54 protein-coding genes (2 of these 54 only partly in view) are annotated in these 55,157 nt (G+C 68.7%); 31 read left to right on the top strand and 23 right to left on the bottom strand.

Annotated features, from left to right (window positions below):
• On the top strand, nucleotides 1-294 hold the 3' portion of the coding sequence (locus ACLM5J_RS07400) for a hypothetical protein (protein WP_413655509.1). The gene continues 183 nt to the left of window position 1, outside the view; only the last 294 of its 477 coding nucleotides appear in the window; its start codon lies off the left edge, out of view; it ends in the stop codon at nucleotides 292-294.
• Between the two features lie 21 nt (nucleotides 295-315).
• On the opposite strand, the gene ACLM5J_RS07395 is transcribed toward ACLM5J_RS07400, so the two are convergent.
• A complete protein-coding gene (locus tag ACLM5J_RS07395) occupies nucleotides 316-1,830 on the bottom strand; it encodes an aldehyde dehydrogenase family protein (protein WP_413655508.1) in 1,515 nt (504 codons plus the stop codon).
• Nucleotides 1,831-1,916: 86 nt separating this feature from the next.
• Nucleotides 1,917-3,389 carry a long-chain-fatty-acid--CoA ligase gene (locus ACLM5J_RS07390; protein WP_413655507.1) on the bottom strand — a complete coding sequence of 491 codons (1,473 nt, stop codon included), beginning with the start codon at nucleotides 3,387-3,389 and terminating at the stop codon, nucleotides 1,917-1,919.
• A 213-nt stretch (nucleotides 3,390-3,602) separates the two neighbouring features.
• On the opposite strand from ACLM5J_RS07390, the gene ACLM5J_RS07385 reads away from it, so the two are divergent.
• The 7 genes from ACLM5J_RS07385 (at nucleotide 3,603) to ACLM5J_RS07355 (ending at nucleotide 12,549) form a co-directional block, all read left to right on the top strand.
• Nucleotides 3,603-5,612 (top strand): fatty acid desaturase, encoded by a 2,010-nt coding sequence (locus ACLM5J_RS07385; RefSeq protein WP_413655506.1) that lies wholly within the window; start codon nucleotides 3,603-3,605, stop codon nucleotides 5,610-5,612.
• 19 nt (nucleotides 5,613-5,631) lie between these two features.
• A complete protein-coding gene (locus ACLM5J_RS07380; protein WP_413655504.1) occupies nucleotides 5,632-7,377 on the top strand; it encodes an FAD-dependent oxidoreductase in 1,746 nt (581 codons plus the stop codon).
• Nucleotides 7,378-7,528: 151 nt separating this feature from the next.
• On the top strand, nucleotides 7,529-8,956 hold the full coding sequence (locus ACLM5J_RS07375) for a fatty acid desaturase (protein ID WP_413655503.1): 1,428 nt from the start codon (nucleotides 7,529-7,531) through the stop codon (nucleotides 8,954-8,956).
• Between the two features lie 7 nt (nucleotides 8,957-8,963).
• A complete protein-coding gene (locus tag ACLM5J_RS07370) occupies nucleotides 8,964-10,199 on the top strand; it encodes a PucR family transcriptional regulator (RefSeq protein WP_413655502.1) in 1,236 nt (411 codons plus the stop codon).
• A gap of 22 nt (nucleotides 10,200-10,221) precedes the next feature.
• Complete coding sequence (locus ACLM5J_RS07365; protein WP_413655501.1) at nucleotides 10,222-11,418, top strand: acyl-CoA dehydrogenase family protein; 1,197 nt, start codon at nucleotides 10,222-10,224, stop codon at nucleotides 11,416-11,418.
• A 19-nt stretch (nucleotides 11,419-11,437) separates the two neighbouring features.
• On the top strand, nucleotides 11,438-12,010 hold the full coding sequence (locus ACLM5J_RS07360; protein ID WP_413655499.1) for an NUDIX hydrolase: 573 nt from the start codon (nucleotides 11,438-11,440) through the stop codon (nucleotides 12,008-12,010).
• A gap of 23 nt (nucleotides 12,011-12,033) precedes the next feature.
• Nucleotides 12,034-12,549, top strand: a complete 516-nt coding sequence (locus ACLM5J_RS07355) for a GtrA family protein (RefSeq protein WP_413655497.1) — start codon at nucleotides 12,034-12,036, stop codon at nucleotides 12,547-12,549.
• 13 nt (nucleotides 12,550-12,562) lie between these two features.
• Here the strand turns inward: ACLM5J_RS07355 and ACLM5J_RS07350 are convergent, their stop codons facing one another.
• From ACLM5J_RS07350 to ACLM5J_RS07340, 3 genes are read right to left on the bottom strand one after another with little or no spacing between them, the layout of a single operon-like run.
• A complete protein-coding gene (locus ACLM5J_RS07350) occupies nucleotides 12,563-13,495 on the bottom strand; it encodes an alpha/beta hydrolase (RefSeq protein WP_413655496.1) in 933 nt (310 codons plus the stop codon).
• Nucleotides 13,492-14,103 carry a TetR/AcrR family transcriptional regulator gene (locus tag ACLM5J_RS07345; protein WP_413655495.1) on the bottom strand — a complete coding sequence of 204 codons (612 nt, stop codon included), beginning with the start codon at nucleotides 14,101-14,103 and terminating at the stop codon, nucleotides 13,492-13,494. Before ACLM5J_RS07345 ends, ACLM5J_RS07350 begins: the two co-directional genes overlap by 4 nt.
• Nucleotides 14,100-15,431 (bottom strand): flavin-containing monooxygenase, encoded by a 1,332-nt coding sequence (locus tag ACLM5J_RS07340; RefSeq protein ID WP_413655494.1) that lies wholly within the window; start codon nucleotides 15,429-15,431, stop codon nucleotides 14,100-14,102. The genes ACLM5J_RS07345 and ACLM5J_RS07340 overlap by 4 nt, the downstream gene beginning before the upstream one ends.
• A 108-nt stretch (nucleotides 15,432-15,539) precedes the next feature.
• On the opposite strand from ACLM5J_RS07340, the gene ACLM5J_RS07335 reads away from it, so the two are divergent.
• Together ACLM5J_RS07335 and ACLM5J_RS07330 are read left to right on the top strand one after the other, a co-directional pair.
• Nucleotides 15,540-16,319, top strand: coding sequence for an SDR family NAD(P)-dependent oxidoreductase (locus ACLM5J_RS07335; RefSeq protein ID WP_413655493.1), 780 nt, complete (start codon nucleotides 15,540-15,542; stop codon nucleotides 16,317-16,319).
• Nucleotides 16,316-17,149, top strand: a complete 834-nt coding sequence (locus ACLM5J_RS07330) for an SDR family NAD(P)-dependent oxidoreductase (RefSeq protein ID WP_413655492.1) — start codon at nucleotides 16,316-16,318, stop codon at nucleotides 17,147-17,149. The genes ACLM5J_RS07335 and ACLM5J_RS07330 overlap by 4 nt, the downstream gene beginning before the upstream one ends.
• A gap of 66 nt (nucleotides 17,150-17,215) precedes the next feature.
• Here ACLM5J_RS07330 and ACLM5J_RS07325 read toward each other — a convergent pair whose 3' ends face one another.
• The 3 genes from ACLM5J_RS07325 to ACLM5J_RS07315 are packed head-to-tail and all read right to left on the bottom strand — an operon-like array spanning nucleotide 17,216 to nucleotide 20,847.
• Nucleotides 17,216-17,818, bottom strand: coding sequence for a Maf family protein (locus ACLM5J_RS07325; protein WP_413655491.1), 603 nt, complete (start codon nucleotides 17,816-17,818; stop codon nucleotides 17,216-17,218).
• Nucleotides 17,819-17,823: 5 nt separating this feature from the next.
• Nucleotides 17,824-19,506, bottom strand: coding sequence for a DUF885 domain-containing protein (locus ACLM5J_RS07320; RefSeq protein WP_413655490.1), 1,683 nt, complete (start codon nucleotides 19,504-19,506; stop codon nucleotides 17,824-17,826).
• A gap of 48 nt (nucleotides 19,507-19,554) precedes the next feature.
• A complete protein-coding gene (locus ACLM5J_RS07315) occupies nucleotides 19,555-20,847 on the bottom strand; it encodes a choice-of-anchor P family protein (RefSeq protein WP_413655489.1) in 1,293 nt (430 codons plus the stop codon).
• Between the two features lie 99 nt (nucleotides 20,848-20,946).
• On the opposite strand from ACLM5J_RS07315, the gene ACLM5J_RS07310 reads away from it, so the two are divergent.
• Nucleotides 20,947-21,438, top strand: a complete 492-nt coding sequence (locus ACLM5J_RS07310) for a DUF1877 family protein (protein WP_413655488.1) — start codon at nucleotides 20,947-20,949, stop codon at nucleotides 21,436-21,438.
• A gap of 3 nt (nucleotides 21,439-21,441) precedes the next feature.
• Here the strand turns inward: ACLM5J_RS07310 and ACLM5J_RS07305 are convergent, their stop codons facing one another.
• Entirely contained in the window at nucleotides 21,442-22,833 is a 1,392-nt protein-coding gene (locus tag ACLM5J_RS07305; RefSeq protein WP_413655487.1) for a DUF222 domain-containing protein, read from the bottom strand.
• A gap of 123 nt (nucleotides 22,834-22,956) precedes the next feature.
• Entirely contained in the window at nucleotides 22,957-23,301 is a 345-nt protein-coding gene (locus ACLM5J_RS07300; protein ID WP_413655486.1) for an ArsR/SmtB family transcription factor, read from the bottom strand.
• A 91-nt stretch (nucleotides 23,302-23,392) separates the two neighbouring features.
• Here ACLM5J_RS07300 and arsM point away from each other — a divergent pair, with 91 nt between their 5' ends.
• From arsM to ACLM5J_RS07285, 3 genes are read left to right on the top strand one after another with little or no spacing between them, the layout of a single operon-like run.
• On the top strand, nucleotides 23,393-24,190 hold the full coding sequence (gene arsM / locus ACLM5J_RS07295; protein WP_413655485.1) for an arsenite methyltransferase: 798 nt from the start codon (nucleotides 23,393-23,395) through the stop codon (nucleotides 24,188-24,190).
• On the top strand, nucleotides 24,187-25,290 hold the full coding sequence (gene arsB / locus ACLM5J_RS07290) for an ACR3 family arsenite efflux transporter (protein ID WP_413655484.1): 1,104 nt from the start codon (nucleotides 24,187-24,189) through the stop codon (nucleotides 25,288-25,290). Before arsM ends, arsB begins: the two co-directional genes overlap by 4 nt.
• Nucleotides 25,274-25,741, top strand: coding sequence for a low molecular weight phosphatase family protein (locus ACLM5J_RS07285; protein WP_413655483.1), 468 nt, complete (start codon nucleotides 25,274-25,276; stop codon nucleotides 25,739-25,741). Before arsB ends, ACLM5J_RS07285 begins: the two co-directional genes overlap by 17 nt.
• Here ACLM5J_RS07285 and ACLM5J_RS07280 read toward each other — a convergent pair.
• The 5 genes from ACLM5J_RS07280 to ACLM5J_RS07260 form a co-directional block, all read right to left on the bottom strand.
• A complete protein-coding gene (locus ACLM5J_RS07280; protein ID WP_413655482.1) occupies nucleotides 25,738-26,757 on the bottom strand; it encodes a P1 family peptidase in 1,020 nt (339 codons plus the stop codon). The genes ACLM5J_RS07285 and ACLM5J_RS07280 overlap by 4 nt on opposite strands.
• Nucleotides 26,758-26,961: 204 nt before the next feature.
• Nucleotides 26,962-27,240, bottom strand: a complete 279-nt coding sequence (locus ACLM5J_RS07275; protein WP_413655481.1) for a hypothetical protein — start codon at nucleotides 27,238-27,240, stop codon at nucleotides 26,962-26,964.
• An 18-nt stretch (nucleotides 27,241-27,258) separates the two neighbouring features.
• Complete coding sequence (locus ACLM5J_RS07270; protein ID WP_413655480.1) at nucleotides 27,259-27,684, bottom strand: type IV toxin-antitoxin system AbiEi family antitoxin domain-containing protein; 426 nt, start codon at nucleotides 27,682-27,684, stop codon at nucleotides 27,259-27,261.
• Between the two features lie 124 nt (nucleotides 27,685-27,808).
• Nucleotides 27,809-28,054: an acyl-CoA carboxylase subunit epsilon gene (locus tag ACLM5J_RS07265; RefSeq protein ID WP_413655478.1), complete on the bottom strand. Its 246-nt coding sequence runs from the start codon at nucleotides 28,052-28,054 to the stop codon at nucleotides 27,809-27,811.
• Complete coding sequence (locus tag ACLM5J_RS07260) at nucleotides 28,054-29,670, bottom strand: acyl-CoA carboxylase subunit beta (RefSeq protein WP_413655477.1); 1,617 nt, start codon at nucleotides 29,668-29,670, stop codon at nucleotides 28,054-28,056. The genes ACLM5J_RS07265 and ACLM5J_RS07260 overlap by 1 nt, the downstream gene beginning before the upstream one ends.
• Before the next feature lie 41 nt (nucleotides 29,671-29,711).
• Between ACLM5J_RS07260 and ACLM5J_RS07255 the strand changes: the two genes are divergently transcribed.
• The 5 genes from ACLM5J_RS07255 to purE are packed head-to-tail and all read left to right on the top strand — an operon-like array spanning nucleotide 29,712 to nucleotide 33,729.
• Entirely contained in the window at nucleotides 29,712-30,491 is a 780-nt protein-coding gene (locus ACLM5J_RS07255) for a biotin--[acetyl-CoA-carboxylase] ligase (protein ID WP_413655476.1), read from the top strand.
• A 12-nt stretch (nucleotides 30,492-30,503) separates the two neighbouring features.
• Nucleotides 30,504-31,028 carry a PH domain-containing protein gene (locus ACLM5J_RS07250; RefSeq protein ID WP_413655475.1) on the top strand — a complete coding sequence of 175 codons (525 nt, stop codon included), beginning with the start codon at nucleotides 30,504-30,506 and terminating at the stop codon, nucleotides 31,026-31,028.
• A complete protein-coding gene (locus ACLM5J_RS07245; RefSeq protein WP_413655473.1) occupies nucleotides 31,018-32,028 on the top strand; it encodes an adenylate/guanylate cyclase domain-containing protein in 1,011 nt (336 codons plus the stop codon). The genes ACLM5J_RS07250 and ACLM5J_RS07245 overlap by 11 nt, the downstream gene beginning before the upstream one ends.
• A 17-nt stretch (nucleotides 32,029-32,045) precedes the next feature.
• Nucleotides 32,046-33,206: a 5-(carboxyamino)imidazole ribonucleotide synthase gene (locus ACLM5J_RS07240; protein ID WP_413655472.1), complete on the top strand. Its 1,161-nt coding sequence runs from the start codon at nucleotides 32,046-32,048 to the stop codon at nucleotides 33,204-33,206.
• Between the two features lie 4 nt (nucleotides 33,207-33,210).
• Nucleotides 33,211-33,729 (top strand): 5-(carboxyamino)imidazole ribonucleotide mutase, encoded by a 519-nt coding sequence (gene purE / locus ACLM5J_RS07235; protein ID WP_413655471.1) that lies wholly within the window; start codon nucleotides 33,211-33,213, stop codon nucleotides 33,727-33,729.
• A 21-nt stretch (nucleotides 33,730-33,750) separates the two neighbouring features.
• Here purE and ACLM5J_RS07230 read toward each other — a convergent pair whose 3' ends face one another.
• Genes ACLM5J_RS07230 through ACLM5J_RS07215 form a run of 4 tightly spaced genes read right to left on the bottom strand, consistent with a single transcriptional unit; the run spans nucleotide 33,751 to nucleotide 37,051 of the window.
• Entirely contained in the window at nucleotides 33,751-34,248 is a 498-nt protein-coding gene (locus tag ACLM5J_RS07230) for a nuclear transport factor 2 family protein (protein WP_413655470.1), read from the bottom strand.
• A 17-nt stretch (nucleotides 34,249-34,265) separates the two neighbouring features.
• Complete coding sequence (locus ACLM5J_RS07225) at nucleotides 34,266-35,384, bottom strand: LCP family protein (RefSeq protein ID WP_413655468.1); 1,119 nt, start codon at nucleotides 35,382-35,384, stop codon at nucleotides 34,266-34,268.
• Complete coding sequence (locus ACLM5J_RS07220) at nucleotides 35,381-35,806, bottom strand: CoA-binding protein (protein ID WP_413655467.1); 426 nt, start codon at nucleotides 35,804-35,806, stop codon at nucleotides 35,381-35,383. Before ACLM5J_RS07220 ends, ACLM5J_RS07225 begins: the two co-directional genes overlap by 4 nt.
• A gap of 24 nt (nucleotides 35,807-35,830) precedes the next feature.
• Nucleotides 35,831-37,051 carry an LCP family protein gene (locus tag ACLM5J_RS07215; RefSeq protein ID WP_413655465.1) on the bottom strand — a complete coding sequence of 407 codons (1,221 nt, stop codon included), beginning with the start codon at nucleotides 37,049-37,051 and terminating at the stop codon, nucleotides 35,831-35,833.
• A 235-nt stretch (nucleotides 37,052-37,286) separates the two neighbouring features.
• Between ACLM5J_RS07215 and ACLM5J_RS07210 the strand changes: the two genes are divergently transcribed.
• The 9 genes from ACLM5J_RS07210 to ACLM5J_RS07170 all read left to right on the top strand — a co-directional run bounded on the left by ACLM5J_RS07210 (nucleotide 37,287) and on the right by ACLM5J_RS07170 (nucleotide 49,209).
• Entirely contained in the window at nucleotides 37,287-37,523 is a 237-nt protein-coding gene (locus ACLM5J_RS07210; protein ID WP_413655464.1) for a hypothetical protein, read from the top strand.
• Between the two features lie 119 nt (nucleotides 37,524-37,642).
• On the top strand, nucleotides 37,643-39,115 hold the full coding sequence (locus ACLM5J_RS07205; RefSeq protein WP_413655463.1) for an LCP family protein: 1,473 nt from the start codon (nucleotides 37,643-37,645) through the stop codon (nucleotides 39,113-39,115).
• Nucleotides 39,116-39,160: 45 nt separating this feature from the next.
• On the top strand, nucleotides 39,161-40,099 hold the full coding sequence (locus tag ACLM5J_RS07200; protein WP_413655462.1) for a glycosyltransferase family 2 protein: 939 nt from the start codon (nucleotides 39,161-39,163) through the stop codon (nucleotides 40,097-40,099).
• Complete coding sequence (locus ACLM5J_RS07195; protein ID WP_413655460.1) at nucleotides 40,096-41,046, top strand: glycosyltransferase family 2 protein; 951 nt, start codon at nucleotides 40,096-40,098, stop codon at nucleotides 41,044-41,046. Before ACLM5J_RS07200 ends, ACLM5J_RS07195 begins: the two co-directional genes overlap by 4 nt.
• A gap of 36 nt (nucleotides 41,047-41,082) precedes the next feature.
• Nucleotides 41,083-42,264 carry a UDP-galactopyranose mutase gene (gene glf, locus ACLM5J_RS07190; protein WP_413655458.1) on the top strand — a complete coding sequence of 394 codons (1,182 nt, stop codon included), beginning with the start codon at nucleotides 41,083-41,085 and terminating at the stop codon, nucleotides 42,262-42,264.
• Nucleotides 42,264-44,252: a glycosyltransferase gene (locus ACLM5J_RS07185; RefSeq protein WP_413655457.1), complete on the top strand. Its 1,989-nt coding sequence runs from the start codon at nucleotides 42,264-42,266 to the stop codon at nucleotides 44,250-44,252. Before glf ends, ACLM5J_RS07185 begins: the two co-directional genes overlap by 1 nt.
• The gene (locus ACLM5J_RS07180) at nucleotides 44,245-45,129 is read left to right on the top strand and encodes an ABC transporter permease (protein WP_413655456.1); all 885 of its coding nucleotides are present in this window, start codon (nucleotides 44,245-44,247) and stop codon (nucleotides 45,127-45,129) included. The genes ACLM5J_RS07185 and ACLM5J_RS07180 overlap by 8 nt, the downstream gene beginning before the upstream one ends.
• On the top strand, nucleotides 45,126-45,923 hold the full coding sequence (locus ACLM5J_RS07175) for an ABC transporter ATP-binding protein (protein WP_413655454.1): 798 nt from the start codon (nucleotides 45,126-45,128) through the stop codon (nucleotides 45,921-45,923). The genes ACLM5J_RS07180 and ACLM5J_RS07175 overlap by 4 nt, the downstream gene beginning before the upstream one ends.
• Before the next feature lie 274 nt (nucleotides 45,924-46,197).
• Complete coding sequence (locus ACLM5J_RS07170; protein ID WP_413655452.1) at nucleotides 46,198-49,209, top strand: FG-GAP-like repeat-containing protein; 3,012 nt, start codon at nucleotides 46,198-46,200, stop codon at nucleotides 49,207-49,209.
• On the opposite strand, the gene ACLM5J_RS07165 is transcribed toward ACLM5J_RS07170, so the two are convergent.
• Nucleotides 49,210-49,920 (bottom strand): TIGR03089 family protein, encoded by a 711-nt coding sequence (locus tag ACLM5J_RS07165; RefSeq protein WP_413655451.1) that lies wholly within the window; start codon nucleotides 49,918-49,920, stop codon nucleotides 49,210-49,212. It lies immediately after the preceding gene.
• Between the two features lie 53 nt (nucleotides 49,921-49,973).
• Between ACLM5J_RS07165 and ACLM5J_RS07160 the strand changes: the two genes are divergently transcribed.
• Nucleotides 49,974-51,047 carry a nucleotidyltransferase family protein gene (locus ACLM5J_RS07160; RefSeq protein WP_413655449.1) on the top strand — a complete coding sequence of 358 codons (1,074 nt, stop codon included), beginning with the start codon at nucleotides 49,974-49,976 and terminating at the stop codon, nucleotides 51,045-51,047.
• 79 nt (nucleotides 51,048-51,126) lie between these two features.
• Here the strand turns inward: ACLM5J_RS07160 and ACLM5J_RS07155 are convergent, their stop codons facing one another.
• Genes ACLM5J_RS07155 through cofD form a run of 3 tightly spaced genes read right to left on the bottom strand, consistent with a single transcriptional unit; the run spans nucleotide 51,127 to nucleotide 53,921 of the window.
• Entirely contained in the window at nucleotides 51,127-51,909 is a 783-nt protein-coding gene (locus ACLM5J_RS07155) for a DUF3105 domain-containing protein (protein WP_413655448.1), read from the bottom strand.
• Between the two features lie 45 nt (nucleotides 51,910-51,954).
• Complete coding sequence (locus ACLM5J_RS07150) at nucleotides 51,955-52,914, bottom strand: coenzyme F420-0:L-glutamate ligase (protein WP_413655447.1); 960 nt, start codon at nucleotides 52,912-52,914, stop codon at nucleotides 51,955-51,957.
• Complete coding sequence (gene cofD, locus ACLM5J_RS07145; RefSeq protein WP_413655445.1) at nucleotides 52,911-53,921, bottom strand: 2-phospho-L-lactate transferase; 1,011 nt, start codon at nucleotides 53,919-53,921, stop codon at nucleotides 52,911-52,913. The genes ACLM5J_RS07150 and cofD overlap by 4 nt, the downstream gene beginning before the upstream one ends.
• A 198-nt stretch (nucleotides 53,922-54,119) precedes the next feature.
• Here cofD and ACLM5J_RS07140 point away from each other — a divergent pair, with 198 nt between their 5' ends.
• Nucleotides 54,120-54,377, top strand: coding sequence for a WhiB family transcriptional regulator (locus ACLM5J_RS07140; protein ID WP_343990550.1), 258 nt, complete (start codon nucleotides 54,120-54,122; stop codon nucleotides 54,375-54,377).
• A gap of 34 nt (nucleotides 54,378-54,411) precedes the next feature.
• On the top strand, nucleotides 54,412-55,157 hold the beginning of the coding sequence (locus ACLM5J_RS07135; protein WP_413655444.1) for a glycosyltransferase. 2,053 nt of this gene lie beyond the right edge of the window; only the first 746 of its 2,799 coding nucleotides appear in the window; the start codon lies at nucleotides 54,412-54,414; its stop codon lies off the right edge, out of view.

Genomic DNA, 55,157 nt, shown 5'->3' with positions numbered 1-55,157 from the left:
GACGATCTGGACCGCGCGGTGGAGATGACCACCGGTGGGTTCCGAAGCGAGTTCAGCGCGATGGTCGCCGACACGGTCCGGCCCCAGGCCGAGAAGCGTGGGGTCTCCACCAGCGCTGAGGTGACCGGCGCCGGGATCGTCTCGGCCAGCGCAGACACCGTGGTGGTGCTCTGCCTGATCGACCAGACCACGACCGGTCGCAGCGGCCGGCCGGCCCGGGCGATCTCCCGCGTCGAGGTGGAGCTGGTCCGCGTCGACGACACCTGGAAGATCGCCGGGCTCAAGCCGGTCTGAGTTGCGATCGCGGCCTGATGCTCAGCGCGTCAGGCCGCGGTTGAGCAGCTTCAGCAGCGCGAAGAGCTGTCCGGTCCGGCGGGCCGTGTACGGGTGCATGTGCAGGTCGTGGCGCAGGTGCAGCCGGGAGCTGAGCATCGACTGCTGACGGCAGTACTTGGTGATGCCCTCCTTGCCGTGCCGCCGCCCGATCCCGGAGCCCGGCTTGGCGCCGCCCATCGGCAGCTCCAGCGCGGTGTAGTTGACCACCGCGTCGTTGATCGTCACGGCACCGGCCTCCAGGCGTCGGCCGAGGGCCTCCCCACGAGCCACGTCGCGGGTGAAGATCGAGGCGGAGAGTCCGTAGGCCGAGTCGTTCGCGAGTCGGATCGCCTCGTCGGCGTCCGCGACCCGCATGATCGGCAGGGTCGGTCCGAAGGTCTCCTCCCGCATGATCTCCATGCTGTGGTCGACATCGACCAGAACCGTGGGCTGGAACCAGAGGCCTGCCTTCTGGTCGCCGCGCTCGCCCCCGACCAGGAGCCGGGCACCGCGGGCGACGGCGTCAGCGACGTGGCGCTCCACGACCTCGACCTGCGGGGCGAAGGTGAGCGAGCCGACGTCGACGCTGCCCGGCCCGTTCGGAACGCCCTGGCGCAGGGCCGCCACCTTGGCGCTGACCCGGGCGACGAACTCGTCGTAGATCGGGGCCTCGACGTAGCAACGCTCGACCGCGATGCAGGTCTGTCCGCAGTTGAAGGTGGCGTAGTAGGCGGCATGGTTCGCGGCCCGCTCGACGTCGGCGTCGGCGAGCACGATCATCGGGTCCTTGCCTCCGAGTTCGAGCGAGGCCGGGATCAACCGCGCGGCGGCGGCCGCGGCGACCCGGCGGCCGGTGGTGGTGGAGCCGGTGAACATCACCATGTCCACCTCGTCGACGACGGCGGCGCCGGTCGCGCCGGTTCCGGTGGCGACGGCGAAGACGCCGTCGGGCAGGCCGCATTCGGCGAGTCCTCGGGCCAGCAGTAGCGAGGTGAACGGCGTTACTTCGCTGGGCTTGAGGATCACCGCGTTGCCGGCGGCCAGCGCCGGGATGGCGTCGCCGAAGGAGTTGGTCAGCGGGTAGTTCCAGGGCCCGATCACGCCGACCACGCCGACCGGGCGGTACCGGCTGCGCAGGCGCTTGCCGCGGACCAGGAGCTGGGTGGTGCGGACCCGGGAGTCACCCAGGTAGCGGGGCGCCTGCCGGGCCCAGAAGCCGAAGGCCGCGGCGCCGTAGTTGACCTCGGCGATCAACGCATCTTCGTGGGTCTTGCCGGTCTCGGCACAGATGGTCGCGACCAGTTCGTCGGCGTGGTCCATGATCCAGCGCTGCATCTTGCGCAGGATCACTGCGCGACCGGCGAAGCCGAGCGCCTGCCAGCCGGGCTGGGCGGCACGGGCACGTTCGGCGAGGGCATGGACGGCGGCGGCGTCGAGGTCGGGGACGGTACCGACGACCTCGCCGGTGGCGGGTGCGTGGACCGTGATGGTGGCGGTTTCGGTGGTCGTGGTCATCGGCGTTCCTTTTGTAGGAATGGTCTAAAGACGGCCCTGGGCCGGCCTCCGGTGCGGGGGCAGAGGCCGGCCCAGGAGTTGCGGGGTCAGGGCAGGGTGACGGCGATCTCGCGCTTGAGGATCTTGCCGGTCGGGCCCTTGGGGAGTTCGTCGACGAGGAGCACGTGACGCGGGTACTTGTAGGCAGCAACCTGCTCCTTCACCCAACCGCGGATCTCTTCGGCGTCGGCGGTCGCGCCGGCGACGAGGCCGAGAACGGCGACCACCTCTTCGCCGAGCATCTCGTCGGGGACGCCGATCACCGCCGCCTCGCGGACGGCCGGGTGCTCGTAGAGCACCTCCTCGACCTCGCGCGGGTAGACGTTGTAGCCGCCACGGATGATCAGGTCCTTGGACCGGTCGACGATGAAGTAGTAGCCGTCCTCGTCCACCTTGGCCAGGTCGCCGGTGCTGAGCCAGCCGTCGGCGTCCAGCACCTCGGCGGTGGCGTCCGGGCGCTGCCAGTACCCCTTCATCACGTTCGGCCCGCGGACCGCGATCTCGCCGATGCCGTCCTCGGAGACGTTCAGCAGCCGCATCTCGACGTCGGCGACCGGGGTGCCGATCGAGCCGACCTTGCGCGGACGGCCGGGCTGGTTGAACGCGGAGACCGGGGAGGTCTCGCTGAGGCCGTAGCCCTCGAGGATCTCGCCTCCGAAGGCGGCCTCGAAGCCACGCATAACCTCGCCCGGCATCGCCGCGCCACCGGAGACGCAGAGCCGCAGCGTGCCGTTGGCGGGGCGCGCCGCGCTGTGCAGCATCGCGGCGAACATCGTCGGCACGCCCTCGAAGACGGTGACCTGGTCGCGGTCGAGCATCGCGATCGCGGCGTCCGGCTCGAAGCGGGGGATCAGGGTCAGACAGGCGCCCGCTGCGACCGAGGCGTTCAGGCCGCAGGTCTGGCCGAAGGAGTGGAAGAGCGGCAGCGCGCCGAGCACGACGTCGGTGGAGTCCAAGGACAACATCTCCACCACGGTGCGGGCGTTGCCGCGCAGGTTGGCGTGGCTGAGCTCGGCGCCCTTCGGGGTACCGGTGGTTCCGGAGGTGTAGAGGATGACGGCGGTGTCGTCGTCGGCGCGCTCCACCACCGCGTCGGTCGGCGTCGCACCGGCCAGTTGGGCCTCGAAGTCGCCGGGCCGGACGGTGATGCAGGTGGCCCCCGCCTCGTCGGCGCCGTGCTGGGCAGCGGCGGCGAAGTCGTGCCAGGCGACGATGATCGCCGCGCCCGAATCGCGCAGGTAGAAACTGGTCTCGCGCTCCTTGAGGAGCACGTTCATCGGCACCACCACGCCGCCGGCCCGCAGGATGCCGTAGTAGGCGATCGGGAAGTACGGCACGTTCGGCAACATCACCGCGACCCGGTCCCCGGGGCGGAGTCCGTGGGCGGTCAGCAGGCCGGCCATCCGGGCCGTAGCGGCCTCCAGCGATGCGTAGTCGAGGGCCAGAGCGTCGAGCCGGACGGCGGGACGGGTGGCGAAGCGCTCGGCGCTCTCGCTGAGGTGGTGGGCAAGGTTCGTCATTCGGGGCGACTCCTTCGGGTTGGTGCGCTCGAGTCTCGCCGTCGAACGGGGGTGATCGGCACGGCCGCAGCGGCCAACGAGGAAGTCAGGGTTTGGTCATTTCATCCAATCCAATCGGGCGGTCTGCTCCCTAGCCTGATCTGCGTCGACACCGCTGGCGGGTCGGCGAAGTAGTCGGTCGTGTACCTGCGCGGCCCCGAGTTGGAGGACGCCATGACCCGGTCGACGATTCCTGAGAGCACTGGCACCGCCGCCAGTCCGCAGCCCGTACGTGGGCTGCCGGACCCTGGCGAGAGCGTCCCGGCGCTCGCCTGGCCCACCGTGTTGCTGTGGGTGGGCACGCTGGCGCTCTTCGCCGTGGAGATGGGCGGCCTGCTGGTCTGGGACTGGTCCCGCTGGGCGACGGTGCCGATGGGCGCTGCGGTCACCTTCTTGATGTTCAGCGTGGTCCACGAGGCGACTCACCACGCGGTCAGCACCTCGACGCGCACCAACGACCTCTTCGGCTACCTCTCGGTGCCGTTCGTGGTGCCGTGGGCGACCTTCGGGTTGGTCAAATACATCCACATCGAGCACCACCGCAACACCAATGAGCCCAAGGCGATCGACCCGGACATGTGGTGCGACGAAGGGCCGGCCTGGCAGCTTCCGCTGCGCTGGGCCACCATCGATCTCTGGTACATCGTCTTCTACCTCCGCAAGCTCAGCGAGCGGCCCAAACGCGAGGTGGTGCTCACCTTCACCGTCTTCACGGTTGCGGTCAGCGCCCTTGCCGGGTTGGTGATCGGCGGGTACGGCGAGTTCGTCCTCTGGGGTGTCCTGGTGCCGCAACGGTTCGGCATCCTGATCCTCGGCTGGTGGTTCGACTACCTGCCTCACCACGGCCTGACCGTGACCCAGCGTGAGGACAAGTACCGCGCGACGCGGGTCCGGGTCGGTGGCGAGAAGGTGCTGACGCCGCTCTTCGTCTACCAGAACTACCACCTCGTCCACCACCTGCACCCGAGCGTTCCGTTCTACCGCTACGTGCGGGCCTGGCGCCGCAACGAACAGGCGTACCTCGACCGGAACGCCGCGATCTCCACCTGGTTCGGCCGCTCGCTCACCGCCAGTGAATACCGCACCTGGCGCCGGATCACCGACGAACTCGGCGACGTCGAGGGTGCCGGTGCCGCGAGTCGGCCGCGGTTCCACCCACTCCGCGTCGCGGCGATCACGCCGGTCACCGACGAGAGCGTGGCCCTCACCTTCGAGGTGCCCGAGGATCTCGCCTTCCACTACCGCTACCTGCAAGGGCAACACCTCACCCTGCGCGCCGTGATCGACGGCGTCGACGAGCGCCGCTCCTACTCGCTGGTGACGCCGGTCTCCGCGGGTGAGCTGACGGTGGCGGTGAAGCGGGTCGAGGGCGGCACCTTCTCCAACTACGTCAACGATGTGCTCGCCGTCGGCGAGATCCTGGATGTGATGACGCCGGCCGGCCAGTTCCACACCCGGCTGGATCCGGAGCAAGCCCGGCACCACGTCGGCGTCGCGGCAGGCTCGGGGATCACGCCGCTGCTCTCCACGTTGACCACCACGCTGGAGACCGAGCCGGAGAGCCGGTTCACCCTGATCTACGGCAACCGGACCCGGCTGTCGACCATGTTCGCCGCCGAGCTCGACGAGCTGCAGAACGCCTACGGGGATAGGCTCTTCGTCCACCACGTGCTCAGCCGCGAGCCGGTGGCGGCCCTCAGCGATCGGGCGGGGCGGATCGATACGGAACTGGTCCGTGAACTCGTCGGGGACCTGTCCGCCGGCGACCAGTGGTACCTCTGCGGGCCCGAGCAGATGGTGACCGACCTGCGCACCACCCTGAGCGGCGTCGTCGGCGCCAGCAGCCAGGTGCTCAGCGAGGTCTTCCACCACCAGGAGGTGGCGGGCGCAGAGGTGACCGAGCTGGTCAGCCAGGTCAGCGTCGTCCTGGACGGCGAGGAGACCCGGTTCGAGCTCAACTCCACCGGCGAGACGGTGCTCGACGCCGCGCTCCAGGCCGGTGTGGCGGCGCCGTACTCCTGCGCGGGTGGTGCCTGCGGCACCTGCCGGGCGCGGGTGCTGCTGGGCAGCGCGGTGATGGACCAGGACCACGTACTGACCGAGGAGGACCTGGAGCAGGGCTATGTGCTGACCTGCCAGGCCCACCCGACCAGTGCCGAACTTCGCGTCGACTACGACGCGTGACGCGAGACAGGTGAAGACGATGGCTGAATACGACTACGACGTCGTGGTGGTGGGTTCCGGTTTCGGCGGCTCGGTCGCCGCCCTCCGACTGGCGGAGAAGGGTTACCGGGTCGCCGTGATCGAGGCGGGCCGCCGGTTCGCCGATGACGAGTTCGCGAAGACCTCGTGGGATGTCCGGCGGTTCCTGTGGGCACCGGCGCTGGGCTGCTTCGGCATCCAGCGGATCCGGGTCCTGAAGAACGTGGTGGTGCTCGCCGGCGCCGGTGTCGGCGGCGGCTCCCTGGTCTACGCGAACACGCTCTACGAGCCGCAGACCGACGCCTTCTACCGCGACCAGCAGTGGGCGGAGATCACCGACTGGAAGAGCGAGCTCGCGCCGCACTACGACCAGGCGAAGCGGATGCTGGGGGTCAACCTCAACCCGACCACCACCGCGGCCGATGTGGTGGTCAAGCGGGTCGCCGAGCGGATGGGGGTCGGCGACACCTTCCACACCACCCCGGTCGGCGTCTTCTTCGGCCGTGACGGCGCCAAGGAGCCGGGGGTCGAGGTCCCGGACCCGTTCTTCGGCGGGGTCGGCCCGGCCCGCACCGGCTGCATCGAGTGCGGCGAGTGCATGACCGGTTGTCGGCACAACGCCAAGAACACCTTGGTGAAGAACTACCTGCACCTGGCCGAGACGGCCGGCGTGGAGGTCCTCCCGCTGACCACCGTGCACGGGCTCAGTGAGCGCGGCACGGGTGGCTGGGAGGTCGAGGTCGGGCGGACCGGACGGCGTCGTAAGCGGCGCACGATCACCGCCGAGCAGGTGGTGCTGGCGGGCGGAACCTGGGGCACCCAGGAGCTGCTCCACCAGATGAAGGCGGCCGGGAGACTGCCTCGACTCTCGTCACGGCTGGGCTATCTGACCCGGACCAACTCCGAGTCGATCTGTACCGCGAACACCAAGCTGCGCAGGCGTTCGGAGAACGACTTCCACCACGGCGTCGCGATCACCGGCTCGATCCACCCCGACCCGAACACCCATATCGAGCCGGTCCGCTACGGCAACGGCTCGAACCTGATGGCGTTGATGACCACGGTGATGACCGACGGCGGTGGCCGTGCGCCGCGCTGGCTGAAGTGGCTGGGCCAGATCGTCCGGCACCCGGGCGACTTCCTGGCGCTCTACTTCGGGCTCAAGGACTGGTCGAACCGGTCGATCATCACCCTGGTGATGCAGACCCATGACAACTCGATCACGGTCCGCGGCAAGCGTGGACTCTTCGGACGGGTGCGGTTGACCTCCGAGCAGGGCCACGGTGAACCGAACCCGAGCTGGATCCCGAAGGCCAACGAGGCAACGCGATTGATCGCCGAGGAGATCGGTGGCGCCGCCTACGGCGGTGTCGGCGAGGTCTTCGACGTACCGATGACTGCCCACTTCCTCGGCGGCTGCCCGATCGGTGCGGACGCGGAGGCCGGCGTGATCGACGGGTACCACCGGGTCTTCGGGCATGAGGGCCTGCACGTCGTCGACGGTGCCGCGATCTCGGCGAACCTGGGCGTCAACCCGTCGTTGACGATCACCGCGCAGGCCGAGCGGGCGTTGGCGTTGTGGCCCAACAAGGGGGAGCAGGACCAGCGCCCGGCATTGGGGGAGAGGTACCTGGCGGTCCCCGTCGTCGCGCCGCGTCAGCCGGTGGTGCCGGCCGGTGCACCCGCTGCGCTGCCGCTGCTCGCGGTACCGGTGGTGCCGCCGAAGGACGTCGCCGACGCGGTGTGACGCGGTGTGGGTCGGGTGCTCCTGCGGCCTTTGTGCAGAAGTCCAAAGCGGTCGCTGAACCTTGGCCGTCGGATGGAGCGCCCGACCTCGCGTGGGTGTGACCGTAGACACCTCAAAGCGAGCACTGGGCGAGCGAGGCAGAGGAGGAACCATGAGCAGGAAGAACGGCCGCTATCGTGCGGTGGCCGCCGACGGCAGTGCGGTGGCGTGGTCCGACCCCAAGCGGTATCTGTGGGTCCTGGGTCTGGTCGTTCCGACCTTGCCCTTGGTCGGCGTTGCGGGTGAGTACTTCACCGGCGCCGGTCTCCTGCTCTGGTTGACTCCGGTGGTCTTCCTGGGTGTGATCCCGCTGCTCGACCTGGTCAGCGGCAGCGACAACAGCAACCCGCCGGACGAAGTGATCGAGATCCTGGAGAAGGACCGCTTCTACAAGGTCGTGGTCTTCGCCTACCTGCCGTTGCAGTACCTCGGTCTGGGCACCGCGATGTGGTACCTCGGCACCGGGGACCTGGCGGTCTGGGAGAAGCTCGGCCTGGCGATCTCGGTCGGCATCGTGGGCGGCGTCGCGATCAACACCGCGCACGAGTTGGGCCATAAGAAGGAGAGCCTGGAGCGTTGGGTCTCCAAGGTCGCGCTGGCGCAGACCTTCTACGGCCACTTCTACATCGAGCACAACCGTGGCCACCACGTCCGGGTGGCGACCGCCGAGGACCCGGCGTCGGCCCGGATGGGGGAGAGTCTCTACAGCTTCCTGCCGCGGACGGTCGTCGGCTCGGTGCGCAGCGCCTGGGGCCTGGAGAAGCGTCGCCTCGCCCGTCGTCGTGAGCACCCGTGGCGGATCAGCAACGACGTCCTCAACGCGTGGCTGATGTCGGTGGTCCTGTGGGGTGCGATGCTGGCGGCGTTCGGCCCCTCGATCCTGCCCTGGCTGCTGATCCAGGCCGTGATCGGCTTCACCCTGCTGGAGATCGTCAACTACATGGAGCACTACGGCATGCTGCGCCAGAAGGTCGGCGTGGGCAGCCGGGAACGTTACGAGCGGGTCCTGCCGCAGCACAGCTGGAACTCCAACAACGTGGCGACCAACGTGATGCTCTACCACCTGCAGCGGCACAGTGACCACCACGCCAACCCGACCCGGAGCTTCCAGGCGCTGCGCGACTTCCGCGACGCACCGGTGCTGCCGACCGGATATATGGGAATGATCGTGGTCGCACTGGTACCTCCGCTCTTCAAGCGGCTGATGGACCGCCGCGTTGTCGACCACTACGACGGCGACCTGCGGTTGGCGAACCTGGCTCCCCGTAGGAGCGAGAAGCTGCTGCGCCGCTTCCCGCCGCCGAGCCACGGTCTGACGCAAGGCGCGGACACCGCGGTTCAGGCTTCGGCCTTCGCAGACGAGGTGCTGGCGGCACGCTGCCCGGGTTGCGACTACACCTACGAGGTGGTCAGCGGGAACGAGGCCGAGGGCTTCCCGGCCGGGACCGCCTGGGCCGAGATCCCGGACAACTGGTGCTGCCCGGACTGCGGCGTGCGCGAGAAGGTCGACTTCATCGCTGTGACGTCGGCCGGGGTGTAGGAGAGGGATGTCCGCAGGGACCACGGCGTGGGTGGAGGAGTTCGTCCGCAACGAGATCCAGGTCGGCCCGGTGGAGGGCTGGGTCGACCGGATCGTGGCGAGCATCTCGGAGGGAGTCGAACAGATCCCGGCCGACGTGGTCCTCGCGGAAGCCGTGGTACGTGCGGCCCGCTCCCAGTGGGTCGCCTTCCTCGGCCAACTCGGCCAGCCGGAACAAGCCTTCGTGCTGGTTCCGGCGGCCGGGGAGTTCGCCGCGCTGCTCGCCCAACGTCGGCACCCGATGACGGTAGTGCTGGGCGTCTATACCCATGCCCGTCGGGAGATCTGGGCGCACCTGACCGCGATCGTCGCCGCCCTTCCGGCGGGGAGCTGCGACGAGCGGGAGGTGCTGGTCTACCTCTGGAGCCGAGCGTCGGCGTGGATCGACCACTCGATCGAGTACTCGCTGAGCATCCACCAGGCCGAGACCGCGCGGATCAGCCAGGGTGACGCCGCCCGAAGGCTGGAGGCGGTCGAGGAGATCCTGGCCGAGCGGCTCGTCGACCCACGCCAGGCGTCGGCGGCGTTGGGCGGCTATCCGCTCTCCGGGGTGCAGACCGCCTTCGTGGTGCACACCGCCGAGGACGACGCGATCGTCGGGCTCCGCGACGCGGCCTCCCACGTGGTCCGCGCGGTCGAGGGGGCTGCCGGGTTGATCGTCCAACCCGGCGGGCGTGAACTGTGGTGCTGGGTCAGCACCCGGCACGCCCCCGACCTGTCGGTGCTCCGAGCCCAGCGGCAGTGGCTGGCGCAGCGTCAGGTCACTGTCGCGGTGGGCGCTTCGGCGTCCGGGATGGCGGGTTTCGGTCAGTCGCACCGCGACGCGTTGGCGGCGCGGCGGCTGGCACACCACTCCCGTTCCGCCGAGGCACTGACGCTCTTCACCGACGTCGAGCTGCTGACCCTGGTCAACTCTGCGGAGGCGGCCGATCGGTTCGTCCGGCGAACGCTGGGCGGACTGGCCGGCCCCGGCGAGAACGAGGCACGGCTGCGGGAGACGGTGGCGGCGTTGCTGGAGTTGGGCAGTGTCGATGCGGCGGCGACCGCGCTCTGCGTGCACAAGAACACGGTCCGGTACCGGTGTGAGAAGGCCGAGGCTCTGCTCGGGCACCGGATCGCCGGTGCCGGCGTCGAGGTGGCGCTCGCCCTGCGTTGGTACGCGCGTTTCCCGGTGACTTCTCCCGAAGGGGTTATCGTTCATTAACCTTTGCGGTTAGGGTGGCCGCATGAGCTTTGAACTGTCGCGTGAGCACGAAGAGTTCCGACGTTCGGTGCGGGACTTCGCCCAGGCCGAGATCGCCCCGCACGTCGCGCAGTGGGACCGCGACCACCACTTCCCGGTCGACGTCGTGCAGAAGATGGGCGCACTCGGTCTCTTCGGGTTGACCGCCCCCGAGGAGTTCGGTGGCGCGGGCATCGCGCCCGAGGACGGCCCGTTCACCTCGCTCTGTCTCGCGATCGAGGAGCTCGGCCGGGTCGACCAGTCGATCGGGATCACCCTGGAGGCCGGGGTCGGGCTCGGTATCAACCCGATCCTCACCTTCGGCAACGACGAGCAGAAGGCGCAGTGGCTGCCCGACCTGGTCGCGGGACAGCGGCTGGCCGGCTTCGGTCTGACCGAGCCCGGTGCCGGTTCGGATGCCGGGGCGACTGCCACCAAGGCGGTTCTCGACGGAGGCGAATGGGTCGTCAACGGCGCCAAGCAGTTCATCACCAACTCCGGCTCGGCGATCACCTCGCTGGTCACCGTCACCGCGCGCACCGGCGTCCGCGAGAACGGCAAGCCGGAGATCAGCACCATCATCGTGCCCAGTGGCACGCCCGGATTCACCGCCGAGCCCGGCTACGACAAGCTCGGCTGGCACATCTCCGACACCCACCCGCTGACCTTCACCGACGCCCGGGTGTCCGAGGCGAACCTGCTCGGCGAGCGGGGCCGCGGGTACGCCCAGTTCCTGGCCACCCTGGACGACGGTCGGGTCGCGATCTCGGCGCTCGCCGTCGGTCTGCTCCAGGCGTGTGTGGAGCTCTGCACCACCTATGCCTTGGAGCGGCAGACGATGGGCGGGCCGATCGGACGCAAGCAGGGCGTCGCCTTCCAGATCGCCGACCTGGAGGTGATGCTGCATGCGTCGCGTCTACTCACCTACCGGGCGGCGGCGATGAAGGACGCGATGGCGGCCGGCGGCGGCCCGAGCGTCGCCGAGTTCAAGCAGGCGGCGTCGGTGGCGAAGCTCTACACCTCCGAGTCGGCGGTCACCGCCACCCGGATCGCCACCCAGGTCTTCGGTGGCTACGGGTTCATGGAGGAGTACCCGGTGGCCCGGTTCTACCGGGACGCCAAGATCCTGGAGATCGGGGAGGGCACCAGCGAGGTGCAGCGGATGCTGATCGCGCGGGGGCTCGGCCTGCCGGTCGAATAGTCCCTGTTGAATGGGAGCCATGGCGCACGAGGAACAGACCCGCACCTTCGAGGTTCCCGACGATCCGTCGAGCCGGCCACGTCGCCGGCGCTCGACGGTACGGGTGCTGGTCATCGACGACGCCGACCGGGTGCTGCTCTTCCGCGACAGTGACCCGGGCACCGGGGCGACCTGGTGGATCACGCCGGGCGGCGGCATCGATGCGGGGGAGAGCGATCTCGTCGCCGTCCAACGGGAGTTGGCCGAGGAGACCGGGCTCGTCGTCAATGCCGGGCAGGTGGTCGGGCCGTTGGCCGCGCGGCGGGTCTGGCACGGCTACAGCGACGTCGTGGTGGATCAGCACGACACCTTCTACGCCGTGCGCACCGCTGCCTTCGAGATCGACACCTCGGGTCATACCGAGGAGGAGAAGCTCACCCTGCAGGAGTCGCGCTGGTGGAGTCGGACCGACCTGGCCGGCGCCGCGGCCGCGGGAGAGGTGGTCTGGCCGGTCGACCTGACCGCCTTCCTGGAGCTGCTCGACACCCCCGAACAGTGGCCGCTGAGCCTGCCCGATGTCGAAGAATCCAGTGTGCCTGTGCGGAGTGCCTGAGCGGTGGCCTAGCCTTGGCCATCATGGGACCACGCAGTAAGCGCCTCCTGGATGAGGCCATGCGCTTCCTCGCCGTCGGCGGGGCGGCGACGCTGGTGGCGTTCGTGCTCTTCAACTTCATGGTGCACGGCTTCGGGCTCTTCGACGATCCGTGGATGCACGGGCACCCGACGATCGCCTACGTGCTCGCCAACACGGTCGGCATGTGGATCAGTTACCACGGCACGAAGACCTGGGCTTTCGCCCACCGTTCCTCGGCGCACCCCGACGGCGGCGTCACCATGTACGTGGTGATCAACGCGATCACGATGACCCTGCCGATCGCCTGCCTCTGGGTGAGCCGGCACGCACTGGGGCTCAACGACGCGCTCTCCGACAACATCGCCGCCAACGTGGTCGGACTGGCACTGGGCACCGGCGCCCGGTTCTACCTCTTCCGGCGGTTGGTCTTCGCGGTTCCGTCCTACCAGCACACGACGTTGGCGGGCACGGTGGCCGAGCCGCTTCCGGATCTGAGCGAGTCGGCCACCGACTCCTGAACCGTTCTTCGGCTCAGCGGGCCAGGGCGCGGCTCAGGAAGCTGGTCGCATGCTGCAACGCGGCACCGTGCCAGGGCTTCGGGGCGAAGATGTCGAAGTGGTCGCACGGATAGTGCCGGACCTGTGCCTTGGCGGCGAAGGCGGCGTTGGCTGCGGCCTGCGGAGGAGCGCTCCGGTCGAAGTCGGCGATCTGGACCAGGAGTGGTGCGGTGACCTGGCCGGCCAACTGCAACGGCTTGCGGCCGCCGAGCTCCAGGCCGACATCGGCATGCACCACGTTGCGCCAGGTGGGTCCGGCGATCGCCAGGTAGTCCTCCTCGGCACCGGGCAGGGTCAGCGCGCCGAGCTTGCCCGGGGCGGCCACCACCGGCATGGTCACCTCGCCGAGGCCGAGGCGGCCCGCGATCCGGCCCCTGACACCGCGTCCGGTGGCGCGCAGCAGTTCGGTGGGACGGTGGGTCTTGGCGGCCTGAGCGGCAGCGGCCAGGCCGTCGACCATCGGCACCACAGCGACCACCGCGGCGACGTCGTCGCGTTCGGCGGCGACCCGGATCACGTGGCCGCCGGCCAGGGAGACGCCCCAGAGTGCGACCCGGTCCGGGTCGACGCCGGGGAGCGCTCGGGCGGCGTCGATGGCGGCATGGAGGTCGGCGACCTGGTCCTCGATCCGGACCCGTTGCCGGGGGCTGCCCTCGGAGGCACCGAAGCCGCGATAGTCGAAGGCGAAGGCGTCCAGGCCGGCGTCCGCGAACCCTTCGGCGAAGGGGAGCAGGCCGGAGTCGACGGTGCCCGCCAGGCCGTGGGCGAGAACGACGACCGGGCGACCGGCCGCAGTGGTGAGGGCGTCGCTCCGCGCCGGGACGTGGGTCGCGTGGCAGGTGACGCCGCCCGAGGTGAACCGCTCGGTGATGGTGGCGGACTGCTCCTGCTGGGTGCTGGTGGTCATCGGTCTCCTCCGTAGATGCTGCGGACCCAGATCGAGGTCAGGGCGTCGATGTGGTCGGCGCGGCTGGGGCCGTGGCCCAGTGCGTAGCGTTCGATCGAATGGTCGTTGAGCTCCAGCAGCACGCTCGCCAGGGCGTCGGCGTCGGCGCCGTCAGGAGCCTTACCTGCTTGGCGTTCGCTGGTGATCATGGTGGCGATCAGCTGGGCGAAACCGGCCCGACCCTGATCCCAGTTCTCGCGCAGTGTGGCGCTGGTGGCGCGGGCCTCCAGAAGCACCCGGTAGGCGTAGGGGCGCCGATCCACCATGTCGAAGAGGTGGCTGATCACCTGGTGGATCCGCGGCTGCGGTTCGCCCCGGGCTTCGACCAACCGGTCGGTCTCGGCGGCGGCGTCGAGGTACATCTCTTCGAGCAGCGCCATCACCGCCATCGCCTTGCTCTCGAAGTAGAAGTAGAACGCGGAGCGGGTCACTCCGGCCCGGCGTGACACCTCGGCGACGTTGATCGACTCCAGCGACGGCGCCTCGCGGAGCAGGTCGTCGAGCGCCTCCAGCAGGGCGGCGCGGCGCTCGTCTCCGCGTCCCGGCGTGCGCCGGTCGATCCGACTCATGGTGCCTGCCTAGCGGCCAGGGCTCGGGCCCGGCCGCGGGGGAGCTCCTTGGTCCGGGCCTCGTGCTCGTAGATGAAGTAGTCGACCTGTTGGGTGTGCCGGGGGCGCTGCACCATGTGCGCGGTGTAGCGCTGCTCGTCGGCGGTGATGGTCTGCTCCATCTCGGCGGCGCTCGGCAGCGCGTAGTTGCCGGTCAGGTAAGCAGCCACGATCCGGGTCTGTGCCTCGACGAACGGGAAGAGCGTCGGTGTCGACTGGGCGAAGCCGACGAAGGCGAGGTCGTCCATGCCGGGCAGGAAGATCCGCTTGTAGAGGCGTAGGTGGTTCTCGGGCGCGGAGATGAAGTCGGGGTCGAAGAACGGGAAGGTGATGTTGTATCCCGTCGCGTTGATGATGATGTCGAACTCCTGCGACGTGCCGTCCTCGAAGTGGACGGTGTCGCCGTCGAGGCGGGTGATGTTGGGCTTCGCGGTGACGTCGCCGGAGCCGAGCCGGAGTGGCAGCTCGACGGACTGGGTGGGGTGGGCCTCGAAGAAGAGGTGGTTCGGGGTGGGCAGGCCGTACCGCTCGGGACGACCGGAGATCAGGGGCTGGCTGAGTTGGGCCATCTTCCGTTGCCAGGAGAGTGGCAGGTAGGGCGAGGTGGCGTAGAGCTCGTCGGCGGGGCGACCGGCCAGGTATTTGGGCACGATCCAGGCTCCGGAGCGGGTGGAGAGCACGACCTCGTTCTCCAGCGCCTTGGAGGAGAGCTCGACGGCGATGTCCGCGGCGGAGTTGCCGATCCCGACGATCAGGATCCGCTGCCCGGTGAACTCCAGTGGCGTGCGCGGGTCGATGTAGTCATGGGAGTGGATCGTGGTGCCGGTGAACTCGCCCGGGAAGTCGGGGTGGCGCGGGTCCCAGTGGTGTCCGTTGGCGACGACCAGGAAGTCGAACTCACGGCGAGTGCCGTCCTGCAGGTCGAGCAGCCAGCCGCCGTCGGGGCTCCGCTCGGCGTGGACGACGCCGTTCTCGAACTCGATGTGTGCCTTGAGGTCGAACGCGTCGGCGTACCCCTCGAGATACTCCTTGATCTGGCTGTGGTGCGGGAAGTCCGGGAAGTGCTCGGGCATCGGGTAGTCGCGGAACGAGAGCCGGTTCTTCGAGGTGTCGATGTGCAGTGAGCGGTAGGCGCTGCTGTGCCCGTTCGGGTTGCCGAAGGCCCAGTTGCCGCCGATCCGGTCGGAGGATTCGAAGACGGTGAACGGGACGGCGTAGTCGGCGAGCATCTTGGCCGTGGTCAGGCCGCTGATGCCCGCGCCGATGATCGCGGTGCGGGGGGCGCTCATAGGTCCTCCGGGCGGTGGTGTTGGTGGAATCCGAGGGGGTGACAGCGGTCACACTAGGCGCTACTTTTGACACGCGTCAATCAGAATCGACAAACGTCAGGAGTTGTTGTGACCGCTACACCCACGCCCGTCTCCGTCGTGGTGGGTGGTGCCTCGGGCATCGGCCTCGCCACCGTCCACGCGCTCGCTGCGGCGGGCCATCGGGTCGCCGTCGCCGATCTGGACCAGGACGCTGCGGCCGCTGCGCTGGCCGGCCTTGGGAGTGAGCACAGCTCGCACCGGGTCGACGTCACCGACGAGTCGGCCGTCGAGGCGCTGTTCGCCGCGGTGCAGGAGCGGCACGGCTCGGTGACCGGCGTCGTCAACTGTGCCGGAGTGAGCACCCTGGCCTCGGTCGTCGACCACGACGTCACCGAGTTCCGGCGGGTCGTCGACGTCTGTCTGACCGGTGCCTTCCTGGTGCTCAAGCATGGCGGCAGGGCGCTGGTGGACGGCGGCGCCATGGTCTCGCTGACCTCGCTCAACGCGCGTCAGCCCGGTGCCGGCCTAGCCGCCTACTGCGCGGCCAAGGCGGGTCTGGTCAGCCTGACCCAGGTCAGCGCGCTCGAGCTCGGCGCCCGGGGCATCCGGGTGAACTCGGTCTCCCCGGGCCTGGTGGTCACCCCGTTGACGGCACCGGCCATGGAGATCCCCGGCGTCCGTGACGACTACCTCGCCAACACCCCGCTGGGGCGCAGCGGGGAGCCGGAGGAGATCGGTGCGGTGATCCGCTTCCTGCTCAGCGACGAGGCGCGGTGGATCACCGGCGAGACGATCGACATCAACGGCGGCGCGCACCTGCGCCGTTACCCCGACCTGGTGCAGCACGTGATGGCGGCCTTCGGATGAGCCGTGGGTTGACGACGCTGCGTGGACGCAGCGCGCTGGTCACCGGCGGTGCTTCGGGGATCGGTGCCGCGCTCGGAAAGGCACTGGTCGCCGCCGGGTGCCACGTCGTGCTGGCGGACCTGGACGGCGCGGGAGCCGAGCGCACCGCCGTCGGGCTGGCCGGGCCGGGGAGCGCCCGAGGCGTCGGACTCGACGTCACCGATGCCGATGCCGTCGAGGCGGTGGTGGCCGGGATCGTCGAGGAGTACGGCCGGATCGACCTGGTCTTCAACAACGCTGGGATCACCCTGATCGGCGACACCGAGCAGCTCAGCCTCGCGCAGTGGAACGCGATCATCGACGTCAACATCCGCGGCGTCGTGCACGGTGTGACGGCGGCCTACCCGCGGATGGTCGCGCAGGGTTCCGGCCACCTCATCAACACCGCCTCGATGGGTGGGCTGATGGCGGCCGGGCTGTTGACCTCCTACGTGATGACCAAGCACGCCGTGGTTGGCCTCTCGCTGGCGCTCCGTTCCGAGGCGGCCGCGCACGGCGTCGGGGTCACCGTGGTCTGCCCGGCCGCAGTGGATACGCCGATCCTGGACAAGGGTGAGTTCGGCTCGATCAGCGGCCGCGACTACTACCTCAAGGGGCAAGGGATCAAGAAGCCCGTCGATCCGGACGCCCTGGCAGCGCGCGTGCTGCAGGCCGTCGTCGCCGACGAGGCTGTGGTGATCGAGCCGCGTCAGGCCCGGCTGGCCTATCGCCTGCAACGGTTCGCGCCCGGCCTGGTGCGCCGGGCCTCGGTCAGCTTCGTCGCCAAGCAGCGCCGAGGTGCGGCCCGTTGATCGAGCTTGTCGAGATCAGTTCCGGTCTCGACAGGCTCGACCTCCGGTGTGGCCCGTTGATCGAGATCAGCTCTGCGGGGTGGGGCGCCACAGGCCCACCCAGGAGTGACCGAGCTCGGCCACCATGGTGCGCAGCGTCGGCAGGCTGAGGCCGATCACGTTGTGATGGTCGCCCTCGATGTGGGTGATGAAGGCGCCGCCGAGTCCGTCGATGGTGAACGCACCGGCCACCCACAACGGTTCCCCGGTGCCGACGTAGGCGGCGATCTCCTCATCGGTCACCTCGGCGAAGTGGACCGTGGTGCTGACCGTGGCGGTGACGATCTGGTTCGTCGCCGTGTCCTGGAGGGCGTGCCCGGTGTGCAGCACCCCGCTGCGCCCGCGCATCGCCTGCCAGCGGGCGGTGGCCTCTGCGGCGTCCGCCGGTTTGCCCAGTGCCTGGCCGTCGAACTCCAGGACGGAGTCGCAGCCCAGGACCAGGGCGTCGTCGAGTTCGCCGGCGACCGCGGCGTTCTTCAACACCGCCAACTGACCGGCCAACTCGATGGGCGGGAGGTGGTCGAGGACTGACTCGTCGACTCCCGAGACGATCACCTCGGGGTCGATGCCGGCGCGCTGCAGGACGGCGAGGCGGGCAGGGGAGGCCGAGGCCAGAACGAAGCGGGGCATAGGGATCAGCCTCTCACCAGTGCTGCCCGGAGCGGGTCGAGCCCGAGCGGGCCGAGGTCGAGCGCAGCGCGGTGGAACGACTTCAGATCGAACGCGTCACCGGCGGCCGCCTGGGCAGCCGCACGGGCCTCGAGCCAGATCCGTTCGCCGACCTTGTAGGACGGCGCCTGCCCCGGCCAGCCGAGGTAGCGGTTGACCTCGAAGACGATGGTCGGGTCGTCCATCCGTGCGTGCTGGCGCATGAACTCCAGGCCCAGCGCCGGCGTCCAGCGCTCGCCAGGGTGGAAACCGAACGGGTTGTCCGCCGGGATCTCCAGTTGCAGGTGCATCCCGATGTCGACGATCACCCGGGCCGCGCGCAGACCTTGGCCGTCGAGCCAGCCGAGCCGGTGGGTGGGGTCCTCGAGGTAGCCCAGCTCCTCCATCAGCCGCTCGGCGTAGAGGGCCCAGCCCTCGCCGTGACCGCTGACCCAGCACATCAACCGCTGCCAGCGGTTCAGGGACTCGCTGCGGTAGGCGGTCTGGCCGATCTGAAGGTGGTGGCCGGGGACGCCTTCGTGGAACACGGTGGTCACCTCGCGCCACGGGCTGAACTCGTCGATGCCTTCGGGGACCGACCACCACATCCGGCCAGGACGGGAGAAATCCTCGGACGGGCCGGTGTAGTAGATGCCGCCGTCGCTGGTCGGCGCGATGCAGCACTCGATGGCGCGAACCGGCTCGGGGATGTCGAAGTGGACGTCGGCCAGTTCGCTGACGGCGCGGTCGGCAAGCTCCTGCATCCAGTCACGGAACGCCTCTTTGCCGACGATCCTGGTGGACGGGTCGGCGTCGAGGTGGGCGACCGCTTCGTCGATGCTGGAACCGGGCAGGATCAGCCCGGCGGTCGCGGTCATGTCGTCCTCGATCCGCTTGAGCTCCTCCCAACCCCAGGCGTACGTCTGCTCCAGGTCGATCTCGGCGCCGAGGAAGTAGCGCGAGGCGAGCGCATACTGCTCACGGCCGACCGCCTCGACGTCGCGGCCCTGTGGCTCCATCTCGTCCTCCAGGAAGAGGCCGAAGTCGGAGAGGGCACGGGTGGCCCGGGCGGCGTGGTCGTCGAGCTGGCCGCGCAGAGCGCCGTCGAGTTCGCACTCGGCGACCAGATTGCTGAGCACGTTGCCGCCGGAGCCGCCGGTCCAGCTGCGGATCTGGGCGGCCACCTCGGTGTACTGGCGGGCCGCGGCGACGTTGCCCTTGGCGGCCTCTTCGGCCAGCGTGATCCGATACCCCTGTAGGGCCTCGGGGATCGCTGCGAGGCGGGCGTCGATGTTGCTCCACGCCTCTTCGCCCTCGTGCGGCATCAGGTCGAAGCAGCTCCGGATCTCGTGCAGGCCACTGCTGATCACCGAGAAGTCGCTGCGCTCCACACCGGCGTCGGCGCGGGCGATCTGCAGCCCGACCCGCTCGATGAAGGCCTCCTTGGCCACCTGCTCCCGGGCATCGACCGGCGTCGCTGCCTCGACCGCGGATAGGGCCTTGCGGCTCAACTCCTCGCGGGCCGCGAAGCCGTCGGGGGAGTAGTCGGTGAGCAGGTGGTCGTGACCGGCGATCCCCAGGTAGGTGGCGGTGATCGGATCGGCCGCCGAGAACTCCTCGACGTAACGATCCGCGATCTGGTCGACCTGGCGCTGCTCCTGGCTCGTCATGGGGCCACTTTAGCCACGGGTGGGGCCATGAGCTGGCGGTGCGCTGAGTCAGCGCCAGACCCGGGTGGAGGCGACCCCGATCTCGATCTCGGCGCCGACCTTGAGGTCGTTGCGCGGCTCCAACACCTTGATGTGGATGGCGCGGATCAGGTTGGAGTTCTTGGTCCGGACCCGCTGGTTGATGGTGACCCGGCCCAGCCCGGCGACGTCGATCTTGGTGTTCGGGCCGACGTCGAGCGGGATCCGCCGGCCGGCGATGGTGAGGTTCACCAGGGTGAACTTCTCGCGCGGGCGGTACTTCTTGCCCCGGATCTTGGCGCTCGCCTCGACCTTGAGTGCGTCGGCGGTGATCAGCCCGTTGAGCAGGTTGAGGCCGGCGATCTGGTTGGTGTTCCTGATGTCGGCGCGCCTCTTCGACGACTTCGACCAGGTGGCGGAGTTGACTGCGCCGACGTAGAGGATGCCGGGGACGTCGATACCAGCGGTGCGGTTGATCTCCGTCTTGCCTGCGGTGCTGTTCGGCGGAGTGGCGACCTGCCCGGTCGGGCCGACCTCGCCGGTGATCGAGTCGGTGAGCTTCACCAGGGCCTTGGTTCCGTAGGCGGTTCCGCCGATGGTCGGGTTCTTCGCCGGGACCGGGACGGCGAGCGTGGTGAAGGTCGGGTTGAGCACGATCGAGCTACCCATCGATGCCCGGCCGACGTCCTTGAGCAGGTGGACGGCGAGCGCGTAGCCCTGACTGTTGGCGATGCCGTGTTTGGTGGCCACGTTGGTGACGTTGGCCTCGACGGTGGCGATGCCCGGAATGGTGACCCGGAAGTTCTCCGGGATGTCGACGGGCAACTGCAGCGAGCCGATCTTCAGGTCCACGAACCGGGTACTGGAGTGGCCGCTGAGCTTGGTCGGCAGGCCGCGGGTGGTGTTCGTGGTCTCGACCGCGGTCGCGGTGATCAGGCCGTTGAGCAGGTTGACGCCGGCGGTGCGAGCCTTGGTGACGACTTTGACGCCGCGCTTGCCGGACCTGGTGGCCTGCGTCGAGGTGCGTACCGCGCCGACGCTGACCAAAGAGGGGACCTTGACGTCCGCCGTGGTGCTGGAGGACCTACTGGGCAGGACGGTGCCCGCGATCGTCGACTGCGCGGTGAGGTCCGAGGAGATCGTGGTGCCCAGGGCCTGCACCATGGTGCCGCCGGCGTACGACAGGAAGCCGTACGGCGCGTACTTCTTGCTGGGCTTCGCAGCGTCGGCGGTCGGAGCCGTTACCGGTACCACCAGCGCACCGATCAGCAGCGCCGAGAGCGCGGTCAGTGTGCGGATTCGTGCGGTTCGAACTGTGAGCATCGTTTCCTCGAGAATTCGACGTCGGATGCTCCCTCCACAAAATAGGGTAGGCATACAGGTGGTAGCTCGCCAACCCGACCCGGTCAATCAGGAGGACTCGTGCAGCTCGGCATGCACTTCGCGCTCTCAGCGGATCAGGCGTCGACCTTCGTCGCCGCTGCCGGTGACGACGATCGGTTGCTGGAGCTCGTCGAGGCGGTGGAAGAGCTGGACGCTGTGCTCTCCTGCGAGACCGACAAGGCATGGGACCCGATCTCCTGCGCGTTGGCGCCGTCGGGTGACGAGCGTGATCCGCAGGACTGGCCGTGGACGGGCGTGGTGCTGGGGCAGCGTGCCCTTCAGGACGACGACGATGAGCTGCTGATGACGCTGCTCGACCCGAGTGGCGTCGCCGAGGTGAGCGCTGCACTCGACACCCTGGACGAGGCGACCTTCGCCGCCGCTTACGCCCAGATGCCCGAGGAGCTACGCAACCCGGAATACGCGGACAGCGAGCGCGACTACGCCTGGGCGTACCTGGAGGGCCTGGCCGGTTTCTTCGCCGAGGCCCGGGCCGCAGGCGCCCATGTGCTCTTCCATGTGAACCACTGAGGTTCAGGTCCGCCTGGTGAACCTGATGGCGCCGAAGGCGAGCCGCTCCAGGGAGTAGCTCAGGTCGTGGATGTAGTGGTGGTGCTTGCTGCAAAGCAGTTCGGCTTCGTGAAGGTCGGTCTCGCCGCCGAGGTGCCAGGGGGTGCGGTGATGTGCTTCGCACCAGGTGGCAGGTATTCGACACCCTTCTGCGAAGCAGTAGGGATGACTGATGGCGAGTGCCCGGCGTTGGGCTGGGCTGTGGAACCGTTTGGTCCTGCCAAGATCGAGGGGCTGGCTCTCGCCGCCCAGGACGGCGGGGAGGATTCCAGCGTTGCAAGCGAGCCTGCGTGCCTCGCCAGCAGAGATCTTGTTGTGCCAGGCATCGCGCTCGGTGGCGAGCGTCGCGGTGCCGACCTCGGCCTTGAGTGTCTCGTAGTCGATGGTCACCACGATGGTGGTGGCGTCTCCGCCGTGTAGGGGAAGACGTTTCGGGTCGAGCGTCTCGAGGAGGGTATTGAGGGCGCGGGCGTTGCGGGCCGGCGTGGAGAGCTTGCGGACGGGCGGGGTGCTGGCCGCGGAAAGCGGCTGGTGGGCATCCTGGCCGGGGCATTCGAGGTCGCCGCAGGCCTCGCGGTAGGTGCCGGCTTCGTCGGGGGTGCAGCCGCACGGTGCGGGGGTGAGGTGGTCTCGCCTCGGGTTGGTGATCGCGTTCAGCGCGGTGGCGAGTCGGTTGGCGCAGAGGTCGGTCAGCAAGCCGGTGATACGGGTGGTGCCGTCGCCTTGTGGCCTGAGCGTGAGCTGCTGACGTGCGCGGGCGGACCGCTCCTCATCGGCCAAGCGGTTGCCCTCCAGGGCTTCGCCGATCTCGGGCGCAACCACGTCGATGAGGCGTTTCCCGATCCGGCGCAGTTCGTGCGGCGTGAAGTGTTCGGCATGCTCGACCATCAGCGCCTCGGCGCGGGCTGCGGTGTCGGCGTCGAGATCGCGGGGGAGGGCGTCGAGGGCTTTGCCGATCTCGATGCTCTGGGCGAGGTTGACGCGTCCTTCGCGGAGTGCGGTTCGCAGCAGGGGACGCCGGGTGTCGAGTTCACGGGCGGTGCGGAGCTCGCGGGCCAGGCTGCCGTGGTTCTGGTGGGTGGCGTGCGCGAGAAAGTCTCCGACGTTGCGAGCGCCGTGTGCGTCCGCGATGTCGTCGGCGCAGGCCAGCACGCGGTAGTTCAGCTCCGCCAACCGGGCTTGAAGCGCGGGGATCTCGACGAGCACCGCTGCCTTCTCTGCGGTGGACATGAAGACCGGGTCGGTGTCGGCGCAGTCTTTGAGTGCGGTCTCCATAGCCTTGGTGGCCTGGCATATCGCGTTCTGGCTACAGCCGGGCAGGCCCGGCGGATCGGGCGGCGGCGTGATGCGCGGCATCGGATCTCCTTGTGTGGTTGGCCCGAAGCGTTTCTTCGAGCACAGATCACACGCTAGAGGTGACCTCCGACACAACGCGGGCGGCGTGGGCGCCGCCCCCCATCCGTTCGAACAGCGAGCAGGTTAAGGGCGCAGTGCCGCGCTCAAGGACGCCAGGGTCTCGTCGACGACGCGGTAGAACGCCCAGCGACCGCGCTGTTCGCGGGTGACGATCCCGGCCTCCACCAACTGCTTCATGTGGTGGGAGACCGTCGGCTGGGAGAGGCCCACCGGGTCGACGAGGTCGCAGATGCAGGCCTCGCGGTCCGGCTGGGCCGCGATCAGAGAGAGCAGGCGTACCCGGGTCGGGTCACCGAGCGCCTTGAACATGCGCGCGATGCGTTCGGCGTCCTCGGCTGCGAGCGCGCCTCCGGTGACCGGTTGGCAGCAGGTCTCTGCGGCGTTGAGGAGGGGGAGTTGGCTCGGCATATCCTCAGTCTAGGCCATCGCATTGACAACCATCGATGCATCGACAATGCTCAATGCATCGACGAAGATCAATGTGACCGGAGGGATCGTCATGTCGGAACCGAACGAGGTGCGCGAGCAGGTGCGCGCCCGGTACGCCCAGGCAGCCACAGCGGTTGTCGGTGGCGCCAAGAACGCCGAGCTGAACGACTCGTTGCAGATGGTTGAGACCGGCGACGGTGGCTCGTGTTGCGCTAGCAGCCCTGAGGTCGGTGACTCCTTCGGAGCGGCGCTCTACGGCAGCGCCGACCACGAGGAGCTCCCCGCCGAGGCGATCGCGGCCAGTCTCGGATGTGGCAACCCCACCTCGGTGGCCGCTCTGCAAGCTGGCGAACGAGTTCTGGATCTCGGCTCTGGCGGAGGAATCGACGTCATCCTCTCCGCTCGTCGGGTCGGTGAGTCCGGCTTCGCGTACGGCGTCGACATGACCGACGAGATGCTCGACCTGGCGCGAGCGAACGCTCAGCAGGCGGGTGTCACCAACGTCGAGTTCGTCAAGGGCACCATCGAGGAGGTGCCGTTGGCCGACCAGACGGTCGACGTGGTGATCTCCAACTGCGTGATCAATCTGTCGGTCGACAAGGCCAAGGTGCTGGCCGAGATGTTCCGGGTCCTTGTCCCAGGGGGCCGCCTCGGTATCTCGGATGTGGTCGCCGAGGACCAACTCACCCCCGCCGATCGCGCCGAGCGAGGCTCCTACGTCGGCTGCATCGCCGGTGCGCTTTCACGCAGCGAGTATCTCGCCGGTCTGAGCGCCGTCGGGTTCATCGATGCCGAGGTCGAGTTCACCCACGAAGCGGTGCCGGGCATGCATGGTGCCATCATTCGCGCCGTGAAGCCTCCAGCATGAGCCGGACCGAACAGCTCGAGGCCGCCCCGGTCCCGGGTCGCCTGTCGGTGCTGGATCGCTACCTTGCGGTCTGGATCGGCGTGGCGATGGCAGGCGGACTCCTCCTCGGCCGGGTCGTGCCGCAACTCGCCGAGGTGATCGACACCGTGACCATCGGGTCGGTCTCGCTTCCGATCGCGCTGGGCCTGCTGATCATGATGTTCCCGGTCCTGGCGAAGGTTCGGTACGACGAAGTGGGATCGGTCGCTCGTGATCGACGCATGTTGGCGCTCTCGCTGGCTCTGAACTGGTTGGTCGGCCCGGCGGTGATGTTCACCCTCGCGTGGCTCTTCCTCGCGGACCTGCCGGAGTATCGAACCGGCCTGATCATCGTGGGTCTGGCCCGGTGTATCGCCATGGTGATCATCTGGAACGACCTGGCGGACGGCGACCGTGAGGCCGCCGCCGTCCTGGTGGCGATCAACGCCCTCTTCCAGGTGCTGGCCTTCGCACTCCTCGGGTGGTTCTACCTCGATCTGCTGCCGGGATGGCTCGGCCTCTCCGGCGCGGCTCTGGACATTTCGCCCTGGCGGATCGCAGGCAGTGTGGGCATCTTTCTGGGGATCCCGCTGGCGGCCGGCTACCTCGCCCGCCGTCTCGGCGAATCCCGATGGGGGCGTGAGGCTTACGAGGAGCGTTTCCTCCCCGCGATCGGGCCGTGGGCGCTGTACGGACTCCTGTTCACGATCGTGGTCCTCTTCGCTCTCCAAGGCGAAGCGATCACCGACAAGCCCTTCGACGTCGCCCGGATCGCGATTCCGTTGGTTCTCTACTTCGCCGTCATGTGGGGCGGATCGATGGTGGCCGCCCATCGGCTAGGTCTGGGGTATCGACGGGCGACCAGCGTTGCCTTCACCGCGGCCGGCAACAACTTCGAACTGGCCATCGCGGTCGCGATCGCCGTCTTCGGGCTCAGCAGCCCGCAGGCGCTCGCCGGTGTGGTGGGGCCGTTGATCGAGGTCCCGATCCTGGTCGGGCTGGTCTACGTCAGCCTCTGGTCGCGTCGCTTCTTCCCAAACCCGTTTACCCCTCTCAAGGATGGCTATGAAGCACGCCGTTGATCACCTCGGCGATCGACCTCAGGTGGTCTTCGCCTGTCGCGCCAATGGCGGCCGATCGGTGGCGTCGCGCCTCCTCGCCGAGTACTACGCGCAGGGTCGGATCATCGCGCTGTCGGCGGGAACGGAGCCGGGGGAGCAGATCCATCCCGAGGTGGCCAGAGTGCTTGAGTCGCTGGGCCTCGATACCTCACGGGAACGGCCGACGCTGCTCACCGCCGAGATGATCGCCGCGAGCGACCTGGCGATCACCCAGGGCTGCGGTGAGAACTGCCCCTACGTTCCGGGAGCGCGCTACCGGGACTGGCCGCTCGAGGACCCCAAAGGTCAGGATGAGCAGACCGTCCGGCGGATCATCGTCGACATCGACCGTCGGGTCCGTGACCTGTTGGCGGAGCTCGTCCCCGACTTGGAGTTGGCGCCCTCGTTGGTGAGTGACGCCGTCGGGCGCTAGTCCACCGCGCTGGGGAACGCGTCGCGGTAGGAGCGCAGCGGCGGCGTCGAGCCGGGGGTCGAGGTGGCCGCGAGCATGGCGCGGGCGACGGCGCGGGTGACCACGTCGTCGGCGATGCTGAGCAGCTCCTGGAATCCGAAGACGTCGCGAGCGGGGCGGGCGCAGGTGGCGAGGGTGAAGAGTGTGTCGCCGTCGAACATGGTGTGGACCGGCTTGATGGCCCGGGCGAAACCGTCGTGGCCGATCCCGGACACCTTCTGACATTGGGCTTTCGTCAACGTGGCGTCGGTGGCGATCACGCCGATCGTGGTGGCCAGCGCGGGACGCATGGGTGCTGGTTGGGCGGCGGCGGCCGCGCGGGCGGCCTCCAGTTCGGCTGCCTCCGGACGTCGTAACGAGGGGAGGTCTCCGGGCACGCAGTGCCGCGCCGCCCACAGTTCGCCGGTCTCGGGGTCCACCGTGGAACCGACCGCGTTGACCACGATCAGGGCGCCGACGGTGGTGCCGTCGGCCAGTTGCGCGGACGCCGTTCCGATGCCGCCCTTGAGCCCGCCGGCCCGCGCGCCGGTGCCGGCGCCGACGGTGCCCATCGCGACCTCGCCGTCCCGGGCGGCGGCATAGGCAGCGGCACCGAGCGCGGCGTCCGGGTGGTTGGCGAAGCGGCCCCCGCGGCCCAGGTCGTAGATCACCGCGGCCGGCACGATCGGCACCACCTCGCCGGGGCCGCCCATCGGAAACCCGACGCCGTCCGCGAAGAGCCCCTGCACCACTCCGTCGACCGCGGCCAGCCCGAGTGCGGAGCCGCCGGTCAAGGTGATCGCATGGACCCGCTCCACCAGGTTGCGCGGATCCAACAGGTCGGTCTCGCGGGTACCCGGCCCGCCGCCGCGGACGTCGACCCCAGCCACCGCGCCCTCGCTCGGCGGCAGCACCACCGTCGTCCCGGTGAGCCACCCGTCGTCGGTGCGCTGCGCGTGGCCGACCCGGATCCCTGGCACGTCGGTGATCGCGTTCATGGCCTCAGTATCGCGTGCGCCGAAAGGCAGTAGCGCCGTTGTCCGGTGTCATCTGGTGACAGCGGAGAACGGCGTTGTTCGCTGGAGTACAGCTACGAACAGCGCGCACAGCGCCCAGATCACGGGTCAGGTCCGCCGAACGCGCAACCAGATGGTTGTGGTGCAGGCTGCCATCGAGTTCGACCACCGTCGCGAACTCCCTGATCAGCAGATCCCGGTACACCGTGGCGCGGTTGGCGATCTGTGAGTCGTGCGGGTCGCGGGCGCCCGAGCCTGCGGCTCGCCGGCCGGGAGGGCGTGGGCACGCTCCACCTCGGTGAGATAGCGGTGCTCCAGCACGGAGCAGGTGCCGTGCGCGACATCGGTCAGCACCTCGGCGATCAGCCGTCGCCCACGGACCCGGTTGCGACGGCTGAGGGTGTCCAGTAGCCGGGCCGAGGTGGTGCGGCGGCTGCGGACCGCGTCCGCGAGGACCGCGATCATCTCCAGTTCCGAGCGGGCCTAGGACGCAACGTCGATGACCGCATCCTCAAGCCGGACCCGCGGAGGCGAGAGGTTCCACAAGACATGATCGACAAGGTCGACCCGGTGATGGAGCACCACACCGCGAGGTGCGTGGAGGTGCCGATGGCGATCAACAGCGACGTGCAGCGGCGTCTGCGCGGACGACGGCGTAGCTGCCAGCAGGTCGCCGAGGGCCGAGCTGTGCGACAGCGCCGCGGGCCAGAGCAGCCGAAGCGCCGCCCACGCCCGCTGCTGCGAGGTCGGCTCGCCGGTGTGGTTCAGATAGACACCGGGATGGACCACGTTGAGGTCGCGTCGGCGCAAGAGTCTGCGCAGGTCGTTGTCGGTCAGCCCGGCTTCGAGCAACTGGTCACGGCCGACTACGCCGTCCTGGCGGCGCAGTAGATCGTGAGGGAGTTCCATTCCGAGATCGTGACCGATTCGCTGCGCCAGTTGTCTCGCTCTGCGCGAGCCTGTGGAGAAGATGCTCAACGCCGTCGTCCGGTGTCACCAGGTGACACCGGACGACGGCGTTGGTTACTTCAGATCAGCGGGGGAGGCCGCTGGACCGCCAGCCGCCGGCGCCGTGCGAGACGGCGGCGCGGTGGCGACGGACCGGACGGGACCACTCGGGGGTGCGGCGCTTGGGCGCAGGTGCGGCGCCCGAGCCGAGCGCTGAGAAGACCGCGACGATGGCCGCGATCTCTTCAGGCGTGGCGTCGGCGTTGACCACCCTCAGCAACGGCGCGGCCGGTGCTGCGGTGGTCTCCTCGGCGTTGGTCTGGTCAGCCATCAGAGCGGGATGTTCCCGTGCTTCTTGGCCGGCAGGATCTCGCGCTTGGAGCGAAGCAGACGCAGGCCACGGACGATCTCCGCACGGGTCTCGTGCGGCATGATCACGGTGTCCACGTAGCCACGCTCAGCGGCGATGTACGGGTTGGCCAGCGTGGTCTCGTACTCGTCGATCAGCTCGGCGCGCTTCGCCTCGACGTCGCCGCCCTCGGCCTCGACAGCGGCGAGGGTCTTGCGGTGCACGATGTTGGCGGCGCCCTGGGCACCCATCACGGCGATCTGCGCGGTCGGCCAGGCGACGTTGAGGTCGGCACCGAGGTGCTTGGAGCCCATCACGTCGTAGGCGCCACCGTAGGCCTTGCGGGTGATCACGGTGATCAGCGGAACGGTCGCCTCGGCGTAGGCGTAGATCAGCTTCGCGCCGCGGCGGATGATGCCGTTCCACTCCTGGTCGGTGCCCGGCAGGAAGCCCGGGACGTCGACGAAGGTCAGCACCGGGATGTTGAACGCGTCGCAGAAGCGGACGAAGCGAGCGGCCTTCTCCGAGGCGTCGATGTCCAGCGTGCCGGCGAACTGCATCGGCTGGTTGGCCACGATGCCGACCGGACGACCCTCGACGCGGCCGTAACCGATCAGGATGTTCGGCGCGAACAGCGGCTGGACCTCGAGGAACTCCTCGTCGTCGAGCACCGCGGTGAGCACGTCGTGCATGTCGTACGGCTGGTTCGGGCTGTCCGGGATGATCGTGTCCAGGGACCGGTCCAGGTCGCTCAGCTCGAGGTCGGCGTCCTCGTCGTAGGACGGGGCCTCGTCGAGGTTGTTCTGCGGCAGGTAGGCCAGCAGCGCCTTGACGTACTCGAACGCGTCTTCCTCGTCGGACGCCATGTAGTGGGCGTTACCGGACTTGGTGTTGTGCGTGCGGGCACCGCCGAGGTCTTCCATCGAGACGTCTTCGCCGGTGACGGTCTTGATCACGTCGGGACCGGTGATGAACATCGCCGAGGTCTGGTCGACCATGATCGTGAAGTCGGTGACGGCCGGCGAGTAGACGTGGCCACCTGCGCAGTTGCCCATGATCATCGAGATCTGCGGGATCACACCGGAGGCGTGCACGTTGCGCTTGAAGATCTCGCCGTACAGGCCGAGCGAGACGACGCCCTCCTGGATCCGGGCGCCGGCGCCTTCGTTGATGCCGATGATCGGGGAGCCGGTCTTGATGGCGAGATCCATGATCTTGGTGATCTTCTCGCCGTAGACCTCGCCCAGCGACCCACCGAAGATGGTGAAGTCCTGGGAGAAGACGCAGACCTGTCGGCCGTCGACGGTGCCGTAACCGGTCACCACGCCGTCGCCGTAGGGGCGGTTCTTCTCCAGGCCGAACGCCGTCGACCGGTGACGAGCGAGCTCATCGATCTCGACGAAGGAACCTTCGTCGAAAAGCATCTCGATGCGTTCGCGGGCGGTCTTACGCCCCTTCGCATGCTGCTTCTCGACGGCGGTCGCAGAGGCGGCGTGTACCGCCTCGTCGAGCCGACGCTCAAGGTCCGCCAACTTGCCGGCGGTGGTGTGGATGTCGATTTCTGCGGGGCTGGTGCCTTCGCTGATCGATGCGCTCACGTGTTTGGCCTCCTCGGATGTCCGGGGCCAATCTAGTGCCCATGACCCGCAACCTTGACGCCCGCCCACCTCTTGACCGCGACCTGCTCGCTGAATCGGTCACGGTGGTCGCGCAGGCGCCGTCCACGAACTCGCTGGTAACCGAGCAGGCCCGTGCCGGTGCTCCGGCCGGCACCACGATCGTCGCCGAATGGCAGACCGCGGGCCGCGGGCGACTCGACCGGGCCTGGGCGGTCCCGGACCGGGCCGCGTTGACCTTCTCGGTGCTGCTCCGCCCCGAGGTGCCCGCCGAGCGGTGGCCGTGGCTGCCGCTGCTTGCCGGACTGGTCGTCCACGAGGCGTTGTCGGAGCTGATCGACGGCGTCGGACTTAAGTGGCCCAACGACGTCCTGGTGGGGGAGCAGCAGCGCAAGATCTGCGGCATCCTGGTGGAGCGGGTCGAGACCCCGCAGGGTCCGGCGGCGGTGCTGGGAATCGGGATCAACGTGCATCAGAGTGCCGACGAACTGCCGGTCGCCACGGCCACCTCGATCCACCTCGAAGGGGTTGAAGCAGACCGCACCCGACTGCTCAATCGCCTGCTGTCGTTGGTGGATGAGCATCTGCCCCTGCTCGCGGACGGTGAAGCCCTCTGGGCTGCCTACACGGAACGGTGCGTCACCCTGGGTCGTGAGGTGCGGGTCGAGCTGCCGGCCGACAAGCAGTTGCTCGGCCTTGCCACCGGGGTCGACGAGCACGGTCGCCTCGAGGTCACCGCAGATGGGGTGCGCCACGTAGTGGGCGCAGGTGACGTGATTCATGTGCGGGCCACAAATCTTTGACATGATGGGCACATGTCCATCTCACCGAAGCTGCTGAACGAGGGCGAGCACGTCGTCGTCTCCACGCGCACCCACCCCAAAGCGCTGTTCGGCCCGATCCTTGTGCTGTTGCTCACCCTGGGCATCGCGATCTTCTTGACCGTGGTGATCCGGGACCGGGTCGACGGCACCACCGCTTCGGTCCTGCTGGGTCTGGTCTGGGTGCTGGCCCTGATCGCCTTCGTCTGGTGGGTGCTCCGTCCTTTCCTGGCCTGGATGAGCACCACCTACACGTTCACCAACCGGCGCCTGATGTTCCGCTCCGGGCTGATCGCCAAGGAGGGTCGCACGATCCCGCTCAACCGGATCAGCGGCGTCGACTTCGAGATCGACCTCACCGACCGGATCTGGGGCTGCGGCACGCTGGTGGTCTCGGACGCCAGCGAGATGGGCCGCGTCGAGCTCAACGACATCCCGCGTGTCGAAGAGGTGCAGAAGCGGGTCTCCGAAGAGCTGCACCGCCTGGCCAATGGTGGGCGCAACGACGATGGATCCTGATCACGCCGACGCAGCCATGCGCGAGCGGATCGAGCAGGCGCTGTTGGGTGACGTCCCGCAGTGGACGGCGGCTGAGGTAGCCGAGCGCAGTGGCGCGACGCTGGAGCAGACCCGTCGACTCTGGCGGGCTCTGGGTTTCCCCGAGCCGACCGAAGACCAGCCGATGTTCACCAACAGCGACGTCGAAGCACTCCGGATGCTCAACGGGTTCGTCGCCTCGGGGACCTTCTCGATGGACATCCTGCTCAACCTCACCCGCGGGGTGGGGCAGACGATGTCGCGACTCGCGGACTGGGAGGTCGCAACGCTGACGCCCAAGCTGGACGAGGCCGCCGCCAAGATCGGCGGGGACGAGGCTGCCCAGCCCGAGGCGACGCCGTTGGAGCAGGCGATGCAGGTGGTGCAGCACATCGCGCCCCAGTTCGAGACGCTGCTGCTGCACGCTTGGCGTCGGCATGCCGCGGTCGCGGTCGGCCGTGCCGAGGCGCTGGCCAACCGCGAGGAGAACACGCCGAGTGTCGAGCTCAGCGTCGGCTTCGCGGACCTGGTCTCCTTCACCGCACTCACCAACGAGATCGGTGAGATCCGGATCGGCGATCTGGTCGAGGTCTTCGAGTCCCGCTGCCACGACGTCGTCGCCAAACACAACGGGCGGGTGATCAAGTCGCTCGGCGACTCCGTCCTCTTCGTCGTCGACAACGCCGAGGCCGCCCTCGACATCGCCGACGGGATCATCTCGGTGATCGGCCGTGACCCACGGATGCCCGACGTCCGGGTCGGCCTGGGTAGCGGTGGCGTGGTGATGCGGATGGGCGACGTCTTCGGCCCGCCGGTCAACATGGCAGCGCGGCTCACCACGGTGGCCCGCCGCAACCGGGTGATCATCGATGAGGCGACCGCGGCCCTGCTGCCGCCGGAGCGGTTCGAGACCCGCCGGATGCCGGCCCGCCCGGTGCGTGGTTTCGGCCTGGTGGAGCCGATCACCGTCCGGCGCCGGTGAGTCGATAACCTTCACCGGTGACCACGCCACTTGCTCCGACCGTAGCCGTGATCGGCGGCGGCCAGCTCGCCCGGATGATGGCTGAGCCGGCTGCCGCGCTCGGTATCCCGCTCCGGCTGCTCGCCGAGGCCGAAGGCGTCTCTGCCGCCCAGGTGATCCCCGACCAGCAGGTCGGTGACTATCGCGACCTCGCCACCCTGCAGCAGATCACGGCCGGCTGCGCCGCGGTGACCTTCGACCACGAGCACGTGCCGACCGAGCACCTCAAGGCGCTGGCCAACGCCGGGCTTGCGGTCCGTCCCGGCCCGGACGCGTTGGTCCACGCCCAGGACAAGGGCGTGATGCGCGCCAAGCTGGCCGAGTTGGGTGTGCCGTGCCCGCGCAACGCGATCGTCACCTCGGTCGCCGACGTCGAGGCGTTCGGTTTCCCCGCCGTCCTCAAGACCACCCGGGGTGGCTACGACGGCAAGGGTGTCTGGGTGGTCCGTGAGCCCGCCGACTGCGAGGACGCGTTCGCTGCTGCCGAGGCTGCCGCCGTCGAGGTGCTGGCCGAGGAGCTCGTCGACTTCCGCCGGGAGCTCTCCGCGTTGGTCGCCCGATCGCCCAGCGGCCAGGCGGCTGCCTACCCGGTGGTCGCCTCCACCCAGCTCGACGGCATCTGCCACGAGGTGATCGCGCCCGCCCCCGACCTGGCCCGCGAACTCGCCGTCCAGGCCCAGGAGGTGGCGTTGAAGATCGCCGGTGCGCTCGACGTCACCGGAGTTCTGGCGGTCGAGCTCTTCGAGACCAACGACGGCCGGATCCTGGTCAACGAGCTGGCGATGCGCCCGCACAACACCGGCCACTGGACCCAGGACGGCGCCGTCACCAGTCAGTTCGAGAACCACCTGCGGGCGGTGCTCGATCTGCCGCTCGGCTCCCCGGCGCCGCGGGCGACGTGGACGGTGATGGTCAACATCCTCGGCGGCCCCACCGACGCCGGCCGGCTCTACGACGGCTATCCGCACGCGATGGCGCGCGACCCTCAGCTGCGGGTCCACCTGTACGGCAAAGAGATGCGTCCGGGCCGCAAGGTCGGGCACGTGAACACCTATGGCGATGACCTTGAGGACTGCCTGGAGCGCGCGCGGCACGCCGCCGCCTGGTTCCGTGGCGACCTCGGCAACGAAAGTGAGTGAGCAGATGAGCCAGATCCAGGTCGGCATTGTGATGGGTTCGGACTCGGACTGGCCGGTGATGCAGGCGGCTGCCGAGGCGCTGGCCGAGTTCGGGATCGGCTATGAGGCCGATGTGGTCTCCGCGCACCGGATGCCCGACGAGATGTTGAGCTACGGTCGTGACGCTGCCGGCCGCGGCCTGCAGGTGATCATCGCCGGCGCCGGTGGCGCAGCCCACCTGCCGGGGATGCTGGCCTCGGTCACCCCGTTGCCGGTGATCGGCGTCCCGGTGCCGCTGAAGTACCTGGACGGGATGGACTCCCTGCTCTCCATCGTGCAGATGCCGGCCGGTGTCCCGGTGGCCACCGTCTCGATCGGCAACGCCCGCAACGCCGGTCTGCTGGCAGCCCGGATCCTCGCGGCCAGCGACCCCGAGCTGCAGGCCAAGATGGTGGAGTTCCAGGCGTCGCTGCGCGACGCCGCACACGCCAAGGGCGCTGTGGTCCGCGACGCGGCCGCCGCGCCGCGCAAGATCGGCTTCTGAGCCCCAGGCTCGAGTCAGGCTCTACGGTGCCGCGGCCGCGAACAGTTCGCGGGCCGCGGCGTTGCCGTCGAGGACGTGGTTGATCCGCTCTGAGATCTGCCAACCGTCCGTGGTCCGCGACAGCACCCACTTGTTCGCCGTCAACCGATGGATGGCGAAGCCGTCGCCGTCCGCGGTGATCAGCAGCGAGTGGTTGTAGGCGACTGCGGTGTCGCCGTCGACGGTCACCGTCGGGGCGGTCAGCACATGTCCGGCGCCGTTGGTGATGAAGCCCTGATGCATGGGGGAGTGCACCATCTCGGCGATCGCGGCCCGGCCGTTCAGCTCCAGGAGTCCGCCGACCGAGTAGCTCCCGTCCTGGGCCCACAACGCGGCCGTGGCGTCGGCGCTGCCGGAGTCGACCAGCGGGCCGTACCTGGCGACCACCTGGCTGATCTCGCTCACGTCAGCGGCTCGGCGCAGTCGCGCCAGTTCGCCAAGAAGCTCGTCGAGGAGCGCGTCGCGGTCGGTGTCGGTCATCGGTTCGTCTCTCCGGTTCAACTGATCTGGTCGTCCTCGGCGAGGGCGTCGTCGGGGTACTTCTTGAGGTAGGACCTCATCTTGTCGCCGCGCAGCGCGGCGAAGAGTGCCTTCGCCTTGGGCTTGTCGATCTCGAGGACCGCGCCGTAGGTCGGGTCGCTCCGTTCGGCGCCGATCGGCGTGGTCAGGAAGACCACCTTCTCCTGGTCGAGGCCGCGCAGGCCGATCGCCAGCGAGCGCAGGTCGTCGTTGGTCCAGGCGTCGTCGACGACCAGGTTCTTGGTCAGCGCCTTCAGCATGGCGTCGAACTCCAGCGGCTTGGTGAGCTTGCCGGAGTCGAGCATCTCGCGCATCAAGGAACGCAGGAAGTTCTGCTGGCGGTTGATCCGGTCGAAGTCGCTGCGGGTCAGGCCGTAGCGCATCCGCACGTACTGCAGCGCCTCCTCGCCCTTGAGCAGGTAGTCGCGTGCCTCCCACTGCTTGTGCTGCTTGGAGTCGTAGACGGCCTCGGGGATGGTCACCGGGACGCCACCGAGCGCGGTGGAGAGCTCTTTGAAGCCGGCCCAGTCGATGATCGCGACATGGTCGATCCGGACGCCGGTCAGGTGTTCGACGGTGCTGATCGCTCCCGTCGGGCCCCAGTTGGCGAACGCCGCGTTGATCTTCTCCTTGTGCTGCGGGTTGCCCTCGCCGTCGTAGAGCATGGTGAAGGTGTCGCGGGGGATGGAGACCACCTGGACCCGCTCGCGGTCCGCGGAGATGTGGACCACCATCAGGGTGTCGCTGCGGTACTTGCCCTTGGGCCACGTCGCTGCGTCCGCATCCTCGGCGAGATCGGCCCCGGAGCCGGCGACCTCCTTGCCCTTGTCGGAGCCGAGCAGGAGCACGTTGATCGCCTTGTTGTCGGCCTTGGCCGGGCGGTTCTTGATCTCACCGGTATCGAAGCGATCGATGTTGTTCAGGTGCGAGTTGAGACGCCAGGCGTAGAACCCGCCGCCGGCGATCAGGACCAGGAGCAGGGCGAGGCCGGCGAAGGCCCACGGGCGCCAGCGACGTCGGCGGGCCGGCTGGTTCGGCTCCGGCTCGCTCGGTCCAGGTTCGTTCGCCGCCGGCGGGTCGCCGTCGAGGTCGCTCACTGACCGCGGTTCCGGTACTGGATGGCGGGACAGGTGTCCATCACCATCTTCAGGCCGGCCGCGGTGGTGCGGGTGAAGGCGGCGTCGTCGACCACGCCGAGTTGGAACCAGACGCCCTTGGCGCCGATCTTGACCGCCTCGTCGGCGAACTGGCCGGCCGCCTCCGAGCGCCGGAACACGTCGACGACGTCGACCGGGAACGGGATCTCGGCCAGGGTCGCGTAGCCCTGTTCGCCGTGCACGGTCTCGGCCTTGGGATGCACCGGCACGATCCGCTTGCCGTGCTGCTGCAGCAGTTCGGCGATCCGGTAGGCGGTCCGGGACGGATCGTTCGAGAGGCCGACGATCGCCCAGGTCGCGCAGTCGTCGAGCATGAAGTCGATGGCCGCAGGGTCGAGGTGCGGGGCCGGGGGCTGTGACATGGCGTCAACCTATCCGTGAGGTGGCTACTTGGGCAGACCCGAGGCGGTGCACAGCTCCTTGGAGATGCCGTCGGTGTCGTCGTCGATCACGTGCTGGAAGAACTCCTTGGACCGTTGCGGGTCCCAGGTCACCGCGAGGTCGCGGATCGGCACGCCGCAGGTGAGCCCGTTGTCGCCGTTGACCCGGGTCATCGCGTAGCCGAACCGGGCCAGGTCGATCGGTCCGGTCCCGTCGCTGACCTTGAGGGTCTGCGCGGCTGCCATGTTGACGTTCCAGTAGCGGAACGGGTTGACGAAGGTCCACGGCGACAGCACCTTCTTGCCGACCGCCGAGACCACCTCGCGCTGGTGCTTGGCGCGGGTGATGTCGCCCAGCTGTGGGTCGGTCTTGCGGGAGCGGGCGAAGCCGAGCGCCACCACACCGTCGGCCTGCTGGCAGCCCTTCTTGATGTCGAGGTTGGCGTCCTTGTCCTTCATCCGGCGGGTCGGGCAGATCTCGATGCCGCCGACGGCGTCCACCACGTCCACGAAGCCACCGAAGCCGATCTCGACGTAGTTGTCGATCTTGATGCCGGTGTTCTGTTCGACGGTCTTGATCAGCAGCTTCGGGCCGCCCCAGGCGAAGGCGGAGTTGATCTTGCTGACCCCGCGACCAGGGATCTCGACCCGCGAGTCGCGGGGGATCGACATCAGCAGGTTGGGGCCGGAGCCGGTGTGCAGCAGCATGATCGTGTCGGTGCGCTGGCCGCCGGCGTTGCCGGTGCCGAGCTCCTTGCGCTGCTTCTTGGTCAGCCCTTCACGTGAGTCGCTACCGACGATCAGGTAGGTGGTGCCGTCCTGGTCGGCGGGGCGCTTGCCGTCGGGGAACGCGTCCACGGTGGAGACCTTGCGCAGCGCCACGAACGGCACCACCGCGAGGAAGACCAGCCAGAGAGCGAGCAGCAGCAGGATCAGCCGCACCGGCCGGATCGGGAACCGTCGCGAACGTGGTCCGGAACCGCCCGGGCCACCGGGCGGCGGCTGGACCGGCCGCGTCTGTGCTGGCACAGGGCGCGCAGGTGGCGGTGGCTGCTGATACGGATGCTGCTGGATCGGCCGCTTGCGGGTCGGCGGCGGCGGTTCGGGGGTCGCCTGGCCGCTGACGGGCATCACCCGGGTGGCGTCGTCGCCTTCGGGACGCTGCTTCCCATAGAGCCAGTCATATTCAGGGGTGCCCGGTTCCGGGCCCTGGGGGCGGTCGACCATGTGGGCCAAGGTACCGGCGTACTGGTCGGCGGCGGTGCAGGACCTCGGGACACGCTGCTGGGTCTACGGTGAGCCCCATGAGCGCACCGTTGCCGCTGACGCCGGCATTCTCCGAGGTCTCGTTGGCCACCTTGATGCATTCGCCGCAGGCCAACCTGCTGGGCAACGTGCACGGCGGCGAGATCATGAAGCTGGCCGACTCCACGGCCGGGTCACCTGGTCGGGCCGCAGTTCGATGGAGGTCGCGGTCCGGGTCGAGGCCGAGCCGTGGGGAGACGCCTCGCACGACCCGTTGTTGGTGGCCAGCGCCTACTTCGTCTTCGTGGCGATCGATGAGGACGGCCGGGCCCGGGAGGTGCCGCCGCTGGTGTTGGCGACCGAGATCGACCAGCAGCGGTGGCATGAGGCCGAGATCCGGCGGGCCAACCGGTTGGCCCGCAAGGAGGAGATCGCGCGGCACCGGGCCCTCTAGGCAGCGGACCCGGCGTGAGCTGAATGACGTCTCGGTATCGCTACGGCGCGTCGTCACTGGTGATGCCGGTGTGACTGGTGATACTGGCGGGAACTTCCCCACCAGAGAGGCATCTCTCTATGCAACCCGCCACTTCCCCCGGGTCGCACGATCGCCGCGGCGCTGGTCGCGCCGATGACCGTGTCGCCAACCGCGCCGACGACCGAGCCGCGCGGGTGCGTTTCCGCCGTGCGCTCACCCTGATGCTGATGACCCTGGTGCTGCCGGGCTCCGCCCAGCTCGTGGCCGGGCGCCGCGACGTCGGCCGGATCGCGATGCGGGTCTGGTTCGCCACCCTCGGCACCCTCGTCCTGCTCGCCGCCATCTCCTGGGTCTGGCACGGCGTGGCGCTGGAGCTGGTGCTCAACACCAAGCTGCTCAACCTGATCCGGTTCGCGATGATGATCCTCGCGGTCGGCTGGGCGGCCCTCTTCATCGACGCCTGGCGCCTCGGCCAGCCGCTCACCCTCTTCCGTCGGCAGCGGCTCACCGCGGTCGGCGTCAACGGGTTGCTCTGCTTCACCGTCGCCGGTGCGCTGCTCTTCGGCTCGCACCTGGTCACCGTGCACCGTGACTTCATCCTCGCCAACTTCGGCAACGGTCCCAGCGCGGACCCGAGCGCCGGCCGCTACAACGTCCTGTTGCTCGGTGGCGACGCCGGCGCGGGACGGACCGGGCTCCGTCCCGACTCGATCACCGTCGCCAGCATCGACGCCGACTCCGGGCGCACGGTCCTGGTCGGCCTGCCCCGCAACCTGGCCAAGTTCCGGTTCGCGAAGGAGTCGGTGATGGCTGAGCAGTTCCCCGACGGGTTCAACTGCGACGGCTGTTACCTGAACGGCGTCAGTACCTGGGCGATGGACAACACCGAACTCTTCGGCAAGTCGAAGAACCCCGGCGTCGAGGCCACGATCGAGGCCGTCGAGGGGATCACCGATCTGGAGATCAGCTACTGGGCGATGGTGAACCTCGAAGGGTTCAAGGACGTCGTCGACGCCTTCGGGGGAGTGGAGCTCACCGTCCGTCAGCCGATCCCCGTCGGAGGTCTGGGCAGCGACGTCACCGGTTACATCAAGCCCGGTACCCGTCGGCTCAACGGCCACGATGCACTCTGGTTCGCCCGGGCTCGTGAAGGCTCCGACGACTACTCGCGGATGGCACGCCAGAAGTGCGTGATGCAGGCACTCGCCTCGCAGGTCAGCCCGACCGACCTGATCGCCCACTACGGCGAGCTGACCAAGGCCGGTTCCGCGATGGTGCAGACCAACCTGCCGGGTTCGGAGCTGAAGAACTTCATGCAGTTGGCGTTGAAGGCGAAGGACCAGAAGATCTCGACGGTCTCGATCGTGCCGCCGGCGATCAACACCGGTGACCCGGATCTGGCGAAGATCAAGAAGATGGTCGCCGACGGGATCGCCCGTGCCGAGGGCGAGGGCCCCAAGCCCGGCAAGAAGAAGGCCGGCAAGGCGCAGACCATCAACGGCGGCTCGCTGGGCACCCGCAACGAGGGATACCAGGCCAACGAGTCCGACGACCTCGCCTCGGCGTGCTGAGGGTACCGAGCAGTAGTTGTTGGCGCGCCGTCTAGGGTGGTCGCCGTGTCCGTGCCCCTGAACGACCCGCCTCGCATCGTCGCGGTGGTCGTCACCTACAACCGGATCGGCCTGGTCACCCGCCTCGTCGAGAGGTTGCGCGACCAGCCCGAGCTGAGCGCCGTCGTCGTCGTCGACAACGCCTCGAACGACGGCACCGGTGCCTGGCTGACGGCGGCGGCCGGCCAGCGCGGGGGACCGGCGCTGCACCCGGTCCTGCTGGCCGAGAACCGGGGTGGGGCCGGAGGCTTCCACGAGGGGTTGCGGAGCGCCGTCGAGGAGCACGACGCCGAGCTGATCTGGCTGATGGACGACGACGGGATGCCCGAGGTCGGCTGTCTGGCCGAGTTGCTCACCCACACCGACCTGGACTTCTGGGGCCCGATCGTCGTCGACCAGGAGCGCCCCGAGCGGTTGGTCTTCCCGATCCGTCTGCCCGGCGGCACCAAGGTCGTGCACGAGGTGGCCGACGTCCACAGCGCCGCGAGCGGTGGTCGGCTCGCCGAGATCGTGATTCCGTTCAACGGGGTGCTGGTCCGGCGCGAACTGGCGCGCAAGATCGGCTACCCGCGCTCGGAGTTCTTCATCTGGGGCGACGACCACGAGTACCGGCTCCGGGCCGAGGCGGCCGGCGCCCGGATCGCCACCGTCGTCGACGCCGTGGTCCGCCACCCTGCGGTAGGGGAGTTGGGGACGCCGATGATGTTCGGCCGGACCACCTACAACCACTCGCCCTCGGACCTCAAGCACTACTGCATGGCGCGCAACAACGTGGTCAACCTGCGCGACTACCGCGGCTGGGCCCACGTGGCGGCGTTCGTGGTCAAGACCGGTTGGTTCTACGCGTTCACCCGACCCAGCCTGAGCCGGCTCCGGCTCAGCCTGCGCGGGATCCTGGCGGGGCTCCGCGGCGATTTCACCGGCCACCGGAGGTTCCTGCGATGAGCGCGGAGCGCGGCCGCGGGGCCGAGACCGTCGCGGTCGTCGTGGTCACCTACAACCGGTCCGAACTGCTCGGCCGGATGCTCGACGGCCTGGCGGCTCAGACCCGCCGTCCGGACGCCGTGGTCGTCGTCGACAACGCCAGTGGCGACGGTACCGCCGAACTGCTGGCCGACCGGGCCGCGAGTGGCGAACTGCCCCTGCAGGTGCACACCTCGACCGAGAACCTGGGCGGTGCCGGCGGTTTCCACCTCGGTACCCGCCTGGCGATGGCCGGCGGCTATGACCGGATCTGGCTGATCGATGACGACGTGGTGCCGGCCCCCGACTGTCTGGCGGTGCTGATGGCGGCGGACGAGGACTGCCTGATGGTGGTCCGTGAGGACCTCGCCGGCGCGCTGGTCGAGAAGGCCGCGCTGCGGTTCGACCTCTCCAACCCGTTGGCGATCCGCCCGAAGACCGCCTCGGTCGACTCGACCTACCCCTCCCGGGCAGCGATGCCGGAGCGGGTCGCGGTGGAGAACGTGGCCTTCGAAGGGTTCATGTTCCGCCGCCAGGTGGCCGAGGAGATCGGGCTGCCCGACCCCTCATACTTCATCTTCTACGACGACGTCGACTTCGCTCTGCGGGCCCGGCGCTCGGGGCGGACGATCTGGGCGCTGCGCGACGCCGTCCTGGTCCGCCAACTGGACTTCAACCAGCAGCACGACCTCTCCGGCTGGAAGGGGTTCTACATGTATCGCAACCTCTTCGTGGTCCACCTGCGCTACGGAACCAATGCGCTGGTCCGGCTCAAGCCGTACCTGATCACGTTGGCCGTGGTGCTGCTCAGCCCGGTGCGTGGCGGCCGCGGGGAGGCCGCGAACGTGATCAAGGCCATGCGCTCCGCGCGCACAATGCGCAGGCTGCCACACGCCGCAGAAGCCCCCGATTCGCCGTCGGCTCGTTAGACTTACCGCCGCGCCAAACCGCTCAGGAGTCATATTTTGTCTGCACCAGACCTAGTCGTCGTCGGTTCCGGTTTCTTCGGACTGACCGTCGCCGAACGTTGCGCCACCGAGCTCGGCCTCCGGGTCCTCGTGCTGGAGCGGCGTGACCACCTCGGTGGCAACGCCTACAGCGAGTTCGACGAGGAGACCGGGATCGAGGTGCACAAGTACGGCACCCACCTGTTCCACACCTCGAACACCAAGGTCTGGGAGTACGTGAACCGCTTCACCGCGTTCACCAACTACCAACACCGGGTCTTCGCCAAGTACCAGGGGCAGGTCTACTCCTTCCCGATGAACCTGGGCCTGATCAACCAGTTCTTCGGCAAGGCGCACAGCCCCGACGAGGCGCGCGCCCTGATCGCGGAGCAGGCCAGCGAGATCGCCACCGAGGACGCCACCAACCTCGAGGAGAAGGCGATCAGCCTGATCGGCCGCCCGCTCTACGAGGCGTTCGTCAAGGGCTACACCGCCAAGCAGTGGCAGACCGACCCGAAGGAGCTGAGCCCGGACATCATCACCCGGCTCCCGGTCCGCTACACCTTCGACAACCGGTACTTCAACGACACCTACGAGGGGCTGCCGGTCGACGGCTACACCGCGTGGCTGACCAGGATGGCCGACCACCCGAACATCGAGGTGCGCACCTCGACCGACTTCTTCGCGGTCGCCGACGAGTACAAGGGCAAGGTCCCGATCGTCTACACCGGTCCGGTCGACGAGTACTTCAACAACTCCGAGGGCCGCCTGTCGTGGCGCACCATCGACCTGGAGCAGGAGACGCTCGACGTCGACGACTTCCAGGGCACCGGTGTGGTCAACGCCAACGACCAGGAGCTGCCCTTCACCCGGGTGCTGGAGTTCAAGCACCTGCACCCCGAGCGCAAGCATCTGGCCGGCAAGACCATCGTGGTCCACGAGTACAGCCGCTTCGCCGAGGAGGGCGACGAGCCGTACTACCCGATCAATACCGCCGACGACCGCGCCAAGCTGCTCAAGTACCGCGAGCTGGCCAAGGCCGAGCCGATGGTGCTCTTCGGTGGCCGCCTCGGCACCTACAAGTACCTCGACATGCACATGGCGATCGGTTCGGCGCTGAGCATGTTCGAGAACAAGCTGAAGCCGCACTTCGCCGACGGCGCCCCGTTCACCAGCGGCGGGGTCGAGGGAGACGCCTGATGAGTGAGACCACCACCCGGCTGCTGCAGCGCCAGGTCTTCCCGCTCGACAAGGACACCGGGGTCTTCCCGCTCTACGTCGACCTGGAGGAGGCCAAGCTCGACGCCGACCGCTACGAGATCGGCGCGAACAAGGACGCCAAGGACCTCAACATGGCGGCGATCCGCCAGTCGACGTCGACCGGGCGCGCGCTGCACCCGGACCAGATCCTGTCCCGCACCTCGGTCCGGGCGAACCCGAACCAGACGTTCTCTTTCGGTACCTACTTCAACGCGTTCCCGGCCTCGTACTGGCGCCGGTGGACGATCGTCGACGAGGTTCAGCTCACGGTGACCGTCGAGGGCGTCGGTGCCACCGTCACGGTGCACAAGTCGATGGCCCGCGGCCACTCGCAGCGCGTCGAGAGCGTCGCCGTCGAGAGCGACGGCGAGGTGACCTTCACCTTCGACCTGACGCTGACCCCGTTCGTGGACGGCGGCTGGTACTGGTACGACGTCACCGCCGGCGACGGGGGAGCCCGGGTGATCGCGGCCGAGTGGACCGCGCAGGTGCCCGTCGACCGGGCCGAGCACGGCACCGCCGACATCTGCATCACCACCATGAACCGTCCGGACTTCTGCGCCAAGCTGATCGGTCAGCTGGCCGAGGACGACGTGCTCCGTCCGTACCTGGACACCGTCTTCGTGATGGAGCAGGGGACCAAGCCGGTCACCGAGTCGGAGTTCTTCCCCGAGGCCGAGAAGGCCCTGGGCGAGCAGCTCCGGGTGATCGTGCAGGCCAACCTCGGCGGTTCGGGCGGTTACGCCCGTGGCCAGTTGGAGTCGGTTCGCAAGGGCACCGCGACCTACGCGCTGATGATGGATGACGACGTCATCTGCGAGCCGGAGGGCATCATCCGGGCGGTCACCTTCGGCGACCTCGCCAAGCGGCCCACCATCGTCGGTGGCCACATGTTCAACATCTACTCCCGCTCGCGCCTGCACTCGTTCGGCGAGATCGTCCAGCCGTACCGGTTCTGGTGGCAGACCCGCCTCGACGGCTACAGCGACTGGGACTTCGCCTCCCGGAACCTCCGTTCGGCCCGCTGGCTGCACAAGCGCGCCGACGTCGACTTCAACGGCTGGTTCATGTGCCTGATCCCGCGTCAGGTGCTGGAGCAGATCGGTCTCTCGCTGCCGCTCTTCATCAAGTGGGACGACTCGGAGTTCGGGCTCCGTGCCAAGCAGGCCGGCTTCCCGACCGTCTCGTTCCCGGGTGCCGCGGTCTGGCACGTGCCGTGGAGCGACAAGAACGACGGTATCGACTGGCAGGCCTACTTCCACCAGCGCAACCGGTTCATCGCCGCGCTGCTGCACTCGCCGTACGAGCGGGGTGGCCGGATGGTGCGCGAGAGCTTCAACCACCAGATCAAGCACCTCGCCTCGTTGCAGTACTCGGTCGCCGAGATGCGGCACAAGGCTCTGGAGGACGTGTTGGCCGGCCCCGAGCGGCTGCACGAGGAGCTCGGCTCCAAGCTGCCCGAGGTGAACGCCTTCCGGAAGCAGTTCGTCGACGCCCAGCTGCACGCCGACCGGGACGAGCTGCCGCCGGTGCGCCGTCGCAAGCCCCCGAAGAAGGGCAAGTCCGACATCGAGATCGCCGGCCCGTGGGCGGTGCGGATCGGTGCGTTGACGGCGCCGCTGCGCCAGCTCCGCCCGGTCCGGGAGATGTCGCGGGAGTTCCCCGAGGCCGAGCTCACCGCGATGGACACCAGCTGGGTCAACCTGGTCAAGTACGACTCGGTCATCGTCTCGATGAACGACGGCTCGTCGGTGGCGCTGTACAAGCGCGATCCGGAGCGCTACCGCGACCTGCTCAAGCGGACGATCGAGATGCACCGTCGCCTGCACCGCGAGTGGCCCGAGCTGGCTGCGCGGTACCGGGCCTCGCTTGACGACGTCGTCTCGCCCGAGACCTGGTCGAAGACCTTCGGCATCGCCGATGAGTGATCAGGTAGCGCCGCGCGTCGTGGACGCGCCGCTGAGCAGCCCGGCCCCGGCGGCCGGGTTGCTCGAGGTGTTCCGCCGCCGCTACCTGCTCAAGCTGTTGGTCCAGCGCGAGATCTCGGCGCGCTACCAGGGCTCCGTGCTCGGGTTCCTCTGGTCCTACATCAACCCGCTGTCCCAGCTGTTCATCTTCTGGTTCGTGATGGGCAAGATCATGGACCGCGGGACCGAGAACTTCGCGATCCACGTCTTCTGCGGGTTGATCATCGTCCACTTCTTCGTGGAGACGTTCAACGCCGGAACTCGCTCGATCGTGCGGAACAAGGCGTTGGTCCGCAAGATGGCGATGCCACGGGAGATGTTCCCGGTCGCCTCGATGGTGGTTTCGCTGTACCACATGGGCCCGCAGTTGATCATCATGGTGTTGATCTGCGTGGGTCTGGGCTGGACACCCACCGTCGTCGGGATGGCCGGCTTCGTTCTCGCCACCGCCATTGTGATGTTGCTGGGTACCGCGCTCGCTTTGATGTTCGCCTGTGCGAACGTCTTCTTCCGCGACGTCGGCAGCTTCGTCTCGATCCTGACGAACTTCGTCCGCTTCGGTGTGCCGATGATCTACCCCTTCACGATGGTGGAGGAGCGGTTCGGGGAGATGTCGAGGTTCTACCTCTTCAACCCGATCGCCGACGCCGTGCTGCTGGTCCAGCAGGCGTTCTGGGTGGGGACCACCGACAACCCGACCGACACCCAGGCACACCACATCCCCGACCACCTCTTCGCCTACTCGTTCCTCGCCCTGGGGATCTCGATCGTGGCGCTGGTGATCGGCCAGACGGTCTTCCGCCGTCTGGAGAACCGGATTCCGGAGCGTCTGTCATGAGCTATCCGCCGAGCACCTCGATCGTGGTCGACAACGTCAGCAAGAGCTTCACCCTGCGCTACCACCGCACCTTGAAGCAGATGACGGTGGCGGCGGCCAAGGGTCGCAGTATCAGCGACGAGTTCCAGGCCCTCGACAAGGTCTCCTTCACCGTGGAGCAGGGCGAGTCGATCGGCCTGATGGGGCTCAACGGCTCCGGCAAGAGCACCCTGCTCAAGCTGGTCAACGGCGTGATGCGTCCCGACAGCGGTCAGATCCTGACCCGCGGGCGGATCGCCGGCCTGATCGCCACCGGTGCGGGTTTCCACCCCCAGCTGACCGGGCGCGACAACGTCTACCTCAACGCCGCGATCCTGGGGATGAGCGAGCAGGAGACGAACCGGAAGTTCGATCAGATCGTGGAGTTCGCCGACATCGGGAAGTTCCTCGACACCCCGGTCGGTCACTACAGCTCGGGCATGTTCGCCCGGCTCGGCTTCGCGGTGGCGGTCCACGTGGACTCCGACATCTTCTTGGTCGACGAGGTGCTGGCGGTGGGGGACCGGCCCTTCAAGCGCAAGTGCATCGAGCGGATGCAGCAGGTCCGTGCCGAGGGCCGGACGCTCTTCTACGTCAGCCACGCAGCCGGCTCGGTGAAGAAGATGTGCGACCGGGTGATCGTCCTGGAGAAGGGCAAGGTCGGCTACGACGGCGAGGTCACCGCCGGGATCAAGTACCTCAAGTACGACGCCAGCGACGGTAGCGAGGACGAGCAGGCGGAAGAGATGGACGAGGAGTACGGCGCCGACGTCTGATCGGCCCACGTCTCACCCGCGGACGTCATACGCAGCGTGCACCCGCTTGCACGCACCGTATGACGTCCGTCGGCATTTGGGGGAGGAGTGATCTAGGCCACCTTCTCCGGGGGCTTCGACACGCCTGAAGAAAGTTGAGAAACTTTGGGCGTGTCGGCGTGTCGAGTGGAAATTACATCCATGTAGTTACTCACCAGATCTTGCGGAACCCCCTGTTACTAGTGTGAAACTTGGGACTCGTGTGAACCTTCCCCCACACATGGAGTGTCCCGACATGCCCCCCAGCAAGGTCCGTTACGTCACGATCTGCCAGCAGTTGCTGGCGATCGCTGCCGTCATCGCCGTGCTCGCGCCGGCTGCCAATGTGCTCTCTCTCGACGTGATCGCCTCCGGTCCGGCCCAGGTCGCCCCCTCGACCGACCCCGCGCCGGAGCCCGACGCCGCGGCCGACCCGCAGGCTTCCCCGCCCGCGAAGGCCCAGGCGCCCAACAGGACGGCACCGGTCGCGCCCGCCACGCCGAAGGCGCCGAAGGCCCTGGTCGAGACCGCGCCGGTCGAGACCCAGGTGGCCGAGGTGCCGCTCGCGCCGGTCAGCAACGCCGGCCGGAAGAGTGTCGTGCCCGACGAGACCGATGCCAAGGCGCGTACCGAGTCCGACGAGCCGTCGACCGAAGAGCCCACCGCCGACGAGCCGCAGGCACCGGCCGGCGGCACCGGGGACACCGTGGAGAGCGCGCCGGAGGCGGTCACCGGGTACGGCGCGGTCGGCGTCACCTGGAGCGCTGACAGCGCGGCTCTGGAGGAAGGCGAGATCTCCGTCCAGGTCCGCACCAACACCGACGGTGCATGGAGCGACTGGATCGACGTCGACTACCACGACCACGACGGACCCGACCCCGACTCCGCGGAGGGGCGCAACGCCCGCCCCGGTACCGACGCCATGTTCGTCGGCGAGGTCGACCAGGTGCAGGCCCGTGCCGTCACCGCCGCGGGGATCGCGCTGCCCGACGACATCAAGCTCGCGGTGATCACCCCCGGCGACTCCGCCGGCACCGAGCTGGAGCGCCCGGCGATCGACACCAACGAGCTCGCTGCGCCTCGCGCCACCACCGACGCCCCGGCGGGCGACGACGCCACGCCGCCCAGCACCGACGACTCGACCCTGGAGAGCAGCGAAGGCGACCTCGAACTCTCCAAGAGCTCCTACACCGAGAAGCCGCAGATCTTCAGCCGCGCCCAGTGGGGGGCCAACGAGAAGCTGCGCGACGGCTCGCCGAGTTACCACGAGGTGCACGCGGGCTTCGTCCACCACACGGTGAACGCCAACAACTACACCAAGGCCCAGGTGCCGGCGATGATTCGCAGCATCTACGCGTACCACACCCAGACCCGGGGCTGGAGCGACGTCGGCTACAACTTCCTCGTCGACCGGTTCGGCCGGATCTGGGAAGGCCGCTACGGCGGCGTCGACCGGCCCGTCGTCGGCGCGCACACCTTGGGCTACAACGAGAACTCGTTCGCGATGTCGGCGATCGGCAACTTCGACATCACCAAGCCGTCCGAGCCGATGGTCCAGGCCTACGGCGCGCTGATGGCGTGGAAGCTCGCGCTGCACGGTGTCGATGCGGCCAGCACCAAGCAGGTCGTCGGCTCCAAGACCTTCAAGGCGATCAACGGTCACCGCGACGCCGGCTCGACCGCCTGCCCGGGCAAGTACCTCTATGCCCGGATCGGTGACATCCGCAAGCTCGCCGCAGGGCACCAGGCCGACTGGCGCGGACGTGACCTGGTCACCAACGTGGTCGGCTCCTCGCACCCGGACCTGCTGATGCGGCAGAAGTCGTCGGGGCGCGTCTACGCGGTGCCCACCGGCGGCATGCTCAAGTGGTCGGCTCCGGTGAACACCGCGGGCTACGCCGGCTACGACGTCGTCATCGCAGCGGGTGACCTGACCGGCGACCGTCGCGGCGACATCTTCGTGCGCAGCTCCAAGACCGGCCGTACGGTCACCCTGGCCGGCGACGGCAATGGCAGGTTCACCAGCACCAACCGGGTGCAGGGCGGACTCCGCGGCCGGGACCAGATCACTGCTGTCGGCGATCTCAACGGTGACGGCCGCAACGACATCGTCGCCCGCGACGCCAGCACCGGTCGCCTCTACGGCTACTGGGGCAAGGGCAACGGCGCCTTCCGCGGCAAGGTGCTGCTCAGCACCGGCTGGAAGGGCTACACGATGACCGTGGGCGCCGGCGACGCGAACGGCGACGGCAAGGCCGACCTGCTGGCCCGCGACGCCGCCGGCAAGATGTGGCTGCACCCCGGTAACGGCAAGGGCGGTCTGGGTGCACGGGTCGCGGTCCACCGCACCTGGGGTGGCTTCGACAAGATCACCGGCATCGGCGACTTCGACGGCGACGGCAAGGCCGACCTGCTGATGCGCTACACCAAGAACCAGCGGTTCTACATCCGTCCTGGCGCCGGGAACGGTCGCTACAAGAAGCTCCTCGGCCCGTTCAACTCGCTCAAGGGCGCTCGTGCCGTGAGCGCGGCGCCGGTCACCGGATCCGCCCACCCGGACCTGGTCACGGTCACCGGGAGCACCCTCAGCGTGATCCCGCACGCCGGAACGGTGAACGTCAGCCCGCCGGTCTACCTGGGCTCCGGGTTCAACGGTTCGGAGATGTTGCTCAACGTCGGCGACTGGGACCGCGACGGCCGCAACGACGTGATCTCGAAGACCGCCAACGGCGACCTGAGGCTGCACCGGAACCTGGGCGGCAACAAGTTCGCTGCACCGGTTCGGATCGGTACCGGCTTCAACACCGTCACCCTGCTCGCTGCGGTCGGAGACGTCACCGGTGACGGGTACCCCGACCTGATGGCTCAGCCCAAGAAGTCGTCGATGCGGATCTACCCGGGTAAGGCCACCGGCTTCCTGCCGAGCTACGTCGCCAAGGGACCGATCAGCGGTACCGAACAGTTGGGCCTCGGTCGGTGGAACGCGGACGGCGCACCCGACGTCGCGTACCGGGTCGGCGACGGCCTGCGCTGGTACAAGGGCAACGGTCCCGGCGGGCTGGTCGGATCAGCGGGCAAGCTCAGCGTCGACCTCTCGCCCTACGACCTGGTCACCAGCCCCGGCGACGTCGACGGCAACGGCCGACCCGACCTGGTCGCGGTGGAGCGGAAGACCGGCCACCTCTACCTGCTGCCGGGCACCAGTTCCGGCTTCGGCACCCGGGTCTACCTGGGTCAGGGCTACGGAGGCTTCGACCGGATCGGATGATCAGACGAGTCGCGCGGTGACCCGTTCGGTCACCGCGTGCGACTCCCACAGTTCCGGGTCCGCGTTGCGGACCCAGACCGCCGAACCGCCTCTGACCAGCGGAACGGTGAAACTGGTGAAACCCGAAGGGGAAGCGGGGCTCACCGTGGTCAGGAGACGCCCGCCGTCCTCGAGATCAGCGATCTCGGTGGCGGCGGGCGTCACCAATTCCTGCTGGGTGACGCCCGGCAGCGCCAGGTCGTCGGGCGCCGGCGGGTCGTAGGGAGTGAAGGCGTCGGGCTGCCCCCAGACCTCCACTCCGAAGTCGCTGACGCCCTCCGGCAACGTCTCGGCGAACCGGACGCCCAGCGGACGCAGCGCGGAGGCCAGGATCCGGCGACCTGCCTGGTGGTGGGCGTCCAGGGTGTCCGGGCCGCAGACGATCAGGTCGGCGTCGCCCGGCTCGGGAGTGAGGACCAGGCCGAGGTTCCAGGCCGCGCCCGCGAAGACGGGGGAGAGCCAGTGCGTGGGCAGGTCCAGGTGGAGTGCGTCGCCGCGCTCCAGGTCGAACTCCTCGCTGAGCAGGCTCGAGGTCTTGGCGACCCAGTTCGCCCAGGTGGTCACCGACAGCTCCACCCGTTCGCCGGTGGCGTCGTCGTAGAAGGTGACCAGCGGGCGGCCGGCGTCGCGACGGAGCAGGGAGGCGATCAGGTCGGGGAAGGTACGCACCATGGGTTCAGCCTAGTGAGCATGCGCGACGCCTTCTGCCACTAGGCTCTGCGGCTATGACCCAGGCACCTGCTCCTATCGAGGCAGTGATCGTCGCCGGTGGCTTCGGCACCCGGCTGCTCCCGCTGACCGCACGTCGTCCCAAGCACCTTCTCGACGTCGGCGGGGTGCCCTTCCTGGAGCACCAGATCGCCCGGCTCGCGCGTGCCGGCGTACAGCACATCGTGCTCGCCACCTCGTACCACGCCGACATGTTCGAGCCGATCCTCGGCGACGGCAGCCGGTGGGGGATCCGGATCAGCTACGTGCTGGAGGAGGTGCCGCTGGGGACCGGCGGCGCGATCCGCAACGTCGCCGAGGCGCTGTCGCCGAACCCGGACGGCGCGGTGGTGATCCTCAACGGCGACGTGCTCTCCGGGCACGACCTGGCCGGCCAGTTGGCGGACTTCGAGACGCCGCGCGACGGCCGTGCGGTCGACGTGTCGCTGCACCTGGTGCCGGTCGCCGACGCCCGGGCCTTCGGCTGTGTGCCGACCGACGATGCCGGTCGGGTCCTCGACTTCGTGGAGAAGTCCGACAATCCGGTGACCAACCAGATCAACGCGGGTTGCTACATCTTCCGGCGCCGGGTGATCGACACCATCCCGGTCGGCCGCGAGGTCTCGGTCGAGCGGGAGACGTTCCCCGGCCTGGTCGCCGACGACGCCTTGGTGGTCGGCTTCGTCGACTCCGCCTACTGGCGCGACGTCGGTACCCCGCAGGCCCTGGTCGACGCCGCGGTCGACGTGGTGCTCGGCGTGGCGCCGACCCCGGCGGTCGAGGCGGTGCCGTCCGGCGCCCGGATCGCCGCCGACGCCGAGGTGGCCGCCGGTGCCGTGGTCGGTGGGGGCAGCGTCGTGATGAGCGGCGCCGTCGTCGCGGATGGCGCTCAGGTACGGGGCAGCGTGGTGATGACGGGCGCGGTGATCGAGGCGGACGCCGTCGTGGCGGCCTCGGTGGTCGGGCCCGGTGCCCGGGTCGGCAAGGCAGCCATCCTGGACGGCGTCACGGTGGGCGACGACGCGGTGATCGCCGACGGTGCCACGTTGGCGGCGGGGGACCGGGTCGACGTAGGCGCCCAGGTGGGCTGAGAACCCTTTCCAGCAACGCGAAGAGCCCCAGGAGAACGAACTCCTGGGGCTCTTCGCGTTGCTGTGTGATCGGCCTCGATCAGCCGCCGGCGGGCTCCGGCGAGTCGAGGTACGGGTACTTCTTCATGAAGTCGTCCAGCGCGGCACCGGAGACGCCGCTGCAGAACTGCCAGGCGCCGACCTGCTTGTCGACGTTGCTGACGTCCTCGTCCTGGCCGCCCTTCGACCAGTGCGTGAAGGCGACGTTCATCTTGGAGGTGTCGATCTCCTTGCCGTCGTCGTCCTTCCACGGCTTGCCGTCGTCGAGCCAGTCGCCGTCGGCGTCGTCCCACTCGACGGCCTTGAACTTCATTCGCATGTTGCTGTCGCCCTTGAGCCGGTCGGCGATGGCGCGGAGGTCGTCGTACTCGGAGCTGCCCCGGTCGATGTTGCGGAACCAGAGGATGGTGTAGCCGTGCTCGAGGTTGTGTACCAGGCGCTCGGTGTCGGGACGGTCGTCCTTGGTGTAGAGCTTGCGGCCCTGGGGGTCCCAGGTGTCCTCGTGCTTGCCGAAGGCCGGGGGCTCCTGCGGGTAGTCGATCTCGACGTCCGCGCCGACGTGCTCCTGGTTACCGGTGGCCTTGCGGGTCAGGATCGGTCCGCAGACGTCGGCCTTGGCGCCGATCTCGCCGATCTTGAGGTCGTTGTACTGCCGCAGATCCCACCAGTCCTTGATCGGACGGAAGGCGGCGAGTCCCACGATCAGGACGGCGATGGCGACACAGGCGCCGACGATGATCAGGCCCTGACGCTTGTCGGCTCGCTTCTGCTGATTGCGCAGCTGGTCAGCGACCTCGCGTCGGGTCTTCTTGTTGTTGGCCACGGCTCAGGCTTCTCTCACGGGTGTCGTGCGGTACGGGGGCAGAGTCTACGGAACAAGTGGTCGGAACAGGACCGTGCCACCCTCGGCAGCATCGACGACACCCTGCCAGGCGTAGGCGTGGCCCAAGGCGGCCAACGCCGCAGCGGAGGGCATGCGACCCTCAGCCGGGGTCCAACGTACCTGTTCCGACAAGGTTTCCACGCTGCCTCCGCCCAACTCGGTCAGCGCCAGGACGAGATCGTCGACCGGTGCGGGAGCCCCGAAGGCGACGGCGTCGCGCCCCACCAGGGCGGCGAGCACGGCGGCGCGTGCGCCGAGACCGAAGAGATCCTCGCCATCGGGGCGGTTGAGGATGCCGGCCCCGGTGCCGTCCTCGCCGGCCGGTAGGACCAGGTCGGCCCGGCCACGGATCACCACGAACGGACGGCCACCGAGCTTGCCGCTGGCGAGCTCGGCTGCGCCGGCCAGTTCGTCGGCGACGGCCGGGGCGGTCACCGCGAGCGGGTTGCCGTAGGCGTCCTCGCGACCGGCGAACTCCTCCTGCACCAGCAGGCCGGCGGCCCCGATCGCGATGTCGGTCTGCCCGGTCCGCCAGGCGCGCCCGGCGGTGTCGGTGATCACGACGGCCACGTTGGCCCCCGTGGCGGTGAAGATCCGGGCCCGGATCCGGCGCGCGGTTCCGTCCGGGTCGAGGGGGAGCAACAGGTGCTCGCCCGCGGCCACGTTGGAGGCGTCGATGCCGGCCGCGGCCATGGTCAGGCCGAGCCGGTTCCGGACGATCTGGGTGGGGCCACGGCGGGCCACGATCCGGTCGGTCTCCGCGGCCAACGACACCTCGCGGGGACCGGTGCCCCGGCGTCCCTCGGCCTTGCTGACCACCTTGCTGGTGATCGCCAGGACGTCGCCGCTGACCAGTTCGCAGTGGTCCAGGGCGAGCTCGGCGAGGTCGGTTCCGTCGGTGATCTCGCCGATGCCGCTGGGCGCGTTGAGGTGCAGGGCGCTCACGAGACCAGCTCGATCGCGGCGCGCGCCATCGCGGCGGTGGCGTCCGGGCTGGTCATCATCAGCGGGACGGCGGCGGCCTTGATCCCGGCCGCTTCCAGGGCCGGGACGGCGGCGCTGTCGGCGCTGTCGACCAGCCAGCCGTCGAGGACGCCGCCACGGCCGCGGGAGCCGTAGTGGCGCCCGACGCCGGCCGCGCTCACCTCGACGCCGATCGAGGTGAGCATCTGCTCGGCCATCCCGTGCACGTGGCGGTCGCCGACGATCGGGGAGAGACCGACCACCGGCGCGGTCCGGTCCAGCAGCGCTTCGCGGACGCCTGGCACGCCGAGGATGGTGCCGACCGAGACGACCGGGTTCGACGGCGGCACGATCACCAGATCGGCGGTGCTCAGTGCCTCGGCGACGCCCGGAGCGGGGCTCGACTGGTCCAGACCGACGAAGACCAATTGCTCGGCGGCGACGGCCGCGCGCATCCGCACCCAGTACTCCTGGAAGTGGACGACCCGCTTGCCCGAGGGCTGGCTCTCGTCGGCGATCGCGACGTGGGTCTCGACCCGGTCGTCGGTCATCGGCAGTAGCCGGAGGCGGTCGCCGAACTTCGGCTCCAGCCAACGCCTGCTCAGGGCCTGGGTGACCTGGGAGAGCGGGTAGCCGGCCTCCAGCATCTGGGTCCGCACCAGGTGGGTGGCGATGTCGCGATCGCCGAGCCCGAACCAGGTCGGCTCCACGCCGTAGGCGGCCAGCTCCTCCTTGACGCTCCAACTCTCCTCGCGGCGGCCCCAGCCCCGTTCGGGGTCGATGCCGTCGCCGAGCGTGTACATCACGGTGTCGAGGTCGGGGGAGACCTTGAGGCCGTGGATCCAGATGTCGTCGGCGGTGTTGGCGACCACCGTGACGTTCGTCTCCGGGGTGGTCCCGGGCAACTGGGAGGTGGCGATTCCATGGAGGAGGCCGGTGAGGAAGCGGGCTCCGCCCACGCCGCCGGACAGGACGGTGATCGATCGCATAGCACTACCTTGCCTGATTTGGCTCGGCTCTCCCTTATCCGGGGGTTATAGCAGATCCGGGCTTGACTTCCGCGGTATGACAGGCATGTAATTTCATCCACGTCGTTTCGGGAGCTGGCTGACTGAACTGGTCAGTAGCCGAGATGGCCGCCGAATCCGGAGCCGCCGGGTACGGGATCAGGTCGAAAGGGGAGTGTCGTGCGTGAGCTGTTCCTCCTCGATGGGGACGACGCCGAAGAATCCGGATGGCAAGAGCGTGCGCTGTGCGCTCAAACCGACCCGGAAGCCTTCTTTCCGGAGAAGGGTGGATCCACCAGGGAGGCCAAAAAGGTCTGCCAGACGTGTGAGGTCCGACAAGACTGCCTCGAAGCTGCACTCATGAACGATGAGCGTTTCGGAATCTGGGGCGGTCTGTCGGAACGCGAACGTCGCAAGTTGAAGAAGCGGGCCGTCTAACAAGAAATCTGGCCGAACCGTAGGGTGGACCGTCGTGACGGTGACATCCCTGCTGGTCAGCCATGACGGTGCGCGCTGGTTGCCGGCGGTGCTGGCTGGTCTGCGAGACCAGCAGCGCCCGCCGGACCGGACCCTTGCCGTGGACACCGGAAGCTCCGATGAGTCCACGGAGCTCCTGGTCGCCGAGTTCGGCCTCGACCAGGTCCGCCAGGTTCGCGGCGGCTTTCCGCAGGCCGTGCGCCAACTCCTGACGGAGATCGACACCGAGTGGGTGTGGATCCTGCACGACGACTCCGCACCTGCCCCGGGTGCCCTGGCGGCCTTGCTCGACGCCGCCGAACGGGAGCGCGCAGACGTGGTCGGTGCCAAGCTCCGCGAGTGGCCGGACCTCAAGCGACTGCTGGAGGTCGGCGTCACCATCTCCGCCAGCGCCCGCCGGGAGACCGGCCTGGAGCGCGGCGAGTACGACCAGGGCCAGCACGACACGGTCCGAGAGGTGCTTGCGGTCAACACCGCCGGAATGCTGGTCCGCCGCTCCCTGCTGGAACGACTCGACGGTTTCGACGACGAGCTGCCGGTCTTCGCCGGCGACGTCGACTTCGGCTGGCGGGCGGCCCGGGTAGGCGCCAGGACCGTGGTTGCTCCCGACGCCGTGGTCTTTCACGCCGAGGCCTCGCACCGCGACCTCCGTGCGCCCACTCGCAGCGCGCACCGGCGCGAACGTGAGGCGTTGATGTTCACCGTGCTGGCCAACAGCCGCGGCCCGGTGGGCGCGTGGCG

The organism is Nocardioides sp. Bht2, from assembly GCF_047308515.1.
In the GTDB taxonomy this organism is placed as follows: domain Bacteria; phylum Actinomycetota; class Actinomycetes; order Propionibacteriales; family Nocardioidaceae; genus Nocardioides.
This window is presented reverse-complemented; position numbering and strand designations above follow the sequence as displayed.

Excerpts from the sequence above, each read along its gene's own strand:
- ACLM5J_RS07395 (WP_413655508.1), bottom strand. The coding sequence starts at position 1,830 with ATGACCACGACCACCGAAACCGCCACCATCACGGTCCACGCACCCGCC.
- ACLM5J_RS07390 (WP_413655507.1), bottom strand. The coding sequence starts at position 3,389 with ATGACGAACCTTGCCCACCACCTCAGCGAGAGCGCCGAGCGCTTCGCC.
- ACLM5J_RS07385 (WP_413655506.1), top strand. The coding sequence starts at position 3,603 with ATGACCCGGTCGACGATTCCTGAGAGCACTGGCACCGCCGCCAGTCCG.
- ACLM5J_RS07380 (WP_413655504.1), top strand. The coding sequence starts at position 5,632 with ATGGCTGAATACGACTACGACGTCGTGGTGGTGGGTTCCGGTTTCGGC.
- ACLM5J_RS07375 (WP_413655503.1), top strand. The coding sequence starts at position 7,529 with ATGAGCAGGAAGAACGGCCGCTATCGTGCGGTGGCCGCCGACGGCAGT.
- ACLM5J_RS07370 (WP_413655502.1), top strand. The coding sequence starts at position 8,964 with ATGTCCGCAGGGACCACGGCGTGGGTGGAGGAGTTCGTCCGCAACGAG.
- ACLM5J_RS07365 (WP_413655501.1), top strand. The coding sequence starts at position 10,222 with ATGAGCTTTGAACTGTCGCGTGAGCACGAAGAGTTCCGACGTTCGGTG.
- ACLM5J_RS07360 (WP_413655499.1), top strand. The coding sequence starts at position 11,438 with ATGGCGCACGAGGAACAGACCCGCACCTTCGAGGTTCCCGACGATCCG.
- ACLM5J_RS07355 (WP_413655497.1), top strand. The coding sequence starts at position 12,034 with ATGGGACCACGCAGTAAGCGCCTCCTGGATGAGGCCATGCGCTTCCTC.
- ACLM5J_RS07350 (WP_413655496.1), bottom strand. The coding sequence starts at position 13,495 with ATGACCACCAGCACCCAGCAGGAGCAGTCCGCCACCATCACCGAGCGG.
- ACLM5J_RS07345 (WP_413655495.1), bottom strand. The coding sequence starts at position 14,103 with ATGAGTCGGATCGACCGGCGCACGCCGGGACGCGGAGACGAGCGCCGC.
- ACLM5J_RS07340 (WP_413655494.1), bottom strand. The coding sequence starts at position 15,431 with ATGAGCGCCCCCCGCACCGCGATCATCGGCGCGGGCATCAGCGGCCTG.
- ACLM5J_RS07330 (WP_413655492.1), top strand. The coding sequence starts at position 16,316 with ATGAGCCGTGGGTTGACGACGCTGCGTGGACGCAGCGCGCTGGTCACC.
- ACLM5J_RS07325 (WP_413655491.1), bottom strand. The coding sequence starts at position 17,818 with ATGCCCCGCTTCGTTCTGGCCTCGGCCTCCCCTGCCCGCCTCGCCGTC.
- ACLM5J_RS07320 (WP_413655490.1), bottom strand. The coding sequence starts at position 19,506 with ATGACGAGCCAGGAGCAGCGCCAGGTCGACCAGATCGCGGATCGTTAC.
- ACLM5J_RS07315 (WP_413655489.1), bottom strand. The coding sequence starts at position 20,847 with ATGCTCACAGTTCGAACCGCACGAATCCGCACACTGACCGCGCTCTCG.
- ACLM5J_RS07305 (WP_413655487.1), bottom strand. The coding sequence starts at position 22,833 with ATGCCGCGCATCACGCCGCCGCCCGATCCGCCGGGCCTGCCCGGCTGT.
- ACLM5J_RS07300 (WP_413655486.1), bottom strand. The coding sequence starts at position 23,301 with ATGCCGAGCCAACTCCCCCTCCTCAACGCCGCAGAGACCTGCTGCCAA.
- arsM (WP_413655485.1), top strand. The coding sequence starts at position 23,393 with ATGTCGGAACCGAACGAGGTGCGCGAGCAGGTGCGCGCCCGGTACGCC.
- arsB (WP_413655484.1), top strand. The coding sequence starts at position 24,187 with ATGAGCCGGACCGAACAGCTCGAGGCCGCCCCGGTCCCGGGTCGCCTG.
- ACLM5J_RS07285 (WP_413655483.1), top strand. The coding sequence starts at position 25,274 with ATGAAGCACGCCGTTGATCACCTCGGCGATCGACCTCAGGTGGTCTTC.
- ACLM5J_RS07280 (WP_413655482.1), bottom strand. The coding sequence starts at position 26,757 with ATGAACGCGATCACCGACGTGCCAGGGATCCGGGTCGGCCACGCGCAG.
- ACLM5J_RS07275 (WP_413655481.1), bottom strand. The coding sequence starts at position 27,240 with ATGATCGCGGTCCTCGCGGACGCGGTCCGCAGCCGCCGCACCACCTCG.
- ACLM5J_RS07270 (WP_413655480.1), bottom strand. The coding sequence starts at position 27,684 with ATGGAACTCCCTCACGATCTACTGCGCCGCCAGGACGGCGTAGTCGGC.
- ACLM5J_RS07265 (WP_413655478.1), bottom strand. The coding sequence starts at position 28,054 with ATGGCTGACCAGACCAACGCCGAGGAGACCACCGCAGCACCGGCCGCG.
- ACLM5J_RS07255 (WP_413655476.1), top strand. The coding sequence starts at position 29,712 with ATGACCCGCAACCTTGACGCCCGCCCACCTCTTGACCGCGACCTGCTC.
- ACLM5J_RS07250 (WP_413655475.1), top strand. The coding sequence starts at position 30,504 with ATGTCCATCTCACCGAAGCTGCTGAACGAGGGCGAGCACGTCGTCGTC.
- ACLM5J_RS07245 (WP_413655473.1), top strand. The coding sequence starts at position 31,018 with ATGGATCCTGATCACGCCGACGCAGCCATGCGCGAGCGGATCGAGCAG.
- purE (WP_413655471.1), top strand. The coding sequence starts at position 33,211 with ATGAGCCAGATCCAGGTCGGCATTGTGATGGGTTCGGACTCGGACTGG.
- ACLM5J_RS07230 (WP_413655470.1), bottom strand. The coding sequence starts at position 34,248 with ATGACCGACACCGACCGCGACGCGCTCCTCGACGAGCTTCTTGGCGAA.
- ACLM5J_RS07220 (WP_413655467.1), bottom strand. The coding sequence starts at position 35,806 with ATGTCACAGCCCCCGGCCCCGCACCTCGACCCTGCGGCCATCGACTTC.
- ACLM5J_RS07215 (WP_413655465.1), bottom strand. The coding sequence starts at position 37,051 with ATGGTCGACCGCCCCCAGGGCCCGGAACCGGGCACCCCTGAATATGAC.
- ACLM5J_RS07210 (WP_413655464.1), top strand. The coding sequence starts at position 37,287 with ATGGAGGTCGCGGTCCGGGTCGAGGCCGAGCCGTGGGGAGACGCCTCG.
- ACLM5J_RS07205 (WP_413655463.1), top strand. The coding sequence starts at position 37,643 with ATGCAACCCGCCACTTCCCCCGGGTCGCACGATCGCCGCGGCGCTGGT.
- ACLM5J_RS07195 (WP_413655460.1), top strand. The coding sequence starts at position 40,096 with ATGAGCGCGGAGCGCGGCCGCGGGGCCGAGACCGTCGCGGTCGTCGTG.
- ACLM5J_RS07185 (WP_413655457.1), top strand. The coding sequence starts at position 42,264 with ATGAGTGAGACCACCACCCGGCTGCTGCAGCGCCAGGTCTTCCCGCTC.
- ACLM5J_RS07180 (WP_413655456.1), top strand. The coding sequence starts at position 44,245 with ATGAGTGATCAGGTAGCGCCGCGCGTCGTGGACGCGCCGCTGAGCAGC.
- ACLM5J_RS07175 (WP_413655454.1), top strand. The coding sequence starts at position 45,126 with ATGAGCTATCCGCCGAGCACCTCGATCGTGGTCGACAACGTCAGCAAG.
- ACLM5J_RS07170 (WP_413655452.1), top strand. The coding sequence starts at position 46,198 with ATGCCCCCCAGCAAGGTCCGTTACGTCACGATCTGCCAGCAGTTGCTG.
- ACLM5J_RS07165 (WP_413655451.1), bottom strand. The coding sequence starts at position 49,920 with ATGGTGCGTACCTTCCCCGACCTGATCGCCTCCCTGCTCCGTCGCGAC.
- ACLM5J_RS07160 (WP_413655449.1), top strand. The coding sequence starts at position 49,974 with ATGACCCAGGCACCTGCTCCTATCGAGGCAGTGATCGTCGCCGGTGGC.
- cofD (WP_413655445.1), bottom strand. The coding sequence starts at position 53,921 with ATGCGATCGATCACCGTCCTGTCCGGCGGCGTGGGCGGAGCCCGCTTC.